37 protein-coding genes and 1 pseudogene are annotated in these 46,028 nt (G+C 63.8%); 22 read left to right on the top strand and 16 right to left on the bottom strand.

Annotated features, from left to right (window positions below; genetic code table 11):
- Positions 1 to 293: 293 nt before the first annotated feature.
- From sfnG to EN990_RS21485, 9 genes are all read left to right on the top strand, one after another.
- Positions 294 to 1,394 carry a dimethylsulfone monooxygenase SfnG gene (gene sfnG, locus EN990_RS21525; RefSeq protein ID WP_013528160.1) on the top strand — a complete coding sequence of 367 codons (1,101 nt, stop codon included), beginning with the start codon at positions 294 to 296 and terminating at the stop codon, positions 1,392 to 1,394.
- Between the two features lie 112 nt (positions 1,395 to 1,506).
- Positions 1,507 to 2,442 (top strand): ABC transporter ATP-binding protein, encoded by a 936-nt coding sequence (locus EN990_RS21520; RefSeq protein WP_127384632.1) that lies wholly within the window; start codon positions 1,507 to 1,509, stop codon positions 2,440 to 2,442.
- Positions 2,439 to 3,338 (top strand): branched-chain amino acid ABC transporter permease, encoded by a 900-nt coding sequence (locus tag EN990_RS21515; RefSeq protein ID WP_127370010.1) that lies wholly within the window; start codon positions 2,439 to 2,441, stop codon positions 3,336 to 3,338. The genes EN990_RS21520 and EN990_RS21515 overlap by 4 nt, the downstream gene beginning before the upstream one ends.
- Positions 3,339 to 3,341: 3 nt before the next feature.
- Positions 3,342 to 4,382: a branched-chain amino acid ABC transporter permease gene (locus tag EN990_RS21510; RefSeq protein WP_127384631.1), complete on the top strand. Its 1,041-nt coding sequence runs from the start codon at positions 3,342 to 3,344 to the stop codon at positions 4,380 to 4,382.
- An 80-nt stretch (positions 4,383 to 4,462) separates the two neighbouring features.
- Positions 4,463 to 5,800 (top strand): ABC transporter substrate-binding protein, encoded by a 1,338-nt coding sequence (locus EN990_RS21505; RefSeq protein WP_027164235.1) that lies wholly within the window; start codon positions 4,463 to 4,465, stop codon positions 5,798 to 5,800.
- A gap of 79 nt (positions 5,801 to 5,879) precedes the next feature.
- Complete coding sequence (locus EN990_RS21500; RefSeq protein WP_164753483.1) at positions 5,880 to 6,686, top strand: ABC transporter ATP-binding protein; 807 nt, start codon at positions 5,880 to 5,882, stop codon at positions 6,684 to 6,686.
- Between the two features lie 24 nt (positions 6,687 to 6,710).
- Complete coding sequence (locus EN990_RS21495) at positions 6,711 to 7,958, top strand: SfnB family sulfur acquisition oxidoreductase (RefSeq protein WP_127388382.1); 1,248 nt, start codon at positions 6,711 to 6,713, stop codon at positions 7,956 to 7,958.
- 63 nt (positions 7,959 to 8,021) lie between these two features.
- The gene (gene msuE / locus EN990_RS21490) at positions 8,022 to 8,582 is read left to right on the top strand and encodes an FMN reductase (protein ID WP_013528153.1); all 561 of its coding nucleotides are present in this window, start codon (positions 8,022 to 8,024) and stop codon (positions 8,580 to 8,582) included.
- A gap of 118 nt (positions 8,583 to 8,700) precedes the next feature.
- Complete coding sequence (locus EN990_RS21485; protein WP_013528152.1) at positions 8,701 to 9,186, top strand: hypothetical protein; 486 nt, start codon at positions 8,701 to 8,703, stop codon at positions 9,184 to 9,186.
- Positions 9,187 to 9,200: 14 nt separating this feature from the next.
- Here the strand turns inward: EN990_RS21485 and EN990_RS21480 are convergent, their stop codons facing one another.
- The 6 genes from EN990_RS21480 to EN990_RS21455 form a co-directional block, all read right to left on the bottom strand.
- Positions 9,201 to 9,740 carry a hypothetical protein gene (locus EN990_RS21480; RefSeq protein ID WP_127370279.1) on the bottom strand — a complete coding sequence of 180 codons (540 nt, stop codon included), beginning with the start codon at positions 9,738 to 9,740 and terminating at the stop codon, positions 9,201 to 9,203.
- A complete protein-coding gene (locus EN990_RS21475; protein ID WP_127384630.1) occupies positions 9,733 to 12,609 on the bottom strand; it encodes a sarcosine oxidase subunit alpha family protein in 2,877 nt (958 codons plus the stop codon). The genes EN990_RS21480 and EN990_RS21475 overlap by 8 nt, the downstream gene beginning before the upstream one ends.
- Positions 12,606 to 12,872 (bottom strand): sarcosine oxidase subunit delta, encoded by a 267-nt coding sequence (locus tag EN990_RS21470; RefSeq protein ID WP_013528149.1) that lies wholly within the window; start codon positions 12,870 to 12,872, stop codon positions 12,606 to 12,608. The genes EN990_RS21475 and EN990_RS21470 overlap by 4 nt, the downstream gene beginning before the upstream one ends.
- 70 nt (positions 12,873 to 12,942) lie before the next feature.
- Complete coding sequence (locus EN990_RS21465) at positions 12,943 to 14,196, bottom strand: sarcosine oxidase subunit beta (RefSeq protein ID WP_127370177.1); 1,254 nt, start codon at positions 14,194 to 14,196, stop codon at positions 12,943 to 12,945.
- An 82-nt stretch (positions 14,197 to 14,278) separates the two neighbouring features.
- Positions 14,279 to 16,690, bottom strand: a complete 2,412-nt coding sequence (locus EN990_RS21460; RefSeq protein ID WP_127384629.1) for an FAD-dependent oxidoreductase — start codon at positions 16,688 to 16,690, stop codon at positions 14,279 to 14,281.
- Between the two features lie 207 nt (positions 16,691 to 16,897).
- Positions 16,898 to 17,557, bottom strand: a complete 660-nt coding sequence (locus EN990_RS21455; RefSeq protein WP_024501867.1) for a TetR/AcrR family transcriptional regulator — start codon at positions 17,555 to 17,557, stop codon at positions 16,898 to 16,900.
- 269 nt (positions 17,558 to 17,826) lie between these two features.
- On the opposite strand from EN990_RS21455, the gene EN990_RS21450 reads away from it, so the two are divergent.
- The 3 genes from EN990_RS21450 to EN990_RS21440 all read left to right on the top strand — a co-directional run bounded on the left by EN990_RS21450 (position 17,827) and on the right by EN990_RS21440 (position 21,124).
- Positions 17,827 to 19,266, top strand: coding sequence for an aldehyde dehydrogenase family protein (locus EN990_RS21450; protein ID WP_127384628.1), 1,440 nt, complete (start codon positions 17,827 to 17,829; stop codon positions 19,264 to 19,266).
- 91 nt (positions 19,267 to 19,357) lie between these two features.
- The gene (locus EN990_RS21445) at positions 19,358 to 19,933 is read left to right on the top strand and encodes a DUF1349 domain-containing protein (RefSeq protein ID WP_063170443.1); all 576 of its coding nucleotides are present in this window, start codon (positions 19,358 to 19,360) and stop codon (positions 19,931 to 19,933) included.
- A gap of 216 nt (positions 19,934 to 20,149) precedes the next feature.
- On the top strand, positions 20,150 to 21,124 hold the full coding sequence (locus EN990_RS21440) for a hypothetical protein (protein ID WP_127369124.1): 975 nt from the start codon (positions 20,150 to 20,152) through the stop codon (positions 21,122 to 21,124).
- Between the two features lie 185 nt (positions 21,125 to 21,309).
- On the opposite strand, the gene EN990_RS21430 is transcribed toward EN990_RS21440, so the two are convergent.
- From EN990_RS21430 to EN990_RS21415, 4 genes are all read right to left on the bottom strand, one after another.
- Complete coding sequence (locus tag EN990_RS21430; RefSeq protein ID WP_127369122.1) at positions 21,310 to 22,842, bottom strand: mercuric reductase; 1,533 nt, start codon at positions 22,840 to 22,842, stop codon at positions 21,310 to 21,312.
- On the bottom strand, positions 22,832 to 24,211 hold the full coding sequence (locus EN990_RS21425; protein WP_063169869.1) for a glucoamylase family protein: 1,380 nt from the start codon (positions 24,209 to 24,211) through the stop codon (positions 22,832 to 22,834). The genes EN990_RS21430 and EN990_RS21425 overlap by 11 nt, the downstream gene beginning before the upstream one ends.
- A gap of 113 nt (positions 24,212 to 24,324) precedes the next feature.
- Entirely contained in the window at positions 24,325 to 25,077 is a 753-nt protein-coding gene (locus EN990_RS21420; protein ID WP_127369121.1) for an SDR family NAD(P)-dependent oxidoreductase, read from the bottom strand.
- 136 nt (positions 25,078 to 25,213) lie between these two features.
- Positions 25,214 to 26,023: an IclR family transcriptional regulator gene (locus EN990_RS21415; RefSeq protein WP_127384633.1), complete on the bottom strand. Its 810-nt coding sequence runs from the start codon at positions 26,021 to 26,023 to the stop codon at positions 25,214 to 25,216.
- 186 nt (positions 26,024 to 26,209) lie between these two features.
- Between EN990_RS21415 and EN990_RS21410 the strand changes: the two genes are divergently transcribed.
- Genes EN990_RS21410 through EN990_RS21390 form a run of 5 tightly spaced genes read left to right on the top strand, consistent with a single transcriptional unit; the run spans position 26,210 to position 31,480 of the window.
- On the top strand, positions 26,210 to 27,223 hold the full coding sequence (locus tag EN990_RS21410; RefSeq protein ID WP_027164248.1) for an ABC transporter permease: 1,014 nt from the start codon (positions 26,210 to 26,212) through the stop codon (positions 27,221 to 27,223).
- A complete protein-coding gene (locus EN990_RS21405; protein ID WP_024501859.1) occupies positions 27,220 to 28,065 on the top strand; it encodes an ABC transporter permease in 846 nt (281 codons plus the stop codon). The genes EN990_RS21410 and EN990_RS21405 overlap by 4 nt, the downstream gene beginning before the upstream one ends.
- A gap of 3 nt (positions 28,066 to 28,068) precedes the next feature.
- On the top strand, positions 28,069 to 29,145 hold the full coding sequence (locus EN990_RS21400; RefSeq protein ID WP_127388381.1) for an ABC transporter ATP-binding protein: 1,077 nt from the start codon (positions 28,069 to 28,071) through the stop codon (positions 29,143 to 29,145).
- Positions 29,142 to 30,173, top strand: coding sequence for a dipeptide ABC transporter ATP-binding protein (locus EN990_RS21395; RefSeq protein WP_013528135.1), 1,032 nt, complete (start codon positions 29,142 to 29,144; stop codon positions 30,171 to 30,173). The genes EN990_RS21400 and EN990_RS21395 overlap by 4 nt, the downstream gene beginning before the upstream one ends.
- Before the next feature lie 35 nt (positions 30,174 to 30,208).
- Positions 30,209 to 31,480, top strand: coding sequence for a CaiB/BaiF CoA-transferase family protein (locus EN990_RS21390; protein ID WP_032809937.1), 1,272 nt, complete (start codon positions 30,209 to 30,211; stop codon positions 31,478 to 31,480).
- Between the two features lie 162 nt (positions 31,481 to 31,642).
- Here EN990_RS21390 and EN990_RS21385 read toward each other — a convergent pair whose 3' ends face one another.
- On the bottom strand, positions 31,643 to 32,281 hold the full coding sequence (locus EN990_RS21385; RefSeq protein ID WP_027164251.1) for a class II aldolase/adducin family protein: 639 nt from the start codon (positions 32,279 to 32,281) through the stop codon (positions 31,643 to 31,645).
- On the bottom strand, positions 32,281 to 33,633 hold the full coding sequence (gene otnK / locus EN990_RS21380) for a 3-oxo-tetronate kinase (RefSeq protein WP_127367908.1): 1,353 nt from the start codon (positions 33,631 to 33,633) through the stop codon (positions 32,281 to 32,283). Before otnK ends, EN990_RS21385 begins: the two co-directional genes overlap by 1 nt.
- 131 nt (positions 33,634 to 33,764) lie before the next feature.
- Between otnK and EN990_RS21375 the strand changes: the two genes are divergently transcribed.
- Positions 33,765 to 34,502 (top strand): GntR family transcriptional regulator, encoded by a 738-nt coding sequence (locus EN990_RS21375; RefSeq protein ID WP_013528131.1) that lies wholly within the window; start codon positions 33,765 to 33,767, stop codon positions 34,500 to 34,502.
- Between the two features lie 33 nt (positions 34,503 to 34,535).
- Here EN990_RS21375 and EN990_RS21370 read toward each other — a convergent pair whose 3' ends face one another.
- From EN990_RS21370 to EN990_RS21355, 4 genes are all read right to left on the bottom strand, one after another.
- Positions 34,536 to 35,765: an aminotransferase class III-fold pyridoxal phosphate-dependent enzyme gene (locus EN990_RS21370; protein ID WP_084015555.1), complete on the bottom strand. Its 1,230-nt coding sequence runs from the start codon at positions 35,763 to 35,765 to the stop codon at positions 34,536 to 34,538.
- Positions 35,766 to 35,884: 119 nt separating this feature from the next.
- Entirely contained in the window at positions 35,885 to 37,447 is a 1,563-nt protein-coding gene (locus EN990_RS21365; protein ID WP_164747171.1) for an ABC transporter substrate-binding protein, read from the bottom strand.
- An 88-nt stretch (positions 37,448 to 37,535) separates the two neighbouring features.
- Positions 37,536 to 39,710, bottom strand: coding sequence for an alpha-ketoacid dehydrogenase subunit alpha/beta (locus tag EN990_RS21360; protein WP_127367909.1), 2,175 nt, complete (start codon positions 39,708 to 39,710; stop codon positions 37,536 to 37,538).
- A gap of 287 nt (positions 39,711 to 39,997) precedes the next feature.
- Positions 39,998 to 40,777 (bottom strand): helix-turn-helix transcriptional regulator, encoded by a 780-nt coding sequence (locus EN990_RS21355; protein WP_063169873.1) that lies wholly within the window; start codon positions 40,775 to 40,777, stop codon positions 39,998 to 40,000.
- 112 nt (positions 40,778 to 40,889) lie between these two features.
- On the opposite strand from EN990_RS21355, the gene EN990_RS21350 reads away from it, so the two are divergent.
- The 4 genes and pseudogenes from EN990_RS21350 to EN990_RS21335 form a co-directional block, all read left to right on the top strand.
- Positions 40,890 to 43,049: a hydantoinase/oxoprolinase family protein gene (locus tag EN990_RS21350; protein ID WP_127367910.1), complete on the top strand. Its 2,160-nt coding sequence runs from the start codon at positions 40,890 to 40,892 to the stop codon at positions 43,047 to 43,049.
- Positions 43,050 to 43,061: 12 nt separating this feature from the next.
- Positions 43,062 to 45,266 carry a hydantoinase B/oxoprolinase family protein gene (locus EN990_RS21345; protein WP_127367911.1) on the top strand — a complete coding sequence of 735 codons (2,205 nt, stop codon included), beginning with the start codon at positions 43,062 to 43,064 and terminating at the stop codon, positions 45,264 to 45,266.
- Positions 45,263 to 45,757: an acetone carboxylase subunit gamma gene (locus EN990_RS21340; protein WP_127367912.1), complete on the top strand. Its 495-nt coding sequence runs from the start codon at positions 45,263 to 45,265 to the stop codon at positions 45,755 to 45,757. The genes EN990_RS21345 and EN990_RS21340 overlap by 4 nt, the downstream gene beginning before the upstream one ends.
- Positions 45,758 to 45,844: 87 nt before the next feature.
- Positions 45,845 to 46,028: pseudogene (locus EN990_RS21335) on the top strand (3-oxoacyl-ACP reductase); the annotation flags it as partial.

Here is a 46,028-nt window from a genome sequence, read left to right as displayed (position 1 = left end):
GATATCATGGTTCTGCGGAAAGTCGCCCGCCATGCCCAGACGGTCGCGGTTGAAATTGCCAAGCTGCTGGTAACGCTGCCGTCAGCGCAGGCCATCGGCCCCAATGCCGCGCACCGTCCACACGTGGGCTGACACCTGCGGGCCGGGTTCGGCAGCGAAAATTGGTATTTCCGTCCCAAGAGCGCCCCAAAAACGGAAAATCCTTCTTTGTATATATATTCTATAAACATAATAAATATCGGAGCCGGCGCGACCGGAGCGATCAACGACACGGCCTGAATGGGAGACAGTTCATGGCACATGCAGAAGCCGATCCGATCAAATTCGCCTATTGGGTGCCGAATGTTTCGGGCGGCCTGGTGATTTCCAACATCGAGCAGCGCACCAACCATTCTGCCGAGTACAATCGCAAGCTGGCGCAGATCGCCGAGAAGGCCGGCTTCGATTACGCGCTCAGCCAGATACGTTTCACCGCCGGCTACGGCGCCGACGAACAGCATGAATCGGTGGCGTTCAGCCATGATCTGCTGGCGGCGACCACGACGCTCAAGGTCATCGCGGCGATCCTGCCAGGACCATGGAACCCGGCGCTGGCGGCCAAGCAGATCGCCACCATCAGCTACCTGACCAACGGCCGCGTCGCGATCAACCTCGTCTCCGGCTGGTTCCGTGGCGAGTTCCATGCCATCGGCGAGCATTGGCTCGATCATGACGAGCGCTATCGCCGCTCGGAGGAATTCATCCGTGCGCTGCGCGGAATATGGACTGAAGACAGCTTCACCTTCCGTGGCGATTTCTACCGCTTCAATGAGTATTCTCTGAAGCCGAAACCGCCGCAAGTACCCGAAATCTTCCAAGGCGGCTCGTCGCGCGCCGCGCGCGACATGGCATCGCGCGTCTCGGACTGGTACTTCACCAACGGCAACACGCCGGCCGAGATCGCCAAGCAGGTCGATGATATCAGGGTCAAGGCGAAGGCCAATAACCATTCCGTCAAAGTTGGCGTCAACGCCTTCGCGGTCGTTCGCGAGACCGAGGACGAGGCCAGGGCGGTGCTCGCCGAAATCATCGCCGAGGCCAATCCCGACGCGGTCAATGCTTTTGGCCATGAGGTCAAGAATGCCGGCAAGGCCTCGCCGGAAGGTGAGGGCAATTGGGCGAAATCGTCCTTCGACGATCTGGTCCAGTACAATGACGGTTTCCGCTCGAACCTGATCGGCACCCCCAGGCAGGTCGCTCAACGCGTCGTCGACCTGAAGCGCGCGGGTGCGGATCTCATCCTGCTCGGTTTCCTGCACTTCCAGGAAGAGGTCGAGTATTTCGGCAAGCATGTCATCCCGCTCGTTCGCGAACTGGAAGACGCCGAGGCGGCGGCGTCGCTGGCGGCGGAATAGTCACCCCATAGGCACGCCGGACACGCGCCGGCCTGCACACATGGAGCTTGCCCGGCGCGCTGATCCGTCGGGCGGCAATAGGTCTTTGCGCGCCTAATCGAGGACGATTGGAATGCCGTTGCCCAGTTATACGCTCGGAGTGATGGAGGCTTCCGCCTATGCACCGGAGGTCTTTGCGCGCGGCCTGCCGTCAGGTCCACGGCCGGAGCAGTCGTTCGAAGATGTCGCCAAGTCGGCAGGGGCCGTTGCCGGCCATGCCTCAGCGTTGCTTTCGCTTCAGGGCATCAGCCTGTCCTTTGGCGGCGTCGTGGCACTGGCCGATATCGACCTATCGGTCCGCCAAGGCGAGATCCGTGCCATCATCGGCCCGAACGGCGCCGGCAAGAGTTCGCTGATCAACGTCATCAGCGGCGTCTACCGGCCGGATCGCGGCCATGTCCAGCTCGACGGTACCTCCTATGCCCAGGTCCCGACGCAGCGGCTGGCCCATCTCGGCGTCGCCAGAACCTTCCAGAATCTCGCACTGTTCAAGGGCCTAAGCGTCCTCGACAATGTCGCCTCTGGCCTTGCCTACAAGGTTCGCTCCAACTTTGCCGGCCAGGTGCTCGGCATCGGCCGCTCGCGTGGCGAGCAGCGCGATTCACGCAGCCGTGCCGAACAGATCCTTGAATTCCTCCATCTCACCGCCATTCGCGACCGTCTTGTCGGCACCTTGCCTTACGGGCTGCAGAAGCGTGTCGAACTGGCCCGCGCGCTGGTGGCCGAGCCGCGCCTGCTTTTGCTGGACGAGCCGATGGCCGGCATGACAGCGAGCGAAAAGAGCGAGATGGCGTCTTTCGTCCGTGCCGCGCGCGATCGTTTCGCCACCACCGTGGTGTTGATCGAGCACGATGTCGGCGTCGTCATGGGTCTGTCCGATCGCATCGCCGTTCTCGACTACGGCCGCAAGATCGCCGACGCCACGCCCGATGAAGTTAGGAACGACCAACGCGTCATCGATGCCTATCTCGGCGTCGCCTCGGACAATGAGGACGGGGCAGGCATATGATCGCCGATTTCGACTACCAATTCCTCATCGAAGTGCTCGTCGGCGGCCTGCTCTCAGGCGTCATGTATTCGCTTGTCGCGATCGGCTTCGTGCTCATCTACAAGACCTCGGGCGTGCTCAATTTCGCGCAAGGCGCGATGCTGCTGTTTGCGGCACTCACCTTCGTCAGCCTCGTCGAGCGCGGTATTCCGTTCGCGCTGGCGCTGGCGGTCACCTTCGCCATCATGGTGGCGATGGGTGTCGCCATCGAGCGCACGGTGCTGCGGCCACTGACCAACAAGCCGCCGATCACACTGTTCATGGCGACGCTCGGCCTGTCCTACATCATCGAGGGCGCCGCCCAGCTGATCTGGGGCACGCAGGTCCATGGCCTCGATCTCGGCATCGAGGACGTGCCGCTGGAAATCGGCGGCGTGCTGATCAGCGAGTTCGACATTTTTGCCGCGGTGGTTGCCGCCGGCATGGTCCTCCTGCTGTCGCTGTTCTTCCGCTACACCCGCATCGGCCTCTCCTTCCGCGCCGTTGCCGACGACCAGTTCGCGGCCCTCGCGGTCGGTCTCAGGCTGCCGCTGATCTGGGCCACCGTGTGGGCTGCCGCCGGCCTTGTCGCCCTGGTGGCGGGACTGCTCTGGGGCGCACGCCTCGGCGTGCAGTTCTCGCTGTCGCTGGTGGTGCTCAAGGCGCTGCCGGTGCTGGTGCTCGGCGGCTTCGATTCCATCCTCGGCGCCATCGTCGGCGGGCTGCTGATCGGCGCCAGTGAGAAGCTCGCCGAGGTCTATATCGGCGATTATTTCGGCGGCGGCATCGAGAGCTGGTTTGCCTATGTCGTCGCGCTCGTCTTCCTGCTGATCCGCCCTTCCGGCCTGTTCGGCCAGAAGCTCGTTGAGAGGATCTGAACAATGACCGCGATAACAAGCGATTTCGTCGCCGCGCCGGTGCTGCCGAAATGGGTCGTACCGGTCCTGCTGCTCGCCTTCGCCTATGGTGTCGTGCCGCTGATCGGCTCAAGCTATCTGTTCGAGGCCATCCTGCTGCCGTTCCTGGCGCTCAGCCTCGCCGGCGTGGGCTTGAACATTCTCACCGGCTATGCCGGCCAGGTCTCGCTGGGCAGTGCCGCCTTCATGGCGGCGGGCGCCTTCGCCGCCTATAATTTCAACCTGCGCGTCGAGGGCCTGCCGCTGATCGGCAGCATCTTCCTGGCCGGCATCGTCGCCGCCGCGATCGGCATCGTTTTCGGCCTGCCCAGCCTGCGTCTGAAGGGTTTTTATCTCGCGGTCTCGACGCTCGCCGCGCAGTTCTTCGTGCAATGGGGGCTGACCAAGTTCAGCTGGTTCTCCAACAACTCGGCGTCAGGCGTCATCGACGCGCCGAGACTGTCGATTTCAGGTTTAGCGCTCGACGGCGCCGTCGGCCGCTATTTGTTCGCGCTGACAATTGTCACTGTGCTGACCTTCCTTGCCTACAGGCTGGTCTCGTCGCAGACCGGTCGCAACTTCATCGCCATCCGCGACAATGAAACCGCCGCCCGCATCATCGGCATTCCGGTGCTGAGGACCAAGCTGCTGGCCTTCGCCATCTCGTCCTTCGTCATCGGCGTCGCAGGCGTCATCTGGGCCTTCGCCTATCTGAGGACCGTCGAGCCGGACGGCTTCGATCTCGATCGGTCGTTCCAGATCCTGTTCATCATCATCATCGGCGGGCTGGCTTCGATCCGCGGCGCGTTTTTCGGCGCCGCCCTCATTGTGGTTTTCCCGCTCGCTCTGTCGCGCCTCGGCGGCTTCCTGCTCGGCGATCTCTTCGATTCGGGCGTGCTCGACATGAGCCAGCGCATCGTTCTGGGCGCGCTCATCATCCTGTTTCTGATCCTTGAACCCGACGGGCTGGTGGCGCTGTGGGACAGGGTCCGAAGACGGCTCCTGTTCGCCTGGCAGTCGACTTGAGCTGATGCATTGAAAATGAATCCCATCGGAAAATGAACAAGGGGCCGAACAAGACGGCCCATACCGGGAGTACCTCGACCATGACTTTCCTCAGCACAATCAAGGCGGCGGCGTTGTCCGCGGCGATGATCGTGTCGGTGGCCTTGCCCGCCGCGCACGCCGACGAACAATATTTCCCGCTGCAGAGCTATCGCGTCGGGCCTTACGCGGCCGGCGGCACCGGCTTCTTCGGCGGCTTCATCGACTATCTCAACCTCATCAACATCCGCGACGGCGGCGTCAACGGCGTCAAGCTGACCTGGGACGAATGCGAGACCCAGTACGAGGTCGAGCGCGGCGTCGAATGCTACGAGCGGCAGAAGAGCCATGCCGGCGCCGCCGCCTGGAACCCGCTCTCGGTCGGCATCGCCTATGCCATGATCGACCGCATCACCGCCGACAAGGTGCCGCTGATCACCGTCAACCACGGCCGCACCGATTCCACCGACGGGCGTGTCTTCCCCTACGTCTTCCCGCTGCTGCTCAATCCCTACAGCGAGACATCAGGCATCGTGAACTACATCGCCTCCAAGGAAGGCGGCATCGACAAGCTGAAGGGCAAGAAGATCGTCGTGCTCTATCACGGCTCGCCCTACGGCAAGGAGACCATCCCGATCTATGAGCTGCTGGCGCAGAAATACGGCTTCACCGTGCAGCAGATCGAGGTGCCGCATCCCGGCAACGAGCAGCAGTCGCAGTGGCTGACCATCCGCCGCGCCAAGCCGGATTTCGTCGTCCTGCGCGGCTGGGGTGTGATGAACCCGGTGGCGCTGAAGACGGCGGTCAAGGTCGGCTATCCCGTCGATCACATCGTCGGCAATGTCTGGTCGAATTCTGAAGAGGATGTCATCCCTGCCGGCGACGCCGCCAAGGGTTACACCGCCATCACCACGCAGGCTTCCGGCAACTCCTACCCGGTGGTTCAGGAGATCGTGAAGACGGTCTACGGCGCCGGCAAGGGTAACCTTGAAGACAAGGCGCGCATCGGCTCGGTCTACCACAATCTCGGCATCGTCAACGGCATCCTCAATGTCGAGGCGATCCGGGTCGCGCAGGAGAAGTTCGGCCACCGCACGCTGACCGGCGACGAGGTCCGCTGGGGCTTCGAGCATCTCAAGCTTGATCCGGCCAAGGTCGAGGCGCTCGGCGCCAAGGACCTGTTCCACTCGATCAATGTCAGCTGGGACAACCATGAAGGCGAAGGCTACGTGACCTTCCAGCAGTGGGACGGCAAGAAGTGGAACGTCGTCTCCGACTGGATCGCGCCGGACTGGGCGCTTCTGCGGCCAATCATCGAGAAGTCCGCCGAGGCCTACGCCGCCGAGAAGGGCATCAAGCTACGCACCTCCGACGATGCCAATGCTGTGACCACCAACTGATCAGTCAGTGCCGGGCGTCGCGGACCAAGTTTCCGTGGCGCCCGACCTGTTCGGTTTTCGAACCGCGAAAGAACAGCCTATGCCGAACGATGACGTCATTCTTGCTGTGGACACGGTCCATGCCACCTACAACCACGCCATCACGGCGCTGCATGGTGTCAGTTTCGAGCTCAGGCGCGGCCAGATACTGGCATTGCTCGGTGCCAATGGCGCTGGCAAGACCACGACGCTGAAGGCCGTCTCCAACCTGCTGCCGGTCGAACGCGGCCAGGTCAATGCCGGCACCATCCGCTATGACGGCTCGGATGTCTCGCGCCGCAAACCGGGCGATCTGGTGCGCGCCGGGCTGGTTCAGGTGCTGGAAGGCCGCCACTGCTTCAAAAGCCTCACCGTCGAGGAGAATCTGATCGCCGGCGGCATCGGCCGCAGCGGCAGCCGCGCCGAGATCAACGGGGATCTCGAACGGATCTACGGCTATTTCCCGAGGCTTCGGGAAAAACGCCGGACATTGTCCGGCCTGACCTCCGGCGGCGAACAGCAGATGACCGCCATCGGCAGGGCGCTGATGTCGCGGCCGCGGCTGCTCGTCCTGGACGAACCGTCGATGGGGCTCGCGCCAATCATCGTCCAGGACATCTTCCAGAGCTTGAAAAAACTCAACCGCGAGACTGGCCTATCCATCCTGGTCGCCGAGCAGAACTCCGCAGTGGCGCTGCGATATGCCGACCATGCCACGGTGCTGGAGAACGGCGTTTCCGTTCTCGCCGGCGCGGCCCCCGAGCTTCGCCAGCGCGAGGACATCAGGGCCTTCTATCTCGGTCAATCGAACCCCGGGCAACAGGCGTCACCCGCCACCAAGCCCGCCCATCTCCACGCCGTTGCCTGAATCGAAATCCCAAGGAGCAGTGAAATGACCGTTTCGACCGTCAAGACCGACAAGGCTTCCGCCGCCGTGCCGCCAGTCGCAAGGCCGACCGCCCCGGCGCACATCATCAAGGACGACGCCGAGGCGATTGCGGTTGCCCATGCGCTCGCCGCCGAATTCGTCAAGGACTCCTCCCGGCGCGACCGTGAACGGATCTGGCCGGTCGCCGAACTCGATGCCTTTTCGCAAAGCGGCCTGTGGTCGATCAATGTACCCAAGGCATTCGGTGGGCCGGAGGTGTCCTATGCGACGCTGGCGAAGGTGATCGAGATCATCTCGGCGGCGGATTCCTCGATCGGCCAGGTTGCGCAGAACCATCTCGGCGTCGTCGCTGCCATCCGCACCGTCTCCGACGCGGACCAGCAGAAGCTGCTGTTCGCCGAAGCGCTGAAGGGCACCCGGTTCGGCAACGCCTTTTCCGAGTTCGGCTCCAAGCGCGCCGCCGATTTTGAGACCCGCTTCACCGATGCCGGCGATCATGTGGTTGTCAACGGCCGGAAATTCTATTCGTCCGGCGCGCTGCTCGCCCATCTGGTGCCGATCGTGGCGCTCGATGACGAGGGCCGCGCCTGGTATGCGATCGCCGACCGCGGCGCACCCGGCCTGACCGTTATCGACGACTGGTCGAGCTTCGGCCAGCGCACGACCCTGTCCGGCACCGTCATCATCGACAACGTCAAGGTGCCGAAGACGCATCTGGTACCCGGCTACAAGGGCTACGACAAACCGACCGCCGACGGCGCCATCTTCCAGATCATCCAGGTGGCCGTGGACACCGGCATCGCCCAGGCGGCGATCGACGAGACGGTCGATTTCGTCAGGACCAAAAGCCGCGCCTGGATCGACAGCGGCGTCGACAACGCCTGGGACGATCCCTACACCATTCAGGCCATCGGCGACCTGACGCTGCGCCTGCACGCGGCGCAGGCGCTGCTCGAAAAGGCCGGTCATGCAATCGACCGGGCAGTGGCCGAGCCGACAGCCGAGACGGTGGCGCACGCCCAGATCGTCACTGCTGAAGCCAAGATCTTGTCGACAGAGATCGCCATCGCCGCCACCAACAAGCTGTTCGAACTGGCAGGGACCCGCTCAACCCTGGCCGAGCACAATCTCGACCGGCATTGGCGCAACGCCCGCACGCACACGCTGCACGATCCGGTGCGCTGGAAATACTCGATCCTCGGCAAATATTTCCTCAACGGCAAAAATCCGCCGCTGCACGCCTGGAGCTGATTTCCACCGGCGGGCTGGCGGCCCGCCACGTCAAACCTTCGACCATTCAAGAGGCCCACTGCCATGTCAAACCCAACAGTCGTCGGCTTTTCCGGCAACATCACCAGGCCGTCAAAGACGCGCGCCTTCGTCGATCTGGTCGCCAGGGACATCGCCGCCAGCCACGGCCTATCGGCGAGCACCTATGATATCGAGGATCTCGGGCCGTCGCTGGGAACGGCGAAATGGGCCCGCGATCTCGACGGCCAGGCGCACGCGATCCTGGAACAAATCCTCGCCGCCGACGTGTTTGTCGTGGGCTCGCCGACCTACAAGGGCAGCTATACCGGCCTGTTCAAGCATTTCTTCGATCTGATCGATCCGGCGGCATTGCGGGGAAAGCCCATCGTGCTGACGGCGACCGGCGGTGGCGAGCGCCATGCCTTGATCGTCGAGCATCAGCTGCGGCCGCTGTTCGGCTTCTTCGAGGCCTTTGCGCTGCCCACCGCCGTCTACGCCACCGACAAGGATTTCACCGACGGCGTGCTGCGCTCCGAGGCGATCCTTAAGCGTGCGGCGCAGGCGGTCGACGAGGTCGGCTTTGTGCTGGCCAATCGTTCGGCAGGCCGGATCGCCGCTGAATAGCCTGTCGTCAGCCAGATTGAACTGAACGAAATCCGTGAGGGCAGCGCCCCCGCTTACGCGCAATTTACGACCGACCGCTAAAACCGTTCCTGTCTGATTCGTCTGGGACAGGAACGTCATGAGCAAAGCCCTTACATCCTTCGCATTGGTCGCCGTGCTGACCGCCTTGCTCATGGCGTTGAGCCTGGCTGTCGCCAGGCACGGCTATCCCTATGGCGCGATCGGCGTCAGGCGCCTTGACGGCATTGCCGACGCCGGCGTGTTCATCCCGATTGCCGCCGTCTATTTCTTCAGCGCGATGCTGATGATGATCCTGCCGATCAGGGCGGCCGGCATTGTCCTGACCCATGCCGCAGACGCCCTTTTCTGGACCGTGATCGCACTGTTTGCGACCATCGTCGGCTGTCTGGTCGCCAGATGGGCGTTCGGGCAGGGCAGCGCCGTGTGGACATTGCTGAACTGGCGGTTCCTGTTTGCCGCGGCGATCGTCGGTTGTCACTTCGTCATGAACGAGCTGCGCCGCAACGTCCTGCTGCGCAGCCTGTTCTTCGTCGTCTTTGCCGCCGCGACGCTGGCCTGCCTGTTCTGGTCGTTCACACTCTGACCAGCCGTAACCGGCTACTTCGCTGATCCTGCGGCGATGTTGCCGGCGGCAATTTCCATCCATGTCCAGAGATAGGCGGCAAGACCGCGATCGACATGGATGCGCAGCTTGCCGTCACGGCGATAGACGACGGCGCTGATGCCTGCGAATGAGAGCGCTGCACTGGCGCTCGCTTGGCTGGGATCGAGCGTCGTTCCACGCGCGATGAAAGCGTCGAGCGCCGTGCCCTCGGCCTCGAACATTTGCAGCCCGGCGCTGATCGCCGTCACCGCGAACCCGTCTGCATGCCAGCCCGTCGCGATGGCGAGGACGCTGTTCGAGACGACGAGCAACCGGTCGCGCGCCAGCCGCGCCGCATAGCGGTCACCTTGTGCGGTGCCAAAGGCTCCGATTCCGTTCCCGTCGGCGCTCGAAGCCCGCGCCCACGCGTCGAGGTCGCCGCTGACCAGCAACTGGTTGAGGCCGCAGACCGCGCGTACCACAAGGCCGGGCACCTTGATCACCGCCGATTGCCAATCCGGTGCAACAGACCATTTTTCCGCGAGATCACGCATGCAGCCGGTCTCCTGCCGGGTCGAAGGCGCAAGGGGCGGTAATCGTCGCCTTGCTGATCTTGCCGAGATGCTGGATGTCGATCGTCTCGCCGTGCCGCGTCGCGCCGCGCTCTATCAGCCCAAGCGCAACCGGGCGGCCAAGCGTCGGGCTCTGGTAGCTCGAGGTGACAAAGCCCTGGCTGTGCAATCTGCCGTCGATCCGTTTGATGCCATGCGCGCCGGTCGGCAGCGGTGCTTCGCCTTGCGGCACTGCCAGCCCGACAAGCTGCATGCGATTGTCACGCGACGCCTCCTCGGTGAACAATGAGCGGCGGCCGACGAACTCGGTCTTGCGTTTGGCCCGCGGACCGTGGACGCCGAGATCATGCGGCAATGTGGTGCCGTCGGTGTCCTTGCCGATGACGATAAAACCCTTTTCGGCACGCAGGATCATCAGCGCCTCCAGGCCGATGACGACGGCGTCGAGCGCCTGGCCGGCCTCGCGCAGATGCGCCCATAGCGGCTCGGCGTGGTCGGCCCGGATCGAAATCTCGTAGCTCCTGTCGCCGGTGAAACTGACGCGGGCGATGCGGACTTCGTCGCCGGCATAAGTGCCATGACCGATCGCCATATGCGGCAGGTCGGCATCGTCGAGCGAGAGGCCAAGATGCAGCTTTTCCAGCAGCTTGCGGGCATTTGGCCCCGAAACGGTCAGTGTCGCCATGTCCGGTGTGGCGTTGTGGATGTAGACGGCGCCGCGGCCAAAACGGTCCTGGCGCCATTCCTCCAGCCGCGCATGGACGGCGGCGACATGCGAGGACGAGCACGACACGACGAAGCGATGCTCGTCCAGCCGCACCAGCACGCCGTCGTCGAAGACCACGCCGTTCTCAGACAGCATGAAGCCATAGCGGCAGCGGCCCGGTTTCAATGTTGACATGGTGTTGTAGTAGAGGAAATCGACGAACGCCGCCGCCTGCGGCCCGATCACCTCGATCTTGCCGAGCGTCGAACCATCGAACAGCGCGACCGACTGGCGCGCACGTCGCGCCTCGTCCGCGATCGAACGTTCCGCGTCCGCGTTGCCGCCATAATGAGCAGGCCGCAACCAGCCGCCATATTCCTGGAAGACAGCGCCGCTGGCGCGATGGACGTTTTCGAGCGGCAGCCGCCGTACCGGCGCCATCAACTCACCGACGCGCGCGCCGGCAAAGCTTGCCAGCGGCACCGGCGTGAACGGCGGCCGGTAGGTGGTGGTGCCGACCTCCGGCACCGTGCGGCCGGTAATCCCTGCCATCAGCGCCAGGCCGGGCACGTTGGAGGTCTTGCCCTGGTCGGTCGCCATGCCGAGCGTGGTGTAGCGCTTCAGATGTTCGACCGAGACGAAGTTTTCGCGTGCGGCCAGCTCGACGTCCTTCACCGTCACGTCGTTCTGGTAGTCGATCCAGATGCGGCCTTTCGAGCCCGGCATCGGCCAGGCCGGGAGAATGCCGTCCGTCGCCTCCGGCCCGGTGCTGCGTGGTGTTGCCGCGTTCTCCTTGCCGGCGAATGCCTTTTCCACGCCGGCAAACACCTCCGACAAGGAGACCGCGCCGGCTGCGGCGCCGACCACGGCGATACCGCCGACCGGTTCGCCCGGCAGGAAGGCCGCGCGCGCATCGCTCCAGGCGAGCTTGCCCTTGGCCTGGCCGAAGAGATGAATGGTCGGCGTCCAGCCGCCCGAGACCACAACGCAATCGGCATCGAACCTCGTGCCGTCGTCGAGCGTCACGCCGTCGACGCGCAGCTTGCCGCTGGCGGATGCGAGAGAACGCCCCTTGATCAGCCGGACATTGGCCGCCGCCGCAGGCGTGCCGTCACGCCGGATATCGACAAGCCTGACTTCGGCGCCGACCTCGGCAAGCGCCCCCGCCACCTCATAGGCGCTGTCATTGTTGGTGGCGACGATGATGCGGCGGCCGACCAGCACAGCGTGGCGCCGGAGATAGGCGAACGCCGCATCCGCCGACATGATGCCCGGCAGATCGTTGTTGGCGAAAGGCAGCGGCCGTTCGATGGCGCCGGTCGCCAGCACGATCTGGCGCGGCCTGACCCGCCACAGCGTATCCGGCCGGCCGTCGAGATGACGCTGGTTCAGCCCGACCAGATTGTGGTCGTAAATGCCGAAGGCGGTGGTCGAAGGCAGGATGAGGTGACCGCCAGCGGCAAGCTCGGCAATCGTCTCCTTGACCCATACGGCCGCCGGCTTGCCGTCGATCTCCGCGGCACGATGGCCGAGCGATCCGCCGGGACTCTGCTGGTCGTCGACCAGTGCGACGGTCAGGCCAGCACCGGACGCCAGCCCTGCCGCCGCCAGCCCGGCCGGTCCCGCGCCTACAACCAGCACATCGCAATGATGGTTGATCTGGTCGGCCTTGCCGGGCGAGGTCCAGTCGGCGTCGACTGTGCCCAATCCCGCCATGGCGCGGATGCGCGGCTCGAACCTGTGCCAGTCCGGCCACATGAAGGTCTTGTAGTAGAACGCCGCTGGAATGAAGCGCGCGAAACGGTCGAGGAAGGCGTTGCGGTCGGCCAGCGCGCTGGGCGTGGCGTTGACGCTTTTCGCCACCAGTCCGTCCCGCGCCGGCTCGGTCGTGGCGCGGGTGTTCGGCGTTGCCCGCGTGCCGCCGAGATCGACCAGCGCATTTGGCTCCTCGACGCCGGCGCCCCATATGCCGCGCGGCCGGTGGTATTTGAAGCTGCGGCCGACGACCGCGACGTCACCCGCCAGCAGCGCCGAGGCGATGGTGTCACCGGCAAAGCCTTGCACGATGGTTCCGTCGAAGCTGAAGCGGATCGGGCGCGAGCGGTCGATGGCGCTGCCGCCGGTGGCAAGACGTGAGGCGGTCACGCGACGTGCTCCCCGCCGAGTGCGGCCGAGGACAGCACCTTGTGGGTGACGGTGTCGCGCTCCATGACGAAGAACTCGCCGCAGTTCATGTGAACCCAGATTTCGCGCGCCGTGCCTTTCGGATTGGTGCGCAGATAGAGGTAATCAGCCCAGCGATCGATCGGCACATCGGCGCCATCCGGCCGCGCATTTCCGGCATCGCCGCCATAGTGGAATTCGGTTTCGTCGCGCGGGCCGCAGAATGGGCAAGGGAAAAGCTGCATAAAATCCTCAATCTTCGTCTTTATGCATGTCGTTCTCCCAAAACCGCTGCGTACTTTTGGGCGACATGCATCAGTGTGCGATGCCGGAGCCGGCCGCTTCGTCGATCAGCCGCCCGCTGGCGAAGCGATCAAGGTCGAACGGACGGCTGATGTGGTTGTGTTCGCCAGTCGCCAGCAGGTTCGCCAGCAGCGTGCCGCCTGCGGGAATGGCCTTGAAGCCGCCCGTGCCCCAGCCGCAATTGAGGAACAGGCCGGGCAGCGGCGAGGGGCCGATGATCGGCGAGGAGTCCGGCACGACATCGACGATCCCAGCCCATTGCCGCATCAGCTTGAGCTGGCCGAAGATCGGGAACATCTCCAAAAGGCCGGCGATCACCCCCTCCAGCGTCGGCAGATTGCCGCGCTGCGCGTAGGAGGGGATGCGGTCGAGCCCGCCGCCGATGACGATCTCGCCCTTGTCCGACTGGCTGACATAGACGCCGCAGCCGGGCGACAGCACCACCGTGTCGAGGATCGGCTTGACCGGTTCGGACACGCAGGCCTGCAGCGCATAGGAATTGATCGGCAGGCGGAAGCCGGCCTTGGCCGCCAGCACCGAAGAATGCCCGGCCACCGCCATGCCGATACGCTCGGCACGGATCGCGCCACGCGAGGTCTGGACGCCACGGCAGCGGCCGCCCTCGATGATGAAATCGGTGATCTCGCAGTTCTGGATGATGTCGACGCCGAGTCGGCTTGCGGCCCGCGCATAGCCCCAGGCGACCGCATCATGGCGTGCCGTTCCGGCCCTGCCTTGCCAGATACCGCCGAACACCGGGAAGCGTGCGTCCGGTGAAAAATTGTAGATCGGCGCCACCCGGCGCACATCGTCAGGCGAAAACAGCTCCGCATCGATGCCGTTGATCTGCATGGCGTTGACGGTGCGGGCGCCGATCTCCATCTCGCCGGTCGAGTGGCAGAGATTGACCATGCCGCGTTGCGACAGCATGACGTTGTAGTTGAGCTCTTTCGACAATCCCTCATAGAGCCGGTGCGCCAGCCCGTAGAGCTCGATGCTCTCCGGATAATAGTAGTTGGAGCGCACCACGGTGGTGTTGCGGCCGGTGTTGCCGCCGCCGATCCAGCCTTTTTCCAGCACCGCTACGCTGGTGATGTTGTGGTTCTTGGCCAGGTAATAGGCCGTTGCCAGCCCATGGCCGCCGCCACCGATGACGATCGCATCATAGGACAGTTTCGGCTCGGGCGAGCGCCACGCCGGTTGCCAGCCGGTTTGGCCGGCCAGGCCCTCCTTGAACAGCGAAAAGGCGGAATAGCGTGTGGTCATGACGTGCCGGACAGGCCTGATTTTCGGAAAGAAACGTGGATCATCGCATGGTCTTCCGCACTGACGTCACCGGTTCGATCGGTCATGCCCGCATCGCCTTGCCCAGTGGATCGTATGGCGACGAGGCGATGACGCGCGCACCTCTTTCGACGCCGACGATGTGGGTTGTCAACTGCGTATCGATATCAGCCACCTCGCGCTCGACCAGCGCCATGGCGAGGCTCTTGCCGACCGTATGGCCGTAGCCGCCCGAGGTGACGAAGCCAGCAAGCTTGCCTCTATACCAGACCGGCTCGTAACCGCTGGCATCGGCGTCCACCGCGTCGATTTCGAGCGTCACCAGCGTGCGCCTCGATGAAGCCTTCGGCTCCTTCCGGGCCGCCTCGCGGCCGATGAAATCGCCCTTGTCGAAAGCGATCCAGCGGTCCATCCCGGTCTCATCGGGCGTATAGTCCTGCGTGAACTCGCGCGACCAGATACCAAAGCTCTTTTCGAGCCGCAGCGAATTGACCGCGCCGAAGCCGTATTCGGTGACGCCCAGATCGCTGCCTGCGGCAAGCAGCGCGCGGCGCAGGCCTGCGTGCTCATTGGCCTGGCAATGGATCTCGTAGCCGAGTTCGCCGATGACCGAGAGCCGCCCGACTTTGGCCCGCACCAGCCCGACATCCAATGTCTTGCAGGCTAGAAAGCCAAAGGCCTCGTGCGAAACGTCCTGATGTGTGAGGCGCTCAAGCAGCATTCGCGCATTGGGACCAGCCAGCGAGAAACCGACGACCGCGTCTGAAATGTCGCGGACGGTGACGCCGTCGCTCATATGCTGCTCGAACCAGCGCATATGCCACTGCCGCAGATAGTAGGATCCCATGATCCACCAGGAGCCATCGCCCCAGTTGAAGACGGTGAGGTCGCCCTTGAGCTTGCCGTTTTCGCCGAGCATAGCCGCGAGCTTGGCGCGACCCGGATTGGGCAGCGCACAGGCAAGCAGCCGGTCGAGCCAAGCTTCCGCCTGCGGCCCGGCGATTTCGTAGCGTGAGAAGGCAGTGATATCGAGCAGACCGACGCCCTCGCGCACCTTGCGGCACTCCTGTGCGACGATGTCGAAGGCGTTGGAGCGCTTCAGCGTCGGTGTCTCGACGAAGCCATGCGGCGCGAAATAGAGCGGCACTTCCATGCCCCATGAATTGCCCCAGCGCGCGCCGGCGGCATCCATCGCGTCATGCGCGCCGGCTGTCTTCAAGGGCCGCCCCGCCGGCAACTGCACGTTGGGATAGCTCATGACAAAGCGGCGCGAATAGAACTGCCCGGTGGTCTGCCTGATGTATTCGCGGTTGGAGGCGAAATCGCCATAGCGGGCGATGTCCATGCCGTAGACATCGGCTTCCGGCTCGCCATGGATCATCCATTCGGCAAGCGACTTGCCGACCCCGCCGCCTTGCAGGAAACCGGCCATGACGCCGCACGCCACCCAGTAGTTGGGAACCCCGCGCACCGGGCCGACCAGCGGATTGCCGTCCGGCGAGAAGGTGAAGGCGCCGTTCACCCAGCGCTTGATGCCGGCATTCTCCAGGCAGGGGTATCGGCTGAAGCCGAGGGCCAACTCGTCGGCGATGCGGTCGGTGTCTTCCTGGATCAGTTCAATGCCGTAATCCCACGGCGCCCCATCCATGTTCCAGTGCTTGTGGTTGATCTCGTAGATGCCGAGCAGCAGGCCTTTCTGTTCCTGGCGCATGTAGGTGAAGCCTTCGAGATCGACGATCAGCGGCAATTCCTTGTCCAGCGCCTGGATTTCGGGCAGCGCCTCGGTGACGAGATAATGGTGCTCCATCGGCGACACCGGCAGGTCGATGCCGGCCATCCGGCCGACCTGCTTGGCCCACAGCCCGCCGGCATTGACGACGTGTTCGGCAATCACCGTGCCCTTCTCGGTGACTACGTCCCAGCCGCCGTCCGCGCGGCGGTTGAGTGCCAGCACGCGGTTGTGCTCGATGATATCGGCGCCGCGCAGCCTGGCTGCCTTGGCATAGGCGTGCACGACGCCCGAGGGATCGATATGGCCTTCGCGCGCGGCATAGAGTCCACCCAGCATGCCGTCGGTGTTGAGGATCGGGCAGCGCTGCTTGATCTCATCGACTCCGACCAGGTGGACATCGTCGATGCCCATGGTCTGGAAGATGCGGTAGGAAGCCTTGAGCCATTCCCAGCGCTCCGGCGCCGAGGCGACCGAAATACCGCCGGTCATGTGCATGCCGATGCTCTGGCCCGATTCCTTCTCGACCTCGGAGAGCAGGTCGATCGTGTAGGCCTGCAGGGCGGCGATGTTGGGATCGGCGTTCAGCGCATGGAACCCGCCGGCCGCATGCCAACTCGACCCTGCGGTCAGCACCTCGCGTTCGATCAGCGCGACGTCGCTCCAGCCGAACTTCGCCAGGTGATAGAGCACCGAGGCTCCAACCACGCCGCCGCCGATGACGATCGCCCGATATTGGGATTTCATCCTGTCGCACTCCACCCAGCCAGTGTGGAGTACCCTATCGGTATTGTACATATGTGTCTAGAGGTTGGCGGGCAGCGGAATGAGCGCCCGTGACGCCGCTCTGCGCCGATACGGCAGAGGGCTCCTCTGCTGCTGTCGGCAGCAACCGTGCTTGCTATTGGGCCGATGCGCGAAGCGAAATCGTCAGGCCGCGGCGGCCGGGCCGTACTATCGGTTGCGCGAAAGCGTCTTCTCGACATAGCGCGAGAAGTCCTCGACATCCTCCGCCGGAGGCTCCTGGCCGGTGAAGCTGCGCAGATAACCGGCGACGTGAGGCAGGCGGCTGCTCATCGGCTCGTTGAGCTCAAGCGAGTAATAGCCGATCTGCATGAAATACAGCACGCGGGCCCGCACGAAGGCATCCTCCTCGTCGTAGCCGTGACGCATGAACATGTCGCGTATGGCGTTGACACGCTCCTCGTCGGCCTCGTCTAAGGCGCGCCTGATGGCGGGCGAGCGACGGGCCCAGGCCCTGATCGCGAAATCCAGCTGGGGGTCGAACAGCCTTTCGTCCACCCAGCATTCGAAAATGCTCATCACCCCGCGTATGACGGTGGCGGAAGGCCGCCTGGCGCGTTCCACGATGAATTTGGTATTCGTCTGCCGCCAGTAATCCAGCAACTGGTCGAGCAGATCCTGCCGGCTCTTGAAATACCAGTAGAAGCTGGAGCGCGACACATCGAGCTTCTGGCCAAGCGTCAGCACGCGGACGCGTTCGACTCCGTCAGAGATCAACGTTTCAAGCGCAAGCTTCAGCCAGTCTTCGCGAGTGGCCTTGATGTTGCCGGTGGCGCCGGCGCGCTGAATCGTCGTTTCGAGAGCTGCCATCGACACGACGCATGACATGCTGCCTCAGGCAAATCAAGGCTATGGACATAAGTGTACAGAATGAATCGGCCCAAGCCGATTGATGCACGATGGAGGTTGGCTGCATCGAGGCTCGATGGGGAATCGTCGTCGCCCGCCATCCGCGCGGCGCAGGCACGGGGATTTTTGTCGCGGCCGGCGGTTCACTGTTTGCTTTCCCGCGAGGCAATTGTCTGGCAAATACCAGTTCAGACAGATGCCCGCGCGGCCAACAAGCAGGAACACACGATATGACGCTGTTTCGAAAGAACCTCATCGATGGCGAGTGGGTCGGCGATGCCGGTTCGCGCAACATCAACCCCTCGGATACCGGCGACATCGTCGGCGATTATGCATCGGCGGGTGTCGAACAGGCCCAGCAGGCGATCGCTGCGGCCAAGGCAGCGTTCCCGGCTTGGTCCCGCTCCGGTCCGCTGGCGCGTCACGCGGTGTTGAAAAAGGCCTCCGACGAGATTCTGGCGCGCAAGGACGAGATCGGCCGCAATCTGGCGCGAGAGGAAGGCAAGACGCTGGCCGAAGGCATCGGCGAGACAATTCGCGCCGCCCAGATATTCGACTTCTTTGCCGGCGAAACGTTGCGTTTGACCGGAGAGGTCGTGCCGAGCGTGCGGCCGGGCGTCGGCGTCGAGATGACGCGCGAGGCGGTCGGCGTGGTCGGCATCATAACGCCGTGGAATTTTCCGATCGCTATTCCGGCCTGGAAGATCGCCCCGGCGCTGACACACGGCAACACCGTCGTCTTCAAGCCTGCGGAGCTAGTTCCCGAGAGCGCCTGGACCATCGTCGACATCCTGCATCGCGCCGGCCTGCCGAAGGGCGTGCTCAATCTCGTCATGGGCAAGGGCTCGGTCGTCGGTCAGGCGATGCTCGACAGTCCCGATGTCAACGCCATCAGCTTCACCGGCTCGGTCGGCACCGGCAAGCGCGTCGCTGCGGCAAGCATCGAACACATGCGCAAGTTCCAGCTTGAAATGGGCGGCAAGAACCCGCTGGTCGTGCTCGACGATGCCGACCTCGCGATCGCCGTCGATTGCGCGCTCAACGGTGCCTTCTTCTCGACCGGCCAGCGCTGCACCGCCTCGTCCAGGCTGATTGTGGCTGACGGCATTCACGACCGCTTCGTCGACGCCCTCAAGGATCGCATGAGCAAACTGGTCATCGGCGATGCGCTCGACGCGCAGACCCAGATCGGTCCTGTCGTCGACGCGACGCAGCTGAAGCAGGACGAGGACTATATCGCCATCGGTGTCAGGGAAGGTGCCACGCTCGCCTTCGGTGGCGAGCGGCTCGACCGCAAGACGCCGGGCTTCTACCTGCAGCCGGCGTTGCTGACCGAGGCGACCAACGCCATGCGCAGTTCGCGCGAGGAGATTTTCGGGCCTGTCGCCAGCGTCATTCGCGTCAAGGACTATGACGAGGCGCTTTCCGTCGCCAACGACACGCCCTTCGGCTTGACCTCCGGCATCTGCACCTCGAGCCTCAAGCATGCCACGCACTTCAAGCGCAATTCGGAGGCCGGCATGGTGATGGTCAACCTGCCGACGGCGGGTGTCGATTTCCATGTTCCCTTCGGCGGCCGCAAGGGTTCGAGCTATGGGCCGCGCGAGCAGGGCCACTATGCGGCGGAGTTCTACACCACGGTAAAGACGGCCTATACATTCGCGGGCTGATCAGCCGTCGACCGATCAGCCGGGCTGATCGGTCACTGCCGGCCACGCCGGCAACCCCGCCATGCACATCTGGATTGGAGCGGCGCGAAGGATGACAGTGCAGGACCTGACCTGGCTTAACCCGCCGCCGCACCATTCTATCGACGGCGACAGCGTTCGTGTGCGCACCGGCAAGGAGACCGATTTCTGGCGCGAGACCTTCTACGGTTTCTGGCGCGACAATGGCCACTTCCTGCACCGGCCCGTCGAAGGCGATTTCACCGCCGAGGTCACCGTCAAAGGCGACTACGAGGTGCTTTATGATCAGGCGGGGCTGATGGTGCGGCTCAGCGAAACCCATTGGATCAAGGCCGGTATCGAGTACACCGACGGCCTTGCCTATTTCTCCGTCGTGGTCACCAACGACACGTCAGACTGGTCGCTGGTCGCCATTCATGCCGGTCCGGGCGGCGTCAGGATCCGGCTGACCCGTCACGCCGAAACGATCCGTGTCCAGTATCTCGATGCTTCCGACGGCCACTGGAAGCCTGTGCGGCTTGCCTACTTTCCGATCTCCAGGACGGTCGATGTCGGCATGATGTGCTGTTCGCCGCAACGCGAGGGCTTCGAGGTCACATTCTCCGGCTTTTCGGTGGGGCCGCCGATATCGCGGGAATTGCACGATTGAGACGTGCGGCCTGCGCCGACCGCAAGCCCTTCGACCTTTGTCATAATCAAGTCTGTAGATCGCCGCCTGCCTCGCCGGCGGCTGCGCCTGTCGTAAGTTGGGTTCTCCGGAGCCGGAATGGGTATTGCGGGGAAACTTTTGGCCTATGTTCCGCTCAAGGCGAATATGTCGGGCAGCACGTTGCAACGGTATTGGCATCCGCGCTAGGAGTTGCCCATGGGCAGGTTGCGAAGGGCAGTCAAAAGAGCCGTCTATTCCAGGGCGCTGAGATTTCTTGGCGTTCCGCCCGTGCTGTGGTCGCAGGGGATCGGACATTTCTGCGATTTCGCCGGGCCGCGCTGGTATCGCAACGCGTCAACCGCATCGACACAGAGCGAGGCATTTTTCCGCCAGCATTACAGCGGCGCACATGGCATCGTCTGGCTGCGTCTGAGCACCTTGTCCAGGGATGCGCAAACCTGTGATCTCGACACGTTCGTCAGGATCGTGTTGCCGACGATCACGGCACCGTTCACGCTGCTGACGACCGATGGCGATGCTTCGGTGCCGTCGGATCTGGCGAAGGACACCGTCGACCAGCTTCTCGCCAACCCCTTCCTGGTCTCCTGGTACAGCCAGAATTGTGACGGCACTCACCCCAGGGTCAAGCCTTTCCCGATCGGGCTCGATCTTCACACGCCTCGGTCCTTCGCCACGCCGGAAGGGCTTGTGAAGCAACTGGAAATCATACGCGCCCGGCAGGATCATGTGGACCGCCGCCCGCCCAGACTGTTCTCTGATTTCAGCATCAGCAATGGCTCGAGACAGCGCCGGGAACTGCTTGATGCCCTGCGCGGATGTCCGCATGTCGATTTCCTGGCGAAACGCGTCTCGCAGCGCTCGATCTGGCAACTGTACTCGCAATACCCGCTTGTGCTGTCCACCGAAGGCAACGGCCTGGACTGCCATAGGACATGGGAGCTGTTCTATCTCGGCTGCATCGTCGTCACCAAGACCTCGCCGCTCGACCCGCTCTATCAGGGTCTGCCGGTCATTATCGTCGACGACTGGCATGAGGTCAGGGACCCCGATGCGCCAAGGCGCTGGATAGAGCAGGCTAAGCATCTGACCGAGCGCGACCATGTTTGGGGACGCTTGCATCCGCAAACCTATCTCGAGCCCATTCGGCAAGAACTTCTGCACGCACTCTGACAGGGCAGCCACGAAATTGGAGTTGCGGTCGGCAGGGCCCGCAGGATCCGCGGAAATATAGAGCCGGCTAACCTCTGGATGGCGTCGACGTTTGGCGGATATCCGAGATGGTCGACGAGGCTTTCGTCAAGCGCCGCATCGTCGCCGAATGTCCGATGCACCAGCTGCGGCAGGCTGCCGGAATGTCACCATCGCCTGGACCACGCCAACCAGCGGCCAGCCAGATGCTTCCATGATGAGGTGAGCCTTGTCCGCCGATAGGCGTCGCCGGCCATCTTTATGCCTAGCGCCTGCGTCGGGAAGGGATGGATGACGTCGGCCAGCGCACGCAATCCCATGCCCGATTTGATGGCCAGCGACACCGCATTGATCATCTCACCGGCATGGCTGGCGACGACCGTGGCGCCCAGGATGCGGTCGGACCCTTCCCTGACGTGGATTTTGACGAAACCCTCCTCCTCGCCGTCCATGACCGCCCGGGCGACATCGTGCATCAGCACCGTATAAGTCTTGACCGGGATGCCGTTCTGGCGCGCCTCCGCCGGATAGAGGCCGACATGGGCGATCTCCGGATCGGTGTAGGTGCACCACGGAATGACCAGCTCGCTCAGTTTCCTACGTCCGAGAAACAGGGCATTGCGCACGACCATGCGAGCTGTGGCCTCGGCGGTGTGGGTGAATTTGTAGGCGAGGCAGACATCGCCCGCCGCATAGATGTGCGGATTTGTGGTGCGGAGATAATCGTCCACCTTGATACCGTCGGCATCGTATGCCACCCCGGCGTTTTCCAGGTCGAGGCCGTCGACATTGGGCGATCGGCCGATGCCGGTGATGATCTCGTCGACGGAAATCGTTGTCGTGATGTCGTCGCACACCAGGTCGGCGAGCTTCTTGCCGCCTTCCGTTCGCACCGCTACCACCTCGGTGTTGAGGCGAACCTCGACACCTTCGCGCGCCAGCGCGTCCGAAAGGATCTGGGCGGCGTCGCGTTCCTCGCCGGGCAGGAACATCGGTTCCCGTTGCGCCAGGATGACGTTGGCACCGAGCAGGCAGAAGGCCTGCGCCGCCTCGCAGCCGAGCGGTCCGCCGCCAATGACCAGAAGCCGCTTCGGGCACTCCGTGAGCTCGAACATGGTCTCGTTGCTGAGATAGCCGGCCTCGGCAAGGCCTGGAATCGTCGGCAGCCTCGGGCGCGCGCCTGTCGCGATCAGCGCCTTCCTGAAACGCAAGGTTTGTCCGGCGACCGTGACAGCGTCCGGTCCGGAAAACAGCGCTTCGCCGAAATAAAGGTCGATGCCTTCGGAAACCAGCCTATCGGCGGCATCCGCGCGGCTGATCCGCTGCCGGATCTGCCGCATCCGCGTCATGGCGCGCGGAAAGTCGACGTGAAGACGGTCCGGCATGTCGCCGCCGAAATTCTCGGCATCGCGCATGTCGGCATAAAGCCTTGCGGTGCGGATGATCGACTTGGACGGGATGCAACCGACATTGACGCAAGTTCCGCCGATCAGATTGCGCTCGATGAGCGCGACCTTTGCGCCGAGGCCGGCCGCTTCGTAGGCGGCAGTCAGCCCAGCCGGCCCGGCACCGATGACGACGAGGTTGTAGGGACCGTCCGGCTGCGGGTTCTTCCAGTGCGGCGGATGGGCGCTCGCGATCAGACTGATGTCGTTGCTGTCGACGGGGAAGGCGGTGGTCCTGGTCCGGTCACGCGACATTGCCGCCACCTGACGCCGGGCTTGCCGGCTGAGACAGCCAGCCGCCATTGAATCCGGCCTTGTGCAGACCGCGACGGATATGCTGATTGGATCGCATCAGCTTCCAGATCAGCCCTGACCGATGGTTCTCGATCATCATCACCACGATACCCTGATCCAGCCCATAGTGGCCTTCCGACACCCAGCCGTGCCTCCCGAATTTACGCCGGTTCGCCAATGTCGGATTGAAGCCGCTCGGCAGCCGGAAATTGTCGATCACCTCGGGGTAGCGATCACCGAGATGGCGCAGCGCCGCCAGGCAGATCTCCGGCGCGAAAGGCAGTGATGCCGGATAGGACCAAGGGGCGATCGTCCCGTCATCGGGCCCGAACGGAGCGCCGCGCGCGGCATAGCCGGAAAACCGCCGGCGCTGTCGCTCCACGCTGGTGCGGAAGCCGCCCGGCCCGTCGCCCGCCGAAAGTCCCCAAAGGTTCTCTTCATAGCCGTCATAGCCGTAAGGGTTGTGGCGCGCATAGTCGCGATGCAGATAGGTCGAGCGGCGGCTGTTTTCGAAATAGTCCGAGTTCTTCTCGCGCATGAAGGCGTCGCGGATGCCGGCGAAATCGATCCAGGCATGCGAGAACTGGTGCATGAACAATGGGCCGCCATACAGCACGTCGTAGCCGTAGATGTTTTCCCACTGATAGGTCGCCGTCCAGCCCTCGTAGCTGTTATCCGAGGTTGGACTGTCAGGCGAGGCCATCGACAGCACGTAGAGGATCGTCGCTTCGTTGTAGCCCTCCCAGCCATAGTGCAGAAAGCCGCTCTTTGGCTTCCAGCCTTGCCGCAGGGTCGGGCTTGAACCTTGTGCCCACCGCCAGTCGACGCGCCGGTAGAGCGCCTCGGCCAGTTGGCGGATTTCGGCTTCCTCGTCATCGTCACCGGAGAAATAAGCGCTCGCCACCAGCATGCCTGATATCAGCAACGCCGTATCCACCATCGACAGTTCGCAGCGCCAGACGCGCAGGCCGGTCCGCATATCGAGGAAATGGTAGTAAAAACCCTTATGGCCGGTGACGTCGTCGCTATTGCCTTGCCGGCTGGTCGAGAAGAAACGCAGCGCGGCCAGCGTCAGCTTCGCGGCGGCATCGCGCGTCATCCAACCGCGCTCGACGCCGATCGGATAGCTGGACAGCGCGAAGCCGACGACAGCGATGCTGGCCGGCGAATTTGGCCGCGATGTGTCGGCGACCAGTCCGTTTTCGGGGTTCACGTTATCGAGGAAGTAATCGAAGGCGGCGCGCTGATAGCGGTCCAGAAGCTCATCGTCGGACAGTGCGGCAGATTCGGCTCTAAGCAAAAGTAGCAAACTCCCGCCTGACGGCTGCATTCCGTGTCATGGTTCCCGCTACCTTGTCGCGACTTGTCGATTCGAGGCGTCCAACTATACGCCCGCATGCTCCATCCGTTGCACCGTCACGTGGAATTGAGATTCGTTCTGCCTCAGTAGGTGGCGCGGCCGCCGGAAACGTCGAACACGGCGGCCGTCGTGAACGAACACTCTTCCGAGGCGATCCAGCAGATCAGCGCCGCCACCTCGTCGACCTCGCCAAAGCGCGCCATCGGTATCTTGGACAGCATGAAGTCGATGTGCTCCTGGCTCATCTGCTTGAAGATCGCGGTGCGCACGGCCGCCGGCGTGACGCAATTGACCGTCACCCCGGTCTTGGCCAGTTCCTTGCCGAGCGACTTGGTCAGGCCGATTACCGCGGCCTTGGACGTGCTGTAGGCGGAGGCGTTGGGATTGCCTTCCTTGCCGGCGATCGAGGCGATGTTGACGATGCGGCCATAGTTGCGCTCGAGCATGTGCGGCACGAGCGCCTTGTTGCAGTAGAAGACGCCGTTGATGTTGATGTCGATGACCTTCTGCCAATCTTCCGCCGAATAGTTCCAGGTCGTCATGTTCGGCCCGGTGATCGCCGCGCTGGTGACCAGGATATCGACACCGCCAAGCGCTTCGAGCGTTGACCGGGCAGCGCGCTCCACGCCTGCGGCATCGGCAACGTCGATAGCGATGCCGTGAAGACTGGGGATGACGGCCTTGGCCTGTTCGATCTGGGCGGGATCGCGATCCCAGACCGAAACCCGTCCGCCTTCTTCGACAATCCTCTGCGCCACCGCCAGACCAATGCCCGATGCGCCACCGGTGATGACCGCCACCCGGTCGCTGAACCGTCCTGCAAAACTCATCGGCATCCGATCTCCCCCCGTCACCCGAACCCGATGGACTGACAACGCGAGCGCCATGCCATCGGCGGCGACTGTGCTGCCACCACCAGGCAAGTTCAAGCCGGCATGCAGCCCGATCGTCTGGGCCAATCCCGTGCCGGGATTACACGGGAATTCCCTCGAGCTGGTCGCCCAGTGCTTTCACCATCGCCACCAGCGCCGGTCCGATCTCGGCATGCGCGCGGTCCTCGGTGATGATCTCGCCGATGCCGCCGCAGGTGATGGCAACCAGCGGCGAGCCGTCACGCGGGCGGAACGGCACGCCGACTGCATGGATGTAGCTGTGCCAGGCGCCGAACGACGTCACATAGCCCTGGTGTGCATATTGGGCGATCGCATCGTCGATCGCCGCCGCGATCATCGCTGCCTTGTCCGGCTCCGCCTCCTGCAAAGCCCGTACAAGTCTGACGCGCTCCTCGGGTGAAAGGGCCGCCGCATAGGCCAGCCCCATCGATGTCTTCCAGATCGGCAGATAGGAGCCCGGGTTGAGCCGCAGCGTGACAAGGCTCTCCGACCGGCAATTGGCGAGATACACCATGTTGAGGCTGTCGCGCGTGCCGAGCGCCACCGCCGCCCCCGTCAAATCGGCCAGCGGCTGCATCAGCGGCCGGGCGACGTGCACGACGGCGCTTGAACTGAGCGCCGAATAGCCGAGCGCCACGGTAGCCGACCCCAGGCTGTAGCGGCCGAGATCCTTGTCGTACAGGAGGTAGCCGAGCGCGCTCAGCGTATAGGTGATGCGCGACACCGTGGCTTTGGGCAGGCCGGTGCGGGCAATGATGTCCTGGTTGCCGAGCGAGGCGTCGCCCGGCCGGAAGGCGCGCAGGATGCCGAGCCCGCGGACCAGCGACGACGAAAGCTGTGCGCCTTCGCCTTCAAGCTCCGTCTCGTCCCTGGTGGCTCGCTTGCGCACGCTGAGGTCTTTCTGGCGTCGTCGTCCGCCTGTCGGGCCGGTGACGTCGGCACTGTCGATCAAAAATGAAATTAAATTCCATTTATATTGACAGCGGCTTTCGCGGGCTGTCAATATGTTTCCGTCGATGGCATGTCCCAGCGCCTTGTGCCATCTTACGAAGCCCCTCCTTGTGAAGGTAGCCACGTGTCTCGCTATATTTTGCGCCGGCTTATCGCAATGCCGTTTCTGGTGCTCGGCATCGTCACCATCGCCTTCCTGATCACCACGGTGACCAAGGGGGATCCGCTGACCGCGATTGTCGCCGAACAGCAGATGAGCAACCCCGAGGTGGTGGCCGCCGCCAAGACGCGTTGGGGTCTCGATCGTCCTTTGCCGGAACGCTATATGATATATCTTGGTAATCTGCTGAGCGGCGATCTTGGCACCTCGTTCATCACCAAGCGCAATGTCGGCACCGACATTCTCTACCGCTTGCCGGCAACGCTCGAACTGGTTTTCGCCGCGATGATCTTCGGCACCACGCTCGGCATCGTGCTTGGTGTGCTGGCCGCCTATTTCCGCAACAGCCTGATCGACCATGGCGCGCGGCTGTTCGCCTTGTTCGGCTCTTCGCTGCCGGTGTTCTGGTCGGGGCTCGGCCTGTTGTTCATCTTCTCCGTCATGCTGAACTGGCTGCCGGGGCCGGGCAGGGTCGATGCCCGCTTGGCATTGCCGCCCGGCATCACCGGCTTCCTGACCATCGATTCGCTTCTGGCTGGCGACTGGACCGTCTTCAAGGACGCGCTCTGGCACCTGCTTCTGCCGGCCTTCGTCCTCGGCTGGACGGTTTCGGGCACCATATCGCGGCTGGTGCGCGCCAACATGCTTGATGTGATGAGCCGCGAGTTCGTGCTCACCGCGCGCGCCAAGGGGGCGAGCGAGTTCCGCGTCGTCATCGTCCATGCGCTGCGCAACACCATGGTGCCGACCCTGACCGTCATCGGCTATTCCTTCGCCTATCTGATCACCGGCGCGGTGCTGACCGAAACCATCTTCTCCTGGCCGGGCATGGGATCCTATGCCGTGGAGGCAGCGCGTGCGCTCGACTTCCCGGCGATCATCGGCGTCACCATCGTCGGCGGCCTTGCCTTCCTGGTCACCAACCTTATCACCGACATACTCTATGTCGTGGCCAATCCGCGCGTGAGGTTGAGCTGATGGCGGTCGTCGTCACCAAGTCCCGCTCCTCGACGGTTCCCGAATGGCTGACCGCGCCATTGGTCATCGGCACGGTCGTCATCCTGTTCTGGCTGTTCATGACGGTATTCGCCAACCTGGTTGTGCAGTTCGATCCGCTCGAAATGGTCGCACGCCGGCTTCAGGCGCCAAGCTGGGCGCATTGGCTGGGTACCGACGCACTCGGCCGCGATGTGCTGGCCCGCACTCTGCACGGGGCCGCGCATTCGCTGCCGATCGCGGTTCTGGTCGTCGTCTCTGCAGTGATCATAGGCTCGCTGCTCGGCGCCATTTCCGGCTTCGTCGGCGGATTGACCGGCGCGGCGATCATGCGGCTTGTCGACGTCACTCTGTCCTTTCCGCCGATGCTGCTGGCCATGGCCGTCGCGGCGTCGCTCGGACCAGGCCTCGGCAATGCCGCCATAGCCATGGTGCTCGTCTGGTGGCCCGTCTACGCCCGGCTGATGCGGGCGCAGGTATTGGAGGTGAAGGAGCGCGAGCATGTCGAGGCGGCAATCGCCGCCGGCGCCAGGCCGCGGCGCGTGCTGTTCACGCACATATTGCCGCTTTGCTGGACCCCGGTGCTGATCAGCGCAACCATGGATCTCGGCCAGGTCGTGCTGCTTGCCGCGTCGCTCAGCTTCATCGGCCTCGGCGCCACGCCGCCGACACCCGAATGGGGCTCGATGATCTCCGATGGCGCCGTTCATTTCTATCAATGGTGGATCGCCTTCGGTCCCGGCGTCGCCATCCTCACCATCGTGCTCGGCTTTAACTTCATAGGCGACGGCTTGCGCGACATTCTCGATCCAAGGTCGGACTAGGCGATGAGCGCACAGATTTCCTCAGCGCCACCGGGCGCAGTCGACAAGGTGGGCGAGCGCGAGCCGCTGCTGTCCATACGCGGTCTGCGGGTCGGGTTCCGCAAGGCCGGCAGTCAGTTCGAAGCGGTTCGCGGGATCGACCTCGACGTCGCCAAGGGCGAAGTGGTCGGCATTGTCGGTGAGTCCGGCTCGGGCAAGTCCGTCGGCATGCTCGCCGCGCTCGGCCTCACGTCAAAGAACGCGGTGGTCACCGGCTCGGTCCGCTTCAACGGCGACGAACTGGTCGGCAAACCGGCGCGCGAGATGCGCAAGATCAGGGGCGCGCGCATCGCCATGATTTTTCAGGACCCGCTGTCCTCGCTCAATCCGGTGATGACCGTCGGCGCCCAGATTGCCGAGGCGGTCAGGCTGCATCAGCGCGTGACACGCAAACAGGCGATGGCGCGCGCGGTCGAATTGCTCCATCTGGTGGCGATCCCGCAGCCGGAGCGCCGGGTCAACCAGTATCCGCATGAATTCTCCGGCGGCATGCGCCAACGCGCGGTTATCGCCATGGCCGTCGCCAACGATCCTGACCTGTTGATTGCCGACGAACCGACCACGGCGCTCGATGTCACGGTGCAGGCACAGATCCTGGCCGTGCTGCGCTCGCTGCAGGAACGGCTCGGCCTCGGCCTGGTGCTGATCACCCATGATCTCGGCGTCGTCGCCGGCCATGCCGACCGCGTCGCGGTCGTCTATTCCGGCCGTGTCGTCGAACAGGCAGGCGTATCCGAGCTGTTCGCCGATCCGCGCCATCCTTACACGCGTGGCCTGATCGCCTCGATCCCCAACCTCGAGGAAAGCCGCGAGCGGCTGTTCTCGATCGACGGTTCGCCGCCCGCACTTGGGCGCTTGCCGGGCGGCTGCGCCTTCTATCCGCGCTGCATTTATGCCGCGGCACGCTGCCGGACCGAGGACCCGCCTTTGCACGATGTCGGCGGCCGGTTCTCGGCCTGTCATTTCGCGACGACCTTGCCGCCCTTCCACAGTGCTGTGCTGGCGGCGGCGAGCCTGGACAGTGGAGACGTGGCCCCATGAGCGCAGCGGAGCAACTCCAGGCGGAAACCAAACCGGCGGCTGCGCTTTCTGTTCGCCATCTCGTCAAGGACTTTCCGGTTCGCGGCGGCCTCGTCTTCGACCGTGCCGTTGCCCATGTCCGTGCGGTCGCCGATGTCTCGTTCGACGTAGCACCAGGCGAAACGCTGGGTCTGGTCGGTGAATCCGGTTGCGGCAAGTCGACCCTCGGGCGCTGCCTGATGCGGCTGATCGAGCCGACCAGCGGCGAAAGCTGGTTCCGTGGCCAGAACCTGCTCGCGCTCAATCACGAAGACATGCGCCTGATGCGGCGCTACATCCAGCTCGTCTTCCAGGATCCCTACGGGTCGCTGCATCCGCGCATGCGCATTGCCGACAACATCGCCGAGCCGCTGCGCATGAGCGACATGTCGGCGACCGACCGCCGCGCGCGCGTCGCCGAATTGCTCGAACTGGTGCGGCTCAATCCCGAGCATGGCAAGCGCTATCCGCACGAACTGTCCGGCGGCCAGCGCCAGCGCGTCGTCATTGCCCGCGCGCTGGCACTCAATCCGCAAGTGGTGATCCTCGACGAGCCGGTTTCGGCCCTCGACGTTTCGGTGCAGGCCGGCGTGCTCAATTTGCTCAAGGACATCCAGCAATCCTTCGGCACCTCCTATCTGTTCATCGCGCATGATCTGTCCGTCGTGCGCCACATCTCGCATCAGGTCGCGGTGATGTATCTCGGCAAGATCGTCGAGATCGCGCCGGCGGCCGAACTCTATTCGAGGGCGCTGCATCCCTACACCCAGGCGCTGCTGTCGGCGGTGCCGCTCGCCAATCCCGAGAAGGAGCGCAAGCGCGAGCGCATCGTGCTGAGCGGCGATGTGCCGAGCCCGCTCAACCCGCCATCCGGCTGCCGCTTCCGCACGCGCTGCTTCAAGGCGCAGGCGATCTGCGCTGCCGTCGAACCGCCGCTCGATCCGGCCGGTGGTTCGCATCGCGTCGCCTGCCATTTCCCGGAGCCGGTCAACACTTTCAGGGCTGTCTGAGTGGCCTGTCGAATTCACCCGAGGGAATTTTGATCGTGACTGAGGACCATTCCGCGAATGCCGGTACGGCAGAACCCGCGCGCTTGCCGCTCGAAGGCATCAAGGTTCTCGACCTCTCGCGTGTGCTGGCGGGTCCCTGGGCAACGATGAGCCTTGCCGATCTCGGCGCCGAGATCTGGAAGATCGAGAACATCGACGGCGGCGACGACACCAGGGCGTGGTCGGTGCCGAGCTACAAGGGTGTCTCGACCTACTATCTCTGCGCCAATCGCGGCAAGCAGAGCATCGCGCTCGACATGAAAAGCCCGCAGGGGCTGGCGATCGTGCGCGAGCTGGCGGCGAAGGCCGACATCGTCGTCGAGAATTTCCGCTCAGGTACCGCCGATAGGCTCGGCGTCGGGTTCAAGGAGCTGAGCGCGTCAAACCCGCGCCTGATCTACTGTTCGATCTCCGGCTACGGCCAGACCGGACCCGATGCCGGACGGCCCGGCTATGATTTCGTCATGCAGGCCGAAAGCGGCCTGATGGCCATCACCGGCGAGAGCAATGGCGAGCCGATGCGCGTCGGCGTCGCCATCACCGACATCGTCTGCGGCATGGTCGCCACTCAGTCCATCCTGGCAGCGCTTTTCGAGCGCGCGACAACTGGCAAGGGCCAATTCCTAGACCTGTCACTGATCGACTGTGCGCTCAGCCTGCTGATCAATGTCGGCAGCGGTTACCTTAACACCGGCCAAGAGGTCGCCCGCTACGGCAATGCCCATCCGACGGTCGTTCCCTATCAGATATTCGAAGCCTCCGATGGCAGCTTTGCGCTGGCGGTCGGCAATGACCGCCAGTTCGCGGCGCTGTGCGAGAAGGTCGTTGATCTGCCACATCTGGCTGGGGATGCGCGCTTCATCAAAGCAGGGGCGCGCGCCACCAACCGTGAGGCGCTGATCCCGCAACTAGCCGCCGTCTTCAAGACCAAGCCACGTGACCACTGGATGGCCACCTGTGCCGCCGCCAGCGTGCCGGCCGGCACGGTAAAATCGATACCGGAAGTCTTCGACAGTTCCAATGTGCGCGAGCGTGGCCTCGTCCAGACCTTGCCGCATCCGCATCTCGGCTCCGTCGCCATGGTGCGCCCGGCGCAGGGACTTGCCGCGCAGCTGACCGCGGACTTCACCGCGCCGCCGATGCTGGGCCAAGACACAGCTGCCGTGCTGGCCGACGTGCTCGGCTATAGCGCCGAGATCATCGACCAGCTGATCGGCACCGGCGCCGTCGGCGTCTATACGCCGGCCGCCGAACCGATCCCCGCCTGATCTTCATGGAGCCTGACGGGCCTTCGTCTCGCATTGCAGGTCGACTGAATGGTTCTTCAAGAGGGCGAAGAGCCGTTCCTTGTTTTGGCGCAATCCCCTGGGGAAAGCGCTATGCGCTTTTCCCGGGAAACCGCTTCACCTTTTCTGGAATTGCTCGGCCGGCTACTTCTGCTGGCCGTAATTCTTGTAGCGCCCGCGAATGGCGGGGATCTCGCTGCCCTCGATGAGCACCGGCGTGCCGGCGCTGCGCGCCAAAAGGTACTGCCGCGCCAGGGTTTCCAGCTTGATGGTGCGGATGAGGGCCGTGTCGAGATCGCCGCCGAAGGCGATCATGCCATGATTGGCGAGCAGGCAAGCCGTGCGGTCCTTGAGCGCGACGACGGCAACCTTGGCCAGTTCGCTTGACGCGAAAAGCGCATAGTCCGAGCAGCGCACATCATCGCCGCCGAAGCCCGCCACCATGTAGTGGAACAGCGGCAGCGGTTCACGCAGGCACGACAGCGCCACGCAATGGTCGGGATGGGCATGCACGACGGCGCCGGCCTCGGGAAACGCCTTGTAGATCTCGGCGTGCATCTCCCATTCGCTCGACGGCCGGAACGCACCGTCCCAGGATCCATCGAGCTGCATCGCCACCATCTGCTCCGGCCGCAAGGCGCTTGTGGCTATTCCCGTCGGCGTGATCAGCATGCCGCCTGTCGTGCGCACGCTGATGTTTCCGGTGGTGCCGACATTCATCCCGCTGGCGTCCAGCGTCTGCGTCGCGGTGATCAGGCTCGTGCGTTCGATTTCGAGTTCCATCACGATGCTCTCCTTGCCGGTGGCCATGTGTCGATCGCCGGCGCAATAGTGCTCGGCCGTGTCATGTCTTGCAGAACGTCGGTGAAGATATCGGGGCCGCCGAGCTTTCCCGATTTCAGCATCAGCGCCAGCGGATCGGAGGGCCGGCCGGGGAGGTGAGCGATGGCGCGCGACAGTCCGGGGCCCTCATAGGCGCCCATGGCGATCCGGTCGATGCCGAGCGCCTTCACCACCGAACCGGCGGTCTCGCCGCCGGCGACGACGAGCCGGCGGACGCCGAGTTCGCGCACCAGAATCTGGGCAATCCCGGCCAGGATCTCTTCCGCCCTTGCCGCCACCATATCGCGGCCATGCGCCTGCTGCAGCGCTTCGACGGTCGCTTGCGGCGCTGTCGTAGCAATGGCGATCATCGCGCCGGGCAAATGCCGTTGGGCGAAGGTACGCGCTTCGGCCATGACATCGGCGCCGGCAAAGGCGCTGGCAAGGTCAATCGTCAGCAGTGGATTGTTTTCCTCGAAACGCTCGAGCTGTTCGATGGTGCGGTCAGCGACGCTGCCGGCCAGCACCGCTGCCGGCCCTTCGACGGCCGGCAGGCTGGCGGCAACGAGATCGCCTGTATCCAGCAGCCCATGCGTGAGCCAGGCCGGTGGCAGATGCGCGGCGACTGAGGAATTACCGGTCATCAGCGGCAGGTCGAAGGTGGCTTCCGCGATCGCCGCCAGATCGCGCTCGCGGATGGTGTCGGTGACCAGCAGCGTCTCGCCACGCGCGCTGTGTGCTCGTATAGCGCTTCGGATGGCTCCAGCGCCGGCATCGACGACGAGATAGGGCACCAGCCCGACCTTGCCCCTGCTCTGCGCCTGCAGCACGCGAACCAGATTGGAATCGGTCATCGGCGTCAGCGGATCGAAGCGCTTGGGCGACTCAGCAAGCAGCTGGGGACCGCCGAACATATGCCCCTGATAGACGGTGCGCCCAGTCTCACACAGCGCAGGGGCGAACAGTGTGACGCCGCCGCCAAGGCGCTCGAGCAGCGCTTCGGCGCAAGGACCGATATTGCCCGCGGGCGTCGAATCGAAGGTGGCGCAATATTTGAAGAAGATCTGCCGCGCGCCAGCTTCGACCAGCCGGTCCGCGGCCTCCAGCACCTGGCGCACCGCATCGCTGGCTGCGATGACGCGGGTCTTCAGCAGGATCACATGGGCAAGATTGCCTGATGGGATCGGCGCGTCCAGCCCGACCGTGCATCCCGTCGGAATGCCGCGCGCGACCAGCATCGACGCCAGCTCGGTGCCGCCGGTCAGATCGTCGGCAATGGCGCCGAACAGCAAGGAAGGCATCGACGCGGTCATGCGGCCCGTCTCATGTCTGCCGGTTTCGGGGCGGCTTGTCTCATGTCGGTGGTCAGGCCATTCGTGGTATCATATACACAAGCCACGCGACGCAGGCGACGCCTGCGCTGTTGCAAGAACGGAGAGCGGATGTGACTGCTTCTATCGCGCCGATCGCGCGCGACAATCTGACGACGCGTGTCTATGAGGAGCTTCGCCGTGCCATGATGGAAGGCCGTTTCTGGCCGGGCCATCGCTTCAAGATCCGCGACCTTGCCGCCAGCCTTCAGGTGTCCGAGACGCCGGTGCGCGAGGCGCTGATGCAGTTGGTGCGCGAAAAAGGCCTGGAGATGGAGGCCGGCCGTTCGATCACCGTCGCCCAGCTGTCGCTGGCTCAGTATCTGGAACTGCGCAGCATCAGGCTGCATCTCGAAGGCATGGCGGGTGCCGCGGCAACGACGCGCATCGAGCCGCGCGAGATCGACCGTCTGGCGGCGGTGCATGAGAAACTCATTGCCAACGAGGACAATGGCCGCTGGTTCGAAGCCGTCCGCGACAATTGGGAATTCCATCACTCGATCTACCAGGCGGCGCAAATGCCGGAGCTGCTGGCCATCATCGAGGGAATCTGGCTGCGCAACGGACCGCTGGTGAACTACCAGTACCCGCACGCCCGGCCGACCTATGACGGCCGCCACCGGCATCTCGACATTCTTGAAGCGCTGCGGGCGCGCGACGAGAACGGTGTGCGCAAGGGCATTCAGCAGGACATGATCGAAGGCGGCCGCCTGCTGGTCAAGGTTCTCGAACGGCTGAACGACGGCGCGGTCACGCCGGAGGAACTGCGCCGCGCTGCGCAGAACGGCCGACTGGTGTCGGCCACCGGCTGAACAGTTTGTTCCTTTCCACCGCATTGGCGCCGGTCACGCCACCTGCGCCGCGGCGGCCATGCCCGCATCGGCAGCCTGCAGGGCGAGATCTATATCTTTTGCGGTGTGCGCAGCACTCAGGAACATGTTGTGCCGGGGATGGAAATAGGCGCCTTCGCGCAAGGCGGCCGAGCAGAAGGCGTTGGCCAGCTTGAATTCGGCATCGCCGTCGAACAGCACCATCGGCATCGACACCGGACCTGTCTGTCGCAGCGAAAGACCATGCTTCTTCGCTGCAGCATCGAGGCCTGAGCGCAGCCTGTCGCCGGCCTGTGTCATGTGGGTGACGGCGTCGGTGTCGCGCAGTGTGCTGATGGTGGCGATCGCCGCGGCCATTGCGACGGCGCCATACCAGAACGAACCCGTCACATAGACCTTGGTCGCGGCTTCGCGAAACCGGTCGGTGCCTGCGATGGCGGCCAGCGGATAGCCATTGGCGATCGCCTTCGAAAAGGCGGACAGGTCCGGCCGTACGCCGAGCGGCTCCCAGCTGCCGGCGAGGTCGATGCGGAAGCCGGCCCTGACATCATCGACGATCAGCGCCGCATCGGCGGCGGTGGTGAGTTCGCGCGCCCGTTTGGCGAAGGCGGCGGTCGGCAGTTCCTGGTCGCGGGCGATGTCGTGCCGGAAGGCAGTGACGACGACAGCAGCGAGATCGTTGCCGGCCTGCTCGACGGCCGCTTCGAGGCTGGCGACGTCATTGTAGTCGAAATGGATCAGATGGGCGCGGTCCTCGGCGGTGACGCCGGCCAGCGATGGCGTGCACCACGGCACGGCGCCGTGATAGGAGCCGCGCGCGACCAGCACCTTGCGTCGGCCGGTGCCGGCGCGCGCGATCGTCACGCAGGCCGTGGTGGCGTCGGTGCCGTTCTTCTGCAGCATTGCCCAGTCGGCATGCGCGACCGTCTTGACCAGCAGTTCCGCCAGCTCGACCAGCACCTCGCCGGGGCCGTTCATCGCATCGCCGAGGCGACGCTGCCGCTCGGCCGCCGCCTCGACCGCCTGATGATGGTGGCCGAGAATGTTGGGCCCCCAACTGCACATCAGGTCGATGTATTCGTGCCCGTCGACGTCCCAGACCCGGCAGCCGTCGGCGCGTTCGAAGAATTGTGGATAGGCGGAGCCGAGATAGCGCGTCGCCATGTGTCCCCACATGCCGCCCGGAATGACCGAGGCCGCACGCTCGCGCAGCAACTGGTCCTTGGAGTTGATCAGGGAAGGCATGACGAGGTCTCCGCTCATTGATATATCATATATTGAATGTGATGTTGGAAGAACAGGATTTGCTGGCCTTCCGGGATGGAGAACAGGGAGGCGACAGTCGCCTCCCTGTATTGTTTTGCTCAGTGGCTGAGTTCTGCCAGCGGCAGGTTGCAGCAGGCGCTGTAGCGCACGCCCTTGACGTCCGACTTGTAGGCCAGGATCAGGTTCGGGCTGATCAGCGGCAGGATGATCCTGTCCTTGATCATCTCCTCGCCGGCCTGGTGCCACAGCTTGGCGGCCTCGTCGCCGCTTGCCGCAAGGGCTGCCTTGTAGATATCCGCTTCCTTCGGGTTGAGCACCGACGGGTCGCGCTCCGCGCCGGCACGGCGCGACCAAGGGCTGCCCTTCGTCATGGCGAAATAGTCGATGTATTGCGAGGTGCCGTAATAGTCCGGCGCGTAGAACACCGCCGTCATTGGGATGCCGTCGCCATTGACGCGCTCGCGCCAATTGGCGAAGGGGATCGGCTGCAGGTCGAGCTTGATGTTGATCTTGGCCAGATCCTGCTGAACCTTCTGCATCAAGAGCGAGAGATCGACGCCGTAGACGTTCATGCCGGGGAACGCTGCCTCCATCTCGAAGCCGTCGGCGTGTCCGGCCTTGGCCAGAAGTTCCTTTGCCTTGGCAACGTCATAGGGCTGCGCCTCGAAGCCCGAACCGCCGGGGAAGCCGAGCGGGATCGGCGCGCTGATCAGCTGACCCTCGGAGCCGATGGTGAAGTCGAGGATAGCAGGACGGTCGAGACCGAGCGAAATGGCCTCGCGCACTTCGGGCGTCAGCGGCACCTTGTTGGCCTTGGCGCCGGGCGACAGCGCCACATAGATGAAGTTGTAGGACGGCACGGTCTCGATCTTGACGTCGCTGCCGGTCATCGTCTTGGCCGTGTCCGGGTCGATCTGCATGGCGATATCGGCGGTGCCGCTCTGCAGCATCTGCGCCTGCGCCACCGCATCCTTGGTCTGGCGTATGACGACTTCGCTCAGCGCCGGCGCCGTGCGCCAGTACTTGTCGTTGCGCGCCAGCCGCAGTTCCGAATTGGGCTCATAGGATTTCAGCACGAACGGCGCGCTGCCGGCCGAATGGGCCAGGAACCAGGCCTCGGCATTGTCTGTCGTCGAGGCGTCCGCATCGGCCTTGGCGCCGGCTTCGGAAGCAACCTTGCTGTTGACGACCGCTGCGTAGGGCGCCGCCGCGATGTTGAGGAATTCGGAGCTCGGCGCGACCATCTTGACGACGACCGTATGCGCGTCCGGAGTCTCGATCGAGGCGACATTGTCCATCAGGAACGAGGCGCTGCCCTTGAGGTTCTTCAGCCGCTCCCAGGACCATTTGACGTCCTTGGCTTCGACAGGCGAACCGTCCGAGAATTTGGCGGCCGGGTCGAGCGTAAAGGTGAAGCTGCTCTGGTCGGCATTGCCTTCCCACTTCGAGGCGAGCAGCGGGATCAGCTTGTTGTCCTTGTCCAGCGTCAGCAGCGATTCGTAGACGCTGGAATTGTAGATCTGGCAGGTGTCGCAGAAGGCGCGGTGCGGATCGAGCGAATTGAGGTCGATGTTACGCGCGATGACCAGCGGCTTGCTGTCCTGCGCGAAAGTGGCAGGCGCCCAGAAGGCGCTGGTGGCCAGCAGCACGGCCGCCAGCATCGTCGCCCTGGTCTTGGCTCTTGGTAGGATCGTCATGTCCATTTCATTCTCCCATTTTCTTGTCAGATCTTTGTGGCAATGCGTTGCTCTATCCACCCACGGCAATGAGGGATTGAAGCGCGGCCTTGAGCTTATCAGCGCCGCCCAGTGCGGCGCGGTTGAGCGGGGCCGATACGACGGGAGCCGAGAGGCTTCCCGTCACATGCAGGATCTCGTGATCGAGATAGTCGAACACGCGATCCTGAATCTCTTGTGTCAGCCGTCCGCCAAGCGACAGTCCACGCTGCACCTGCTCGACGACGGCCACCCGGTTGGTCTTGCGGATCGAGGCCTCCACCATCGGCCAGTCGAGCCCGGTCGGGTCGAGGCTGCGCAGGTCGATGATCTCGGCATCGACGCCGGTCTCCTCGACCACCTGCTTGGCGACGGCGACCATGCTGGCACTGGTGAGCAAGGTGCAGGCACTGCCCGGCCTGACGGTTTTCGCCTTGCCGAGTCGCACGCAATAATCGCGGTCATCCGCAGGCACAGGCCCTTCGCTCGGGAACAGTTCGACATGCTCGATGACGACGACCGGATCGTCGCATTTCAGCGCCGAATTCATCAGGCCGATATAGTCGAAGGGCGTCGTCGGGGCGACGATGCGCCAGCCGGGAAACAGCGCGAACAGGCCAGACGGATCGCCCGAATGCTGCGAGCCGTAGCCGGTGTGCGGCGAGACGCGCACCCGGATCACGATCGGCACCGGGAAGCCGCCGCCGAACATGTGGCGCACCTTGCTGACCGCATTGAACAGCTGGTCGGCGGCAACCAGGCAGAAATCGCCGAACATGATCTCGACGATAGGCCGCAGCCCGCAAAGCGCTGCACCCAGCGCCACGCCGACAAAACCGTTCTCGGCGATGGGCATTGCCAGTACACGCTCCGGCCAGCGTTCCAGCGCACCCTTTGTGGCGCCCGAAACGCCGCCGCGCAGCCGGTGCACATCCTCGCCCATGATAATGATGCGCGAATCCTTTTCCATGGCGCGCGCAATCACCTCGGACGCGGCAACCATGAACTTGACCGGCCTGGTGTCGGCTGGCGGCATATCCTCGATCTCGAGGAAACGCTCGCCCTTCAGTTCGGAAAGATCACCGCGTATCTGGTTGTCGACGCCGCCTGGGTCTGGCCACAGATGGTCGGGAATGCCCAGCGCGTTGCCACTCATTTCGGTGAGCGAATCGGCAGCGGTGTTGACCACCTCCATGACGCGCTGGTCGAGTGTGCCGAGGTCGGAAGCGTTCAAAATGCCCATCGTCTTCAGGCGAGCCGCCATCGTGACCAGCGGATCGCGCGCTTTCCAGGCGTCTTCCTCGGCCCGCGTGCGGTAGCCGAATTCGCTACCCGGGCGCGCGCCGCTCTGATGCAGGAAGCGGTAGCAAAGCGCCTCGACCAGCACCGGGCCACCGTCTTCCTCGATCGCCCGGCGCGCCTCGCGCATGGCATGGTGGACCGCCACCACATCCATGCCGTCGCATTCGATGCCGCGAAAGCCGAGCATAGGTCCGCGCGAGGCCAGCCGCGTCTCGCGCGTCTGCTCGTTGATGTGCGTCGAGACGGCATAGAGATTGTTTTCGGCGAAAAAGATCACCGGCAGCCGGTAGAGCGCGGCGATGTTCATCGCCTCATAGGCCGGCCCCGCCATCATCGTGCCGTCGCCGAAAAAGGCGACCGAGATGTTGCCGGTACCGAGCAGCTTGTCGGCCAGCGCATAGCCGGCCGCATGCGGCAGGTTGCCGCCAATGATCGCGCTGGTGCCAGGGATGCCGGAGGCATCGTCGCGCATATGCATCGAGCCGCCACGGCCGCCGCAATAGCCTGACTTGAGGCCCATGATCTCGGCCATCAAGCCGCGCACCGAGCCCTGCATGTCCGGGTTGAAAGCGTCATGCAACGGGTCGAATCCGCCGGGCGTCTGCGCGTTGACAAGCTTGGCCAAGACCTGGTGATGGGCGCGGTGGGTGCCGTTGATGCGGTCGCCCGTACCGAGCACGGACATGGCGCCGACCGCCGTCGCCTCTTGTCCGATGCTGGCATGCGCCGGACCATGCACCAGCCCGGCATTGGCGAGATCGAGCACTTTTTCCTCGAAACGGCGGATGAGCAGCATCTGCTGATACCAGCGCACCAGGCTCGAAACCTCGGCGTCGTTCCAGTCCGAATCGTCGACGTCGAGCCGCAACCAGGGCGCCGATGGCTGGATCGATGTCTGCTGGACCATGTCAGCTATTTCCGTTCTGGTAGATGATATATCAAATATTTTCTCAGTCGATTGCGTCCGGGCACTTTTCCTGGGCACTGCACTGGCTTGCGGGCACCGCACAAATGGAATTAAATTTCATTTTCTGTGCGAAGCCGAGACTAAGCCGGGACGGCGGCGTTCCGCAAGAGGAATTTTGAAGCCAGTTTTCGAGCCATTCCGGCGACAAGCCCCCTGCACCAATTCACGGAGGGAGCGGCTCTGCAAATCAGGCATTCGGCTGGCGGATCGGCTGGGTAAGCGAGCGGCTAGCGATCGGCCTGATGCTGGAAGAACTGCAAAAACAATTCCCGCTCGGTGGTGATGTCGAGCTTCTCGTAGATGCGCCGGCGATGGTTCTTGACCGTGCCGACGGTGATGCCGAGGCGCTCGGCGATGTTGGCCGTCGGGTGGCCGGCGAGGATCAACTGAACCAATTCCCGCTCGCGCAGCGACAGCTCCGGCCACAGACTGGCCGGGATCGTCGGCTCCTGCCGGGGCGAGGCGCCGGGGCCTGTCGGCGCCGACGTGCGGGAGAATTTGGTTCCGCGCGCCTTGATGTCGAGCGCATGCAGCGCCTCGAATACAGGCAACCGCTCGTCCAGCAAAGCGATCTCGCTCTCCTTGAACGACGTGGTCGAGCGGTCGAGGAAGATGCCGAGGCACCAGTCGCCGCCATCGGCAAGCATGATGCCGACCTCGTCGCAGATCTCCGACTGCGCCAGGAAGCCGGCAATGTACTGGCCGCGCTTGGCCTCGTCGTCGGCGAGCCGTTTCAGCGGCATGATGCCCAACCTGCGCTCGCGCCGCCACGAGGCATAGAACGGGTCGAACACGTAGTAATTGTGGAGATAGCGCCGGACCATCTCATCCGAGAAGCGCCGGTGCTTGATGAATTCGGGTGTCTGCGTCGCCGAATAGCGCGTCACCGTGACGAGGTCGTGGTCGATGTCGGCGCCGATCAGGTCGATCAGGCAGTCGACATGCCTGTCCGTGCCGATGGCGGCGATCGCTTTGGCGAGCGGCGCCCAGATATTGCCCATGCCCATGCCCTTTTCTCGGCGATGTCAGCCCAACCGTCATTGTGTCTTTAGGCATATGGCGCGAGGCCATCCAATGAATCTAGCCTGGCGTCAACCTAGACCAGATCCCGAGGCGACCGTGACCCAACCCAATCTCACCGCCCCCATTGTCGGCAACCCAATCGTCATCGGCATCGACGCCGGCGGCACCATGACCGACACGATCCTTGTCGATCAGGACGGCCACTTCAAGATCGGCAAGTCGGCGACCACGCCGAAGAACGAAGCCGAGGGTTTTCTGGCCTCGGCCGAGGACGCGGCGGATGCCTGGGGCATCTCGCTGGAATCATTGTTTTCAGGCGTCAACGTCGTGCTCTATTCCGGCACCGGCATGCTGAACACGCTGTTGTCGCGCACCGGCCGCCGGCTCGGCCTGATCACCACCAAGGGCCTCGAGGACATGATCCTGATGGGCCGCGGGCTGCAGGCCTGGGCCGATTATTCCTACGCCGACCGGCTGCATGCGGTCACCCACCATCATCCCGATCCGCTGGTGCCGCGCCGCCGCACCCATGGCGTCACCGAGCGGATCGACCAGTTCGGCGACGTCGTGCTGCCGCTCTATGAGCACGAGGTTTCTGCAGCCGCAAAAAAACTGATCGCCGACGAGGTCGAAGCGATCTGCATCATGACCATCTTCTCGCACGTCAATCCGGTGCACGAGAAGCGCATCGCGGAAATCTGCCGCGAAGAGGTCGACAAGGCCGGCGCCGACATCATCGTCTACACCAGCCACGAGGTCCGCCCGGTCATCCGCGAGCAGTCGCGGCTGAACTCGGTCCTGATCGAGGCCTACGCCACCTCGCGCGGCCGCAAGCAGCTTAGGGGTATCGAGGACGTCTCGAAGAAATACGGCTTCAAATATGGCGTGCAGACGCTGCTCTCCTTCGGCGGCCTGACCTCGATCAACCATCCGCGCCTGCATGAAACCATGATCTCCGGCCCGATCGGCGGCATCCTCGGTGCTGCCTATGTCGGCAAGCTGATCGGCAATGATTCGCTGATCTGCTCGGACATGGGCGGCACCTCTTTCGACATGGGCGTTATCACGCGCGGCCAGACGCGGATCGAGAACGAGCCGCTGATGGATCGCTTCAAGCTCAACGTGCCGACGCTGCACCTCGATACGATCGGTGCCGGCGCCGGCATGATCCTCAAGGTCGATCCGCTGACCAAGAAAGTCTCGCTTGGACCGGAAAGCGCCGGCTCCGATCCAGGTCCGATTTGCTTCGCCAGGGGCGGCACCGAACCGACCATTGCCGATTGCGATGCGATTCTCGGCCGTCTCAACCCGCACTATTTCCTCGGCGGCAAGGTCGTGCTGCAGGTCGAAAAGGCCCGCCGCGCCTTCCAGGAGAAATGCTCCGACATCCTGGGCGTCGGGCTGGAGGAAGCCGCCGAAGGCATGATCGACATGCTGGAGGCCGACGCCAACAACGCGCTGCGCCGCGTCATTTCGGGCCAGGGCATCCATCCCTCCGAGTTCACGCTGCTGTCCTATGGCGGCTCTGGCCCGCTGCACCTGGCCGGCTGTTCCAGGGGCATCGGCTTCAAGGACATCATCACCTTCCAGTTTGCGGCCGCCTTCTCCGCCTTCGGCTGCACCACGGCTGATTTCATGCGCCGGCATTCGGTGTCGACGCAGCACGACATCCCGTCACGCGCCGATGAGGCGACGCTGGCCGCCTTCGGCGTCAAGGTCACCACGGTCTGGAACGATCTGACCAAGGCCGCGGTCGACGAGATGATCGCCGACGGCCATGCGCGCGAGAAGATCAGGACCGTGCCGTTCCTGATGATGCGCTACACCGGCCAGCTCGAGGATGTCGAAGTCATGGCGCCGCTGGCTGAGGTCAACTCGGCCGACGACATGCGCAGTGTTATCGACGAGTTCGAGGCGGTCTACGCCAAGGTCAATCATCGCGTGTCGCGCTACGGCGAGGCCGGCTTCACCATCACCGAACTCGGGCTGATCGCCACCGCCGACAAGGTCAAACCGGTGCTGCTCAAGCGTCCGCTTGGCAAGTCGGATCCGGCTTCCGCGCACAAGGGCGTGCGTGAGGCCTATATCGGCGGACGCTGGCACAAGGCCAATCTCTACGAGATGGACCTGCTGCAGCCCGGTCACGAAGTCATCGGTCCGGCCATCATCGAACACCCCGCCACCACGCTCGTCGTTCATCCGCAGGACCGCGTCCATGTCGATGAATGGACGCTGCTGCACTACACCCACGCTTGAGAGGGCACCGCCATGTTGGACAAACCTGCCTCGGCCCTGCGCCTTCGCGAAAGACTGCTCGATTCCGAGCGGCTGATGGAAGAGACCGGCTGCTATGACGGCATCACGGAACTCACGCTGCGCAACCAGGATCCGCTGAAGTTCGAGACGCTGCACACCAAGCTGCGCGCCTATTGCGTCTCGGCTCGCGAAATGGCCCGCCGCATCTCGGCCTCGCCCGGCGTGCGCGAAGTCGGCGAGATGGTGGTCGCCATCTATACGCCCGAAGGCGACGCCATCGCGCTCTCCAACGGCATCATGGTGCATGTCCATACGATGAGCCGCTTCATCAAATGGATGATCAAGAACAATTACGAGGAAAACCCGAAAATCCGTGAAGGCGATATCTTCGCCAACAACGACGCCTTCATCGGCACCGTGCAGGTGCCTGATGTCATGGATGTGGTGCCGATCTTCCATGAAGGCACGCTGGTCGGCTGGTCCGGTGCCGTCTGCCACGAACTGGAAGCCGGCGGCATCACGCCGGGCGGCGATGTCTGCCTGGCGCAGGAGCGCTTCACCGAAGGCCTGTTCGTCTGCGCCGAGAAGATCGGCGAGAATGACGAGATCCGGCGCGACTACGTCATCCGCTGCGAGCGCAATCTGCGCATGCCGATCTACTGGGTGCTCGACGAGAAGGCCAAGGTCGCCTCCTGCATCGACATGCGCGAAAGCGTCAAGCAGCTGATCTCCGAGATCGGCCTCGACTACTGGATGAAGGTGTCGAAGGAGTTCATCGAGGAAGGCCGTCGCGCCCAGCTCGCCCGCACCCGCCAGCTCACCGTGCCCGGCATCTACCGCGGCCACACGTTCTACGGCCATGTCACGGCGGGAAAGCCCGGCTTCCAGCTGCTCGGCGATCCCGACTGGCTCTACAACATCCCGATCGAGATGGAGATCACGTCAGACGGCAAGATCACCATGGACTTCGAGGGCACGCAGCCCTGGGGCTACCATTCGATGAACTGCACGCCGGCCGGCATGGATGGCGGCATGTTCGTGACGCTGACCCAGCACATGAATTTCGAAGGCCTGGTCAATGACGGTGCCTGGATGGCGACCGAACTGAAACTGCCGCACGGCACCTGGACCAACCCCGACAACGAGATGGTGGCCACCGCCACCTCATGGGCGCTGCTGCTGCCGGCCTACGGCGTTTTCCAGCGGCTTTTGTCGCGCAGTTTTGTCGCGCGCGGCTTCGTCGAGGAGGCCTTTGTCGGCCAGGTCAACAGCCCGATGATCGAGATGGGCGGCGAAAGCCAATACGGCACGCCGTTCGGCATGGCGCATTTCGAGTGCGCTGCCGCCGGGTCCGGGGCGCTCGCCATCAAGGACGGTCTCGACACCGCCTATGTCGGCTGGAACCCGGAATCCGACATGGGCAACATCGAGGTCTGGGAACAGTCGATGCCGATGGTCTATATCGGCCGTTCGATCGTGCCGAATTCCGGCGGCGCCGGCAAATATCGCGGTGGCTGTTCCTTCGTCTCGACCTGGCTGATCAACAAGACCTCACATCTGCGGCTCCACACCTCCGAGCACTCCTCGCGCGTGTTCGACAATGGCGGCATGTGCGGTGGTTATCCGGCGCCGACCTGCCAGAAGCATCGCGCGGTGCGCAACTCAGACATTCACGAACTGGCAGCAAAAGGCGAACCGCTGGCGCATGCGCCCGGCATCGACCCTGACGTCTCCGACTACGAGAAGAACATCGGCGGCGACCATGTCGTGGTCGAAGGCCCCTACATCACCTCGCCGCACAAATCCGGCGACATCTTCAGCCATTCCTACAATGGCGGTGGCGGCTATGGCGACGTGCTGGAGCGCGATCCGATCAAGACGGCATGGGATGTCGAGAACGGCTTTCTCACCCGTGAAGCGGCGGACCAGGTTTTCGGCATTGTGCTGAAGGACGATGAAGACGGTTATCCCGTCGCCGATATCGACGCCACGGTCGAACGCCGCGCCGCCATGCGCAAAGAGCGCCTGGCTAACGCGATTCCGGTGGCGGATTGGATCGCCAAGGAGCGTGGCCGCGTCGGAAAGGCCGACTTCGCGCCCGAAGTGAAGAAAATGTACGCCAGCGCGATCAAGCTGTCGTCGCGCTTCACCAAGGAATTCAGCGATTTCTGGAACGTCGACGCCAAATCGATCTTCACGCCGGGAGCCAAGCCATGACCTCATACAGCAAGGAAGTTCTGGGCGATCTGGCCGCCGGCAAGCTGCCCTGGCCGCAGACAAGGCGCATCATGAGTGCCTACAAGGATGACGACCGTTTCTTCAAGATGGTTGCCGTCTATCAGGATCGTGTCGCCTGGAAGGACCCGATCCTGCTGCCGGTCTCGGACCATCTGTTCATCTGCCAGAGTGGCGATGAGCGCATTACCCGCTGCGAATGCGGCCACTCCTTCGGCGACTATCGGAAGAACTGGAAGCTCAACGCCGTGATTAACGTGCGCAACACCGAGGAGGCTTTGCGCGAGATCTATCCCAACAGCGATCTCCCTGATCCCGAATGGATGGAAATCCGGGAGTTCATCTGCCCGGAGTGCGGGACGCTGCATGAGGTCGAGGCGGCGGCACCCGGTTATCCCATCGTGCATGATTTCGAACCCGACCTCGAAGGCTTTTATCGCGAATGGCTGGGCAGACCGCTTCAGGGGTCCTGAACCCTCGTCGATGGAGGCTGCGCCGCTGTGATTGCCAAATCCGGTCAGGACTGATTGCCTGCCCAAACGAAGCGGAGACCGTGCGCCATGAACAACCTTTCCGGCCGTAGCGCCATCGTGACCGGCGGTTTCTCGGGCATGGGCTTCGCCATTGCCACGGCTTTGGCCGAGGCTGGGGCCAATGTCGCCGTCGGCTCCTACATCGCGCCTGCCGGTGCCGACAGATCCGATGCCGCCTACTATCCGGCCGCCGACGAGATCGAGCGCGTGC

It is taken from the genome of Mesorhizobium sp. M7A.F.Ca.US.005.03.1.1 (assembly GCF_003997975.1).
Classification (GTDB): Bacteria; Pseudomonadota; Alphaproteobacteria; order Rhizobiales; family Rhizobiaceae; genus Mesorhizobium; species Mesorhizobium ciceri.
This window is presented reverse-complemented; position numbering and strand designations above follow the sequence as displayed.

Excerpts from the sequence above, each read along its gene's own strand:
- sfnG (WP_013528160.1), top strand. The coding sequence starts at position 294 with ATGGCACATGCAGAAGCCGATCCGATCAAATTCGCCTATTGGGTGCCG.
- EN990_RS21520 (WP_127384632.1), top strand. The coding sequence starts at position 1,507 with ATGCCGTTGCCCAGTTATACGCTCGGAGTGATGGAGGCTTCCGCCTAT.
- EN990_RS21515 (WP_127370010.1), top strand. The coding sequence starts at position 2,439 with ATGATCGCCGATTTCGACTACCAATTCCTCATCGAAGTGCTCGTCGGC.
- EN990_RS21510 (WP_127384631.1), top strand. The coding sequence starts at position 3,342 with ATGACCGCGATAACAAGCGATTTCGTCGCCGCGCCGGTGCTGCCGAAA.
- EN990_RS21505 (WP_027164235.1), top strand. The coding sequence starts at position 4,463 with ATGACTTTCCTCAGCACAATCAAGGCGGCGGCGTTGTCCGCGGCGATG.
- EN990_RS21500 (WP_164753483.1), top strand. The coding sequence starts at position 5,880 with ATGCCGAACGATGACGTCATTCTTGCTGTGGACACGGTCCATGCCACC.
- EN990_RS21495 (WP_127388382.1), top strand. The coding sequence starts at position 6,711 with ATGACCGTTTCGACCGTCAAGACCGACAAGGCTTCCGCCGCCGTGCCG.
- msuE (WP_013528153.1), top strand. The coding sequence starts at position 8,022 with ATGTCAAACCCAACAGTCGTCGGCTTTTCCGGCAACATCACCAGGCCG.
- EN990_RS21485 (WP_013528152.1), top strand. The coding sequence starts at position 8,701 with ATGAGCAAAGCCCTTACATCCTTCGCATTGGTCGCCGTGCTGACCGCC.
- EN990_RS21480 (WP_127370279.1), bottom strand. The coding sequence starts at position 9,740 with ATGCGTGATCTCGCGGAAAAATGGTCTGTTGCACCGGATTGGCAATCG.
- EN990_RS21470 (WP_013528149.1), bottom strand. The coding sequence starts at position 12,872 with ATGCAGCTTTTCCCTTGCCCATTCTGCGGCCCGCGCGACGAAACCGAA.
- EN990_RS21465 (WP_127370177.1), bottom strand. The coding sequence starts at position 14,196 with ATGACCACACGCTATTCCGCCTTTTCGCTGTTCAAGGAGGGCCTGGCC.
- EN990_RS21460 (WP_127384629.1), bottom strand. The coding sequence starts at position 16,690 with ATGAAATCCCAATATCGGGCGATCGTCATCGGCGGCGGCGTGGTTGGA.
- EN990_RS21455 (WP_024501867.1), bottom strand. The coding sequence starts at position 17,557 with ATGGCAGCTCTCGAAACGACGATTCAGCGCGCCGGCGCCACCGGCAAC.
- EN990_RS21450 (WP_127384628.1), top strand. The coding sequence starts at position 17,827 with ATGACGCTGTTTCGAAAGAACCTCATCGATGGCGAGTGGGTCGGCGAT.
- EN990_RS21445 (WP_063170443.1), top strand. The coding sequence starts at position 19,358 with ATGACAGTGCAGGACCTGACCTGGCTTAACCCGCCGCCGCACCATTCT.
- EN990_RS21440 (WP_127369124.1), top strand. The coding sequence starts at position 20,150 with ATGGGCAGGTTGCGAAGGGCAGTCAAAAGAGCCGTCTATTCCAGGGCG.
- EN990_RS21430 (WP_127369122.1), bottom strand. The coding sequence starts at position 22,842 with ATGTCGCGTGACCGGACCAGGACCACCGCCTTCCCCGTCGACAGCAAC.
- EN990_RS21425 (WP_063169869.1), bottom strand. The coding sequence starts at position 24,211 with ATGCAGCCGTCAGGCGGGAGTTTGCTACTTTTGCTTAGAGCCGAATCT.
- EN990_RS21420 (WP_127369121.1), bottom strand. The coding sequence starts at position 25,077 with ATGCCGATGAGTTTTGCAGGACGGTTCAGCGACCGGGTGGCGGTCATC.
- EN990_RS21400 (WP_127388381.1), top strand. The coding sequence starts at position 28,069 with ATGAGCGCACAGATTTCCTCAGCGCCACCGGGCGCAGTCGACAAGGTG.
- EN990_RS21395 (WP_013528135.1), top strand. The coding sequence starts at position 29,142 with ATGAGCGCAGCGGAGCAACTCCAGGCGGAAACCAAACCGGCGGCTGCG.
- EN990_RS21385 (WP_027164251.1), bottom strand. The coding sequence starts at position 32,281 with ATGGAACTCGAAATCGAACGCACGAGCCTGATCACCGCGACGCAGACG.
- otnK (WP_127367908.1), bottom strand. The coding sequence starts at position 33,633 with ATGACCGCGTCGATGCCTTCCTTGCTGTTCGGCGCCATTGCCGACGAT.
- EN990_RS21370 (WP_084015555.1), bottom strand. The coding sequence starts at position 35,765 with ATGCCTTCCCTGATCAACTCCAAGGACCAGTTGCTGCGCGAGCGTGCG.
- EN990_RS21365 (WP_164747171.1), bottom strand. The coding sequence starts at position 37,447 with ATGCTGGCGGCCGTGCTGCTGGCCACCAGCGCCTTCTGGGCGCCTGCC.
- EN990_RS21360 (WP_127367909.1), bottom strand. The coding sequence starts at position 39,710 with ATGGTCCAGCAGACATCGATCCAGCCATCGGCGCCCTGGTTGCGGCTC.
- EN990_RS21355 (WP_063169873.1), bottom strand. The coding sequence starts at position 40,777 with ATGGGCATGGGCAATATCTGGGCGCCGCTCGCCAAAGCGATCGCCGCC.
- EN990_RS21345 (WP_127367911.1), top strand. The coding sequence starts at position 43,062 with ATGTTGGACAAACCTGCCTCGGCCCTGCGCCTTCGCGAAAGACTGCTC.
- EN990_RS21340 (WP_127367912.1), top strand. The coding sequence starts at position 45,263 with ATGACCTCATACAGCAAGGAAGTTCTGGGCGATCTGGCCGCCGGCAAG.